Genomic DNA, 56,306 nt, shown 5'->3' on the forward strand with positions numbered 1-56,306 from the left:
CGTGAAGGCCTCCTTCCCGGCCATAAGAGCCGGTAAGGAGGCCTTCACGGACTTGCGGGTCAGGCGTTCTGGAGTTCGCCGACGTCGGCGTCGCGACGGGCGCGCTTGCGACCCCAGAGCAGGTGGTCGAGCGAGAGCCGGCCGCCGTTGAAGCCGAGCGCGAGGCCCGCGAGCGCGAGCACCAGGACGAGTTCGTAGCCGCCCTGGCCGGTCAGGCCGTTGTCGATGTGCACCGAGAGCAGCGCGCCGACCGAGATCACGACGTAGCCGATGCCGACCAGCGGCAGCAGGAAGCCGACGATGAACGCGATGGAGCCGAGGATTTCGACGGTCATCGCGAAGATGGCGGCGGCCGTGGGCAGCGGGATGCCCGTCATTTCGAAGAACTTCGCCGTGCCGGCGACGCCGTTGTTCCACTTCTGGAGCCCGTGTGCGAGGAAGACGACCGCGACGCCGATCCTCCCCAGCAACAGGGCCACGTCCTTGAATCGTCCGAACATCCGGTTTCAGCTCCCCGGTAGGTGAAATTTCAACTGGCCCGACCCAAAGTAGGGCACCGGGCACCCGCGCCCGAAGCTCCGGAGGGTGATCGACAGGAAACCGACAGGGAACAAAAACCGGTTTCACGACCCCCTCCGCGGGCGTTATCGTCGCCCTGACCTGCGTCCACGACCGTGAGGAGATCCCGATGCGCCGACAGACCGTCCTGCCCGGCCTGTCACCCGCATCACAAAGGACCTCCTCCACTCGTGAAGACCCTCAACATCGGCATTTTGGCGCACGTCGACGCCGGTAAGACCAGCTTGACCGAGCGCCTGCTCTTCGAGGCGGGCGCCATCACGCGCCTCGGCAGCGTCGACCGCGGCGACACCCAGACCGACTCCCTCGAGCTCGAACGCCGTCGCGGCATCACCATCCGGTCCGCGGTGGTCTCGTTCGTGACCGGCGACACCCGCGTCACCCTGATCGACACCCCGGGCCACTCGGACTTCATCGCCGAGGTCGAGCGCGCGCTGCGCGTGCTCGACGGCGCCGTGCTGGTGGTGTCCGCCGTCGAGGGCGTCCAGGCCCAGACCCGGGTGCTGATGCGCACGCTGCGCCGCCTCGCCATCCCGACGCTGGTCTTCGTCAACAAGGTCGACCGGATGGGCGCCCGCGACCAGCTCGGCGACATCCGCGCGAAGCTGGCACCACGGGCGTTCGCGCTGCACGCGACGCCGCCCGACGAGCTGGCCGAGCTGCTGGCCGACGGCGACGACACCTTCCTGGAGGCCTACGTCGAGGACCGCGCCGACGACGCCGTCCGCCGCGCCGAGCTGGCCCGGCAGGTCGCCCGGGGCGAGCTGCACCCGGTGCTGTCCGGCTCGGCGATCACCGGCGACGGCGTCGCCGACCTGGTCACGGCGATGGCCGAGCTGCTCCCGGCCACCGAGCGCACCGGGGACGGGCCACTGGCCGCGACGGTGTTCAAGATCGACCGCGGCCGTACCGGGGAGAAGATCGCCTACGCCCGGCTGCACTCCGGCTCGCTGTCACCCCGGCAGCGGATCACCTACCACCGCGGCCGGACCGAGTTCACCGGCCGTGTCTCGGCGGTCGAGGTCGCCGGGGACGGCGTCGCGCTCGCGGGCGACGTCGCCCGGGTGCGCGGCCTGCGGGAGGTCCGCATCGGCGACCGGCTCGGTTCGCCCGGTACCGCCCGCGACAGCGGGTTCGCGCCCCCGAGCCTCGAGACGGTGGTGCGGCCGGTCCGGCCCGGGCAGGCCGCCGCGCTGTTCACGGCGCTGACGCGACTGTCCGAAGAGGACCCGTTGATCGACGTGCGCCGCCGCGGCCACGACGTCTCGGTCCGGCTGTACGGCGAAGTGCAGAAGGAAGTGCTGCGCTCGATGCTGGCCGAGGGCGCCGGGATCGACGTCACCTTCGAGCGGACGCGCCCGTTGTACGTCGAGAAGCCGGTGGGCACCGGCGCCGCGTTCGAAGATCTGGATCCCGGGCAGCGGCTGTACTTCTTCGCCACGGTCGGGCTGCGGGTCGAGCCGGGTCCGCCGGGGTCCGGTGTCACGTTCGGTCTGTCGGTCGAGCTGGGGTCGCTGCCCCTGGCGTTCCACCGGGCGATCGAGGAGACGGTCCGCACCACGCTGGAGCAGGGGTTGCACGGCTGGGAGGTGCTGGACTGCGCCGTCACGCTGACGCACACGGCGTTCTACAGCCCCAACAGCGTCGCGGCCGACTTCCGTCACCTGACGCCGCTGGTGCTGATGGCGGCGCTGCGCGAGGCCGGCACGCGGGTGTACGAGCCGGTGCACCGCTTCGAGCTGGAGATCCCGGCGGACGCCGTCAGCGCGGTGCTGCTCAAGCTGGCGGACCTGCGCGCGGTCCCCGGCGAACCGGTGGCCGGGGCGACGGCGTGGACGTTGCGGGGCGGCACCATCCCGGCGGAGCACGTCCACGAGTTCGAGCAGGCCCTGCCCGCGCTCAGCCAGGGCGAAGGCGTCTTCCTCAGCGAGTTCCAGGAGTACCGGCCCTGCCCCGGGCCACCGCCGTCGCGGCCGCGGACCGGGGAGAACCCCTTGGACCGCAAGGAGTACCTCGCGCAGGTGGCCCGGCGTTAGCGCTTGTGCGCCCAGGCGGCGGCGAAGGCGTAGACACCGAACGCGGCGAGCCCGAGGGCGACGACGGTGAGCAGGACACCGCCGTAGGGCTGGGCGGCGAGCGTCTTGAGGGCGGTGTCCAGCCCGCCGGCCTTGCGGGCGTCGGAGCTCAACCCCGCGTACGCCAGCAGGATCGCGACCACGGCGAAGACGACGGCCTTGGCGAGGTACCCGGTCGAGCCCAGCCAGCCGACCCAGCGGCGGGAGCGGCCGGGCAGCTCGCCGATGTCGAGGTCCTGGAGGAAGCTCTGCTTGACGCCCTTCACGGCCGCGGCCCCGGCGACGATCGCGACCCCGATGGCCACGCAGACGACCAGGAACGGCCCGGCGGGCAGCTGGAGGACCTTCGCGGTGAACTCCTGCTGCTTCTGGGAACCGCCACCGCCCCCGCCGCTGCCGGTGGCGAGCCGGACGGCGGTGTAGCCGAGCCCGAGCACGACGACCCCGCGGGCGGCGGCGCCGATCCGCTTGCGCGTCCGCTTGCCGCCGCTGACCCACTCGTACCCGGTGGCGGCCATCAGGAACTGCCACAGCCCGAACATGACCAGGCCGACCGCCAGCACCCAGAGGACCACCTTGCCGAAGGACTCCTGCCCGATCTCCTGCAGCGCACCCTTCTGGTCGGCTTCGCGCCCCTGCTCGCCACCGAGGGCGACGCGGAGGGCGAGGTACGCGACGATGAGGTGCACGACGCCCCAGCAGGCCATGCCGGCGCGCCCGAGGTATTGCGCGGTGTTGCTCTTCTCGCCTCTTTCGGCGGTGGCCTCTGTCCGGTTCATACCGTCTGGGTACCCAGTCCGGCCCGTGATCGGCTGGGCTGAGCGGCCCAACGTGACTGAGGCGATGGGAGCATCCGGGCACACGGGCGCGACGGGACGGCTACGGGCCGCTCACGCGGGACGGCGGCGCACCTCGTCGAGCCCGGTCCAGCCACCGCTGGCGGCGAGCAGCGTCAGCACCTGCTCGGCCTGCTCGGCGAACCGCGCGAGGTCGTCGTGCAGCAGCGCGGCGCGTTCGCCGTCGAGCGGGGCGAAGTCGTCGAACCACAGCGAGATCGCCGAGCCCGCGGTGACGACGAGCCCCTGCATCAGCCGCAGCAACCCGGCCGACGGCTCGGCGACGGCCGCACGGTAGGAGGTCTCGATCTCGTCGCACGCGGCAAGCAGCTCCCGCAGCTGGGCAACGGCACCGGCCGGAGTCCCATCCCAGGCGGCGGTCGGCCAGGCGCGATCGGACAGCTCGAGCCACAGCCGCCAGCCGGCGACCAGCTCGGCTTCGTCGTGGGGCGTCCAGGACGCCGGAACCGGCCAGTACATGCTTCGAGAGTGACACCGCGGAAGGCGGAATCCGGCCTGTCGGTGGGTTATGTCTCATGTGGCGAAATTCAGGGAGCGACCTGCGCCACGGCCGCGACAAAAGCGTTGACGGCACACCCGCGGCGCTGTTTGCTCCGGCCCATGGCGAGGCGTCGGTACGTGGCGAGAGGAGTCCCGGGCGGCTACCGGATCTGGGACACCAAGGGCCGCCACTGGTGGGGCGACCACTACGAGCTGTGCCCGGACGACCTCCTCGCCGAGCTCAATGGCGCGAAGAGCGCGGCGAAGATCACCGCGCTCCTGAAGCGCTACCGAGCGCAGAAACGCTGACGCCCCCGGCACGGTGCGTACCGGGGGCGTCGATCGAAGCCGGGTTCAGCCCTTGAGCAGGGCGCGGGCCATGACGACCTTCTGGATCTGGTTGGTGCCCTCGTAGATCTGGGTGATCTTGCGGCCGGTCCGGGCCGCCCTGGCGATCATGCCCGAAAACAGCCTCTGAGCTGCGGCGATCCATCTCGGTAGTTCTCGGTGGATCTTGGCCTTCCCCGACCTCCGACGGCCTGCAGACGGCCTGGCGACGCTCGGGGTTTTGCCGCGTCCAACTGCTCGCGCTTGCCAGTCGGCGAGCTGGAAGCGGCTCCACAGTGCGCCCTGATTGGGGCTGCGTCGGCGGCTCGGCTGCTTCATCTCGGCACTCCTCCGGCTGGTCGGCGTCGGCGAGGCAGGCAGCGCGGTGGCTGTCCGTCCCCGTCTTCCTCGCCCCTGCCGCGCTTAGCGCCGGGTCGTCGGTGTCAAGGGTGAGCGGAGCTCATCGCGCAGCGACGCCGTAGGCGCCCTTGATGGCGGCGAGCCGGTGTTAAACGATCGCCTGCGAGGGAGCGGCCACCGCTTTCGAGTGGGCCTCGGGCGTAACGCTGATCGACTCGGCAACGTTCTTAGCCCTATGCGGCTCATCGGCTCAATCCGCGATCGGCGGCGCGCGTGCGCAGCCGGCCTCTCGGCGGGCTGCCCGGCGACCGGCGGCCGGAGCGGAGCGGCAGGCCGTCCGTGTCGCACTCGGGCAGGCCCGCCGTGCGGGTGGTGACGTGCGCGCCGCCGACGGCGGCGTCTTGATCCCATAGAGCCAAATTCGGCAACCGACTTGACTAACCCGACTCCTGGTCTAGGTTACGTGCGTCGTAAACCGGCGGCAGGCAGGAGAGACGTGAAGCTAACGATCAAGAACCTTGGGCCAGTCAACTCAGCAGAAATTCAAATCAGCCCGTTAACAATATTCGTTGGACCTAACAATTCAGGAAAATCCTTCACTGCATCAGCACTGTATGCCGTCCTCGCGCCCATCAGGACCCCCCTTGCCGTCTCTCAACCTGCCCGCGCCAGGAGAATGACACGACTCATTGGCGACGAGGTCATTTTATCAGTTGCTTCTTTTTTAGCGGAAACCATCGATAACACGATCAACATCGACGATGCACCCGACGAATTTGGCGAGCTATTCGAGAGAATGACATGGGTCATGCTTTCCGAATACTCCTTTACCCTTATCGAGTACATCGAACGCGTCTTCGGCGCCCCCGTACCGGATCTTCGCCGGATGAGCAAGACGCAACATGTTCCGGGTTCGTTATTGATCGAAAGCAAGCAGCCAAATTGGGCGATCCGAGTCAAGTTTAAAGCATCCGGCCCAGATATTCACTTAAAAACACCAAACATACGAGACCTTTGGCCGCTGATGACAAGGAGGAGATGGAGCAAGCGAGCCCGCGCCAACCTTGAGTCATGGCTTGGTGGCGGCCCCCTCATTCGCGACATTATGGCTGACGTACAGACCGCCCTCTTCAGAGAGGTTCCGAACCACACGAAGTACTTACCTGCGGCTCGATCAGGCCTAATGCACTCACATAAGGTCATATCCGGGTCACTTGTGAGACGGGCATCCTATGCCGGCATTGAAGACATGCGTATTCCGGCAATGAGCGGAGTCGTAACCGACTTTCTCAGCGAACTAATAGAGATCGATTCAAGCTATCGCAGCCCGTTTTACCCAATCGCAAGACGTCTCGAAGAGGAGGTCCTTCGCGGCAGCGTTCACCTAGTCGAAACAGTGAATAGCAGTCCAGAGATAATGTTCCACACCAATACCGGCGACTATCCGCTAACCAGAACTTCCTCAATGGTCTCGGAACTCGCACCCGTGGTCGTTTATCTCAAAAGAGTACTCCGCGAGCAAGACCTACTAATAATTGAAGAGCCGGAAGCCCACCTTCACCCACAGACCCAAGTAGTACTTGCCCAGATTCTTGTCAGATTGGTAAATTCTGGACTCAAGGTGCTAATCACCACGCATAGCGAATTCTTCCTGCAGCAGCTCAACAACTCAATCGTCGCCGGGAGCCTCTCCGAAAAGGGCGCAGAGTCACTAAGTCTCGACTCAAAGGTCACGATCCACGCTTCTGAGGTAAGCGCATATTTGTTTGACCCATCAGAGCGTGGCACCCTCGTTGCTCGCCAGGAATTAGACAACCGCACAGGAGTACCTGATATCGGATTTGATTCCGTTTCAGAGCAACTCTACAACCAGAATGTCGAACTTGATAGGCGGCTCAATGCGGAGAACTAGATTCTCACCTAAGGCGAGTTCACACCAGAAGTGCTGCACGGTGACTAGATTCACCGAAGGTAAGTGCTCCGTGAGTCTTCCGGGACCGAACGAGAGGTGGATATGCATCTCCGGATCAAAGTTCCAAAAGAATCACGACAATGATAAACGCCTCTGCGATTTATCTCTGCTCTGGGATCGAGACATCGCAGGAATGATCGCCGTGGCCCTGGAACTCAAGGGCGGTGGCGCAAGCGTGGAACACGTAAAAGAACAACTTCAAGGCGGCGCTAACCTACTAAACGAGCTGACCGACGAATGCAACCCGACTCCATTTGTCCCAGTGCTGGTCCACAATCGACTTTCAACGATGCAAATGCGAAGACTTGCAAAGGTGCACGTGAACTTCAAAGGAAAGCGATACCCTGTAAAGCTACTCAGGTGTGGTAAAAGCGTCCTTGAGGCAACCGAAGGCCTGGCAGCCTAGAAGCTCAGAACCGATCCCGAGTTCGGCGCAGTTACGTCGTCTCCGGACCTGTAGCCTGGGGGCATGCGTGGTGCGGGTGATCAGCTCAGCATCGGGGAGCGTATTGCCTTCTACCGGCGGCGACGCGGCTTGTCGCAGGCGGTGCTGGCTGACCTGGTGGGCCGGTCTGAGGACTGGTTGAGCAAGATCGAGCGAGGCGAGCGCGATATCCGCAGGCTGGACGTGCTCGCGGACGTCGCGCGGGGTTTGCGTGTCACGCTGGGCGATCTCCTCGGCGAACCCGTCCTCCTGGAGGACCAGGACGAGAACGACGACGTGCCGGCTATCCGTGACGCGCTGATGGCCCCTCGGCGGCTGTCCCGGACGCTGTTCTCTTCGTCGATGTCGCCGGAGTACATCGATCCGGCGCCGGTGGCTCAGCTGGTGGAAGGTGCCTGGTCGAGCTACCAAAAGGGCGACCTCGGCCGCGTGGTGACGGCTCTCCCTGGGCTGATCAAGACCACTCAGGAGATGGAGACGGCGTCAGCGGATGACGCGACGTACCGGCGGGTGTGTGCAGCGGTGTCCGCGCGAGTGCACCACCTAGCCGCGACGACGCTTAGCAAGGTCGGTGAGGCCGACCTCGCTTGGATCGCTGCCGAACGTGCCATGCAAGCGGCAGACGAAGCGGATGACCCGCTGGTCCTGGCCTCGGCCGCCCGTTCGGGTACGCACGCACTCCTAGCCGTCGGCCGGTTCGATGACGCCCTTGAGCTGGGCGACGTGGCCGCGAAGTGGTTGCTCCCGAGGATGGCGGCCGGTGATCCGGCGGCGCTGAGTCTCTACGGGATGCTCTACCTGCGGACTGCTGTGGCTGCGGCCCGGCACCAGGACCGCTCGACGGCGAACGAGCTGCTGTCGCACGCGGGCCGCGCGGCTGATCAGCTCGGGGTGGACGCTAACTACTGGCAGACCGGGTTCGGCCCGGCGAACGTCGAGTTGCACCGGCTCTCGGCTGCGCTCGACCTGGGCGACATCTCGCAGGTGATCGAGTCCGCGCCCCGGATCAACGTCGATCACCTACCGGTCGAGCGACAGGTAACGCACCTGATTGACTTCGCGCGGGCTCTGAGCCTGGTCGCGAAGGACGAAGAGGCTCTTCAAACCCTCCTGGAGGCGGAGCAGAAGGCGCCGACGATCGTTCGACACAGCACGCTGGTCCGCGAAGTCGTGCGGTCGATGTACCGGCGTGCCCCGGCGACGGGCGGCAAGAAGTCGTCGCTGCTGCTCGCGCTAGCTGAACGCTGCGGCGCGGTGAGGTAGCCGGATGGGCTCGCGTGTTCTCGGTCTGGTCGGCTCGGGCGCTGGCGGCGTCGAAGACCTGGTGCCCCGGCTGATCAAGCCCGCCCAGCAGGACGGCTGGACCGTCGCGGTGACCTTGACTCCGACCGCCGGCCGCTGGCTGGCCGAGTCCGGCGGGCTCGCCGAGCTTGAAGAGGTCACCGGCTACCCGGTGCGGGTCGAGCCGCGCTCGCCTAGCGGCACCAGCCCGCACCCGGCGCCGGATGTCTATCTGGTGGCTCCGGCTTCAGCGAACATGGTGGCCAAGCTCGCCCTCGGTATTGCCGACAACCAGGCGCTCACGCAGGTCAACGAGGCAATCGGGACCCGGAACCTGCCCGTGGTCGTCTTCCCTCGCGTAAACGCCGCGCACGCTCGTCACCCGTCCTGGGACATGCACATTGAGGCGCTGCGACGCGCGGGCGTGCACCTCGTCTACGGTGACGACGTCTGGCCGCTGCACGAGCCACGGAGTGCACCGGGGCGAGAACTGCCCTGGTCAGCGGTGCTCGACGCCGTGAATACGGCCGTCTCCTCCCCGCGCTAGTCCCCTGTCGCACCTACCCGGACAGTTTGTCCGGGGTAATCCACGTAACCGGGTGTCTCCTGGTTCCAGCGCGCCCGACCGGGCACGCCGAGACCGAGACATCGGGAGTGCAGATGGGCATTCACGTGGTGATTCAGCCCCTCGTCGGCTACGGCGCGGCGGTGGTTTCACCATCACCGGGTGTTCGCCAACTCGTAGCGGGCAGCGAAGAGGCTTCGTTCATCATCCAAGTGCCCGCCCGCATCGGCGGACTGATGGACACGGCGCGGTTCGCGCGCAGTCTGGCCGTTGCCGCGAATGAGTTCGGTGACTGGTGCGAGGTCCAGAACCGTACCCGGTCGTATTCCTCTTCCCTCGAACAGCAGTGGTCCAGCGCGGTCGACGACGCCGCGCCAGGTGAGCGCGACTGATTTCAGAATCCACAACAGACACAGCAGGGGCTAAAAATGGCTATTTACAAGGGTTTCCGTTTCCCGATCGAGTTCGACGACGCCTTCGCTCAGGGTTTGGTCATGGTCGGCGAGGTCTCGCCGGACAACGAATATCAGTCCCGTGAGGACAGGACGGCCGGTCGTCCGGCTCGGCAGCGGGTGGACGAGGTGACTGGGAAACGGCAGTGGAAGGTGACGGTCACCGACCCGGACGAGACGAAGGCGAAGCGCGCGTCTTTCGAGATCACGTTGCTGGCGGACGTCCAGCCGGTCCCGGCGACGTCGGAGGTGTTGCCGGGGATGCGGCCGATCGAGCTGGAGGGGCTGACGGCTGAGCCGAAGGTCGCCGGGCAGGGCGAGTTCAAGTACCAGTCCTACGTCTTCCGGGCGACCGGGTTCAAGGCGGCGGCCAGTGGCTCGGGCACGAAGGGCACGCGGTCGGCGTCGGGTGGCGAAGGGGCGGCGAAGGCGGCGTGAGCGGGGCGAACACGTCCGGGCCGGTTCGCGACGCCAGGACGTTTCAAGAGCTGGTCCGGGCGTGGGAGCAGGCGTACGGCGACTACATGGCGGCATGGCAGCACGCGACACGGGTCCTGTCGCCCGGGGCGTCGCTGAACACGTCGAATGCGGCGCAGCGGGTGTCACGGGCATGGCACGAATTGGCGAAGTCGCGCGGGCTGCCGTGGTGGTGCGTTGCGGCGTTGGAGTCGGCGGCCGAAGGGTTCGCGGAACTGGCACAGGATTGGGCGAGTAAGGCAGAGGGCGATGGGGCTTCGAGTCGACGGGTTCGGCGTGACGTGGACGGTCGAGCCTTCGGACCCGGTGACGCTGGAGGAGACCGGGCCGCATCCGGCGAGTCCGCCGATGCTGGTCGTGACCGGGGCGATGTCGGTGGTGTCTCTGGTGCTGCCAGGGGACGTGGACAAGTGGCCGGCCTGCGTGGCGTTCCTTCTCCGGCTCCGCGACGGGGTGGACGACCTGGCGGCGCTGGTGGCCGCGCGCGTGGCGCATCCGGTCGGGCCTGATGGGCGCGGACACGGTGGCCAAGTCGTATCGCGAGGCGGCGACGCTGGCTGACGCGCGGGAAGCGGTGTTCGTTCTCCGGCCTGAGCGGGACGCTGGTCTGTCGGTCTGGGTCGAGTTTCATCGGGCGAACGCTGCGATGTACCAGCGAGTCTCCGAAGTGGACCAGCGCCACCGCTGGGAGGCGCTGTACTGGGCCGGTTACGAAAGACGGCAAGTCGAGAAGCTGACGCAAAAGCCGGAGTGGAAATCGGGTTACGGCAAGGAGGGCGAGGCTACGCAGGACTAACTACCACAAGAACCGAATATCGACAATTTTCGCACGAGGGACGTGCGACGAACAAACACGTCCTTACGCATTGCAGATTGACCATTAGAACGCAGAACCGGTTCGTGGCTACCAACCTTTTCGCCGGTTCTGCGTCTGTCCACTGGAGAAGTGAACAATGCAGACGATAAATGATGACAACCGACGCCAGTCAACCGGGGTCACCCGGATGCGCTGCGTGGAATGCAAGCGGTTCGCTCGGCTGCTGCCGGGTGAGACCAAGTGCGCCCGGTGTCTGGGCGTGTTGCCGCTGGATCTGTCGGCGGTGCTGGGTGGTGGTCGGCGATGACCTCTCCCGGAATGCTGGTGATCGCCCTGGCCGGGCTCGGCCTCGGCGTGTGGGTGCTGGCCAAGATCGGACGCGCGCTGGCGTCGATGGCTGAAGCTCTGGCCGCCATAGCAGTCGTGTTCTTCGCCCTGTGGTGGGCCTGCAAGGTCGTGTTCTGGCTGTTCTCACAGGTCGTGATCCACTGGCGCACCTCGTTGACCGTGATCGCGGTCTACCTGTGGTGCGTCTGCGTCGGCTGGGTCTGGCTGGTGGTCAATCTCGGCGGCCTGGCGCTGATCCTCGGCGTGTGGCGGCTGCTCGACGTGACCTCGTTCGATCAGTGGTGCGGCCGGCCGTTGCGGTCGTGGTGGCTGCGCTGGGCGGTCTATCACCTCAAGCTCCCCGGCTGGCTGCACGCCTGCGGCCTCAGCGTCCGCGACGCCGCGCTGCCGGTCGAGGTGACTGTGAACCTGGTGGGTCGCCGGAAGGCGTCTCGGGCGACGGCTCGGCAGTCCGGGGTGCAGGTGCCCAAGGTCCTCGGCGTCCGCTCCGGCCCGTCGTGGGATGAGGTCCGGGTTCGGCTCGTGCCGGGCCAGAAGCCCGAGGACTTCGACGACGCGGCCCGTGCGCTGGCCTCGGCGCGGAAGGTCGCGCGGTGTCAGGTGCGGGAGCTGGCTCCGAACGTGGTCTCCGTCGACTTCCAGCGCCGAGACCAGCTGGCGCCCCTCGTGCAGGCCCCGGCCCTTCCCGAAGGGCAATCCGCGGTCGACCTCCGGCGCGTGTGGGCCGGTCGCACCGAGTACGGGCACGACTGGCGCGTCCCGCTGCTCGGCTCCGGCGCGCACTGCCTGACCGCCGGTGCCTCCGGCGCGGGCAAGAACTCGGTGATGTGGTGCCCGCTGGTCGCGGCGGCCCCGGCGATCCGCTCGGGCCTAGTGCGCATGTCCGGGATTGACCCGAAGGGGATGGAGCTCGCCTACGGTCGCGGAATCTTTGCCCGGTATGCCGTGTCGGGGAAGGACGCGCTCGAGGTGCTCGACGGCCTGGTCGAGGAGATGGAATCTCGCAAGCGCGAGTTCGCCGGGCGGGTCCGCACCATCCCGCTGTCCACCGAGTACCCGTTGGAGCTGCTGGAGTTCGACGAGATCGGCGCTCTGACCAAGTACACGGATCGCAAGACCCGCGAACAGATCGTCGAACGCGTCGCCCTGCTCAACACCCAGGGCCGGGCGCTGAACATCTCGGTGCGTGGCTATGTGCAGGAGCCGACCAAGGACACTGTCCCGGTCCGGGAGCTGTTCACCCGGCGCGTGTGTCTACGGGTGACGTCGAAGACGCACGTCGGCATGGTCCTCGGCGACGGCGCCTACGAACGCGGTGCGTGGGCCAACCGCATCGGCGACTCCGAGGCCGGGGTGGGGTTCGTTTGGGGCGAGGGCATCCGCGAACCCCTACGCATCCGCGCCGGGTGGGTGTCCGACGAGACGGTCAAGGCGCTGGAGCACTACGTCACCAACGGCGGCACGGCTCGGCCCGCGCTCGGCGGCGAGGGGGTGGCCGCGTGAACCGGCTGATGGTCTTCCTCGACACCATCCGAGACCACCTCGACCTGCACCAGCTCCCGCCCGTTGCCACGCTCACCGTGCGGACCTGGTCGGACCCGCTGACAGTCCAGCTCGACGCCCATCAGCTCCCCGACATCGCCGGGGCCTTGCTGAGCTGGGCGAACACCCTCGACGACGTGGCGGCCTCGCTCTGGCGCACCCCGGGCAGTCACTCGGTGCACCTGTCGGTCACCGGCCGGACCCCGTGCGGCATCCCCGTGCACGTCTACAGCGGCGTCCACTTCGACCCGGCCGTGTTCCCGGACCTGCCCGCCGGACAACGGCAGGACATACCCGTGTTCCAGCTCCGCCAATGGACCCGCACCGGGGAGGTGGCGCCTAATGACCGACCAGCAACAGACCCAGCCGGCCGGGACGCGGGCTGAACGGATGCGGACACCGCTGGCCGCGGACGTGATCCGGGCGACGGCGGAGAAGCACGGCGTCTGCGTCCGCCCGTTCACCATGGAGGTCGGCGACACCGAGACCGGCGAACTCCGCTACGTCCCGGTGCCGTGCGGCTCCACCGTGGAATCGGTGTGCCTGCCGTGTGCGCGGAAGGCCAAGGCGCTGCGGCAGGCCCAGTGCCGTGAGGGCTGGCACCTGACCGAAGAACCCAACCTCACCCCGGAACCGCCCTCGGAGGACCACAAGGAGCTGCTGACCTACCGCGCCGACCTCGTCGCGGCCTACCGAGAGGTGGTCGAGCACGACCAGGTCGAAGCCGAAGAGCTGCGGGAGGAGATCGCCGGGGTCGACGCGGAACTTCGGCAACTCGGGATGCGCGGCCGGCTGCCCGCGCTCGACGTCCCGACCAAACGGGCGGTGAAGCGGTCAACTCGTCGTCGGCAGGACGCGCCGAACCTGCCCCGGCGGAAGGTCGCCAAGACCACCGTGGGGCGCGAGTTCGCGGGGAAGTTCCGGCCGTCAATGTTCGTCACGCTGACCTGCGACACCTACGGCCCGGTCCGTGATGGGGCACCGGTCGATCCGAGTCGATATGACTACCGGCGGGCGGCCCGGGATGCCGTGCACTTCTCCGCGTTGGTGGATCGGTGGTGGCAGAACCTGCGCCGGGTCGTGGGCTGGGACGCGCAGTACTTCGCCACCGTCGAGCCGCAGAAGCGGACCGCTCCGCACCTGCACGCGGCGATCCGTGGCGCGATCCCGCACGAGGTGATCCGCCAGGTCACGGAGGCCACCTATCACCAGGTCTGGTGGCCCAACCACGACGAGATCGTCTACACCGACCGGCTGCCGGTCTGGGACCCGGACACCCGCGCGTTCCTCGACCCGGACACCCGTGAGCCGCTGACCATCTGGGATGACGCGGTGGACCAGGTCGAGGACCCGGCGCACGTGGTGACCTTCGGGCGGCAAGTGCACTCGAAGGGCATCCTCGGCGGCACCGAAGAGGCCGGCCGCCACATCGGCTACCTCACGAAGTACCTGACCAAGTCCACCGGTGAGGTGGTCGAGGCGGACACGGCGCGGCTGCGGGATCACCACGACCGGCTGCACGCCGAGCTGTCGGTCACGCCGTGCTCGCCGCGCTGTGCGGTCTGGCTGCTCTACGGGGTCCAACCCAAGGGCGCGGGCAGCAAGACCACCCCGGGGCACTGCAAGGGACGGGCGCACCGGCGGGCCACGCTCGGGCTGCCGGGGCGTCGGGTGCTGGTCTCGCGCAAGTGGTCGGGCAAGACCATCGACGATCACAAGGCCGACCGGAAGGCGTTCGTTGCGCAGGCATTGGCGGCGATCGGGATCGAGAAGCCACAACCGGACCCGGCCCGGCTGGTCTGGCGCAAGGTCGAGCCCGGAGACCCGCAGGTCCCACCCCGGCCATACCTGGTCATGCGCGCCATCGCGGAGCGGATCACGTGGAAGGCCGAGTACGACCGGGCGCTACTCGCCGCCGCCGGACCACCAGGGGACGGTCCGGAAACTTCGGCAACTCTGCTCGCGGCCTAACCAGGGGGAACAGATGAACATCAACAACATGGACCGGCTTTGGTCGGTTGACGACGTGTCCGCCTACCTTGGCGTCCCGGTCAAGACGCTCTACCAGTGGAAGTGGCGCGGCGAGGGTCCGCCGGTCCGGAAGATCGGCCGTCATCTCCGCTACGACCCGGCCAAGGTCCAAGCCTGGGTCAACGGGGAGGCGGCAGCCTGATGGGACACATCCAAGATCGCTGGTACCGCCCCGCCCGTGACAAGGAGACTGGGAAGGTTCTCCTGAACGGACGGGGAAAGCCAGTGCTCGAAAAGACTGAGCTGTACGGCGTCGGCCTGCGGTACAAGGTGCGCTACCTCGACCCGGACGGCGAGGAGCGCTCAAAGTCGTTCCCTGACAAGCAAAAGAAGCGTGCGGAAGACTTCCTTGTCGGTGTGGAGTCGGACAAGCGCGAGGACAAGTACATTGACCCGCGCTCGTCGTCCAAGACGTTTCGGCAACAGGCTGAGAACTGGCTCAAGGCGCAGTCACCCGACCCGGCAACGCGCGAGATTCTGCGTAGCCGACTCGAAAGCCAGATCTACCCGGTCTTCGGGCACCTGAAGTTCGGGCAGATCAAGCCGTCGACCATTCGTGACTGGCTCGGCGTGATGGAAGAGAAGCGGCTCGCTGCCAACTATCAGGTCGTGCTGTTCACCATCGTGACCGGCGTCCTGGACTCGGCGATCGACGACAAGTTGATCCGGGAGAACCCCTGCCAGGCGAAGACCGTTCGGCGGCCGGTGGGCAGCAGTCCGCAGGTCGTGGTGTGGCCGGAAGAGCGGGTGCACGAGGTGCAGGCCGGGCTCGCTGAGCGGTTCCGCGTCGTCGTCCCGCTCGGGTCCGGGCTTGGGCTGCGTCAGGGCGAGATTCTGGGCTTCTCGCCGGACGACGTCGACCGGGACGAGATGGTGGTCCGCGTTCAGCGGCAGATCAAGACCGTCAAGGGCGTGATGATGTTCGCTCCGCCGAAGGGCGGCAAGACGCGGACGGTGCCGCTCTCCCCTGCCCTGCTGACCGAGATCGACGACCACGACGACCGGTTCCCGGCGACTGCCGTCACGCTCCCGTGGAAGAAGCCCGACGGCGAGCGGGTCACGGTCCGACTGCTCGTCACGGGCGAGGCCGGCCGCCTGTACACCGGCGACCTTTTCACCAAGGTCGTCTGGCAGGGCGCGTTCAGGGAGGCGGAGATCACCCACCGTGGCCGGGCCGACGGCATGCACGCTTTGAGGCACTTCTACGCCTCGACGTTGCTGTCCCGCGCGGTCTCTATCAAGGAGCTGGCTGAGTACCTGGGGCATGCCGATGCGGGCTTCACGCTGCGGACGTACACGCACCTGGTGCCGTCGAGCCACCAGCGGGCTCGGCAGGCCATTGACGCGGTGTTCGGGCGACGCGATGGGGCACAGCGGGATGCGAACATCGAGCTCTCCGCCTAGATCAGCGCCAATTGGTCAACCTACCTGCAGCAATCACCGATCAGTCGACCACCTGACTCGATCAAGTAGCAGCTGCCAAGAATCTAACGGCATGCCTATACTGTGGCCACGCGGCTGCACGCCCCGACCAAAGCAAAGGAGCAGGGTGGACGAGAATCTAAATGAAGCAATCGCCTCGCGGCGGCGGGAAATATCTACCGACGCCTATAGCATGTCACTGGGCGAACTAACAAATCTCTATCGCGATGGCGAACTGGACGTCCACCCTGAGTTCCAGCGAGTGTACCGGTGGACCGACGAACAGAAAAGTAAGCTGATAGAGAGTATTCTTCTTGGCATTCCCCTACCGTCTATATTTGTCGCACAAAATACCGACGGCACTTGGGACGTCGTGGACGGCGTGCAACGAATATCGACAATTCTTCAACTACAAGGCCTACTTGTAGATGAGGACCGGCAACCATTACCGAAGTTGACCCTTCGGCCAACGAGATACCTTCCTCAACTTGATGGAAAGGTTTGGGAAGACGCCGACCCAGACAAGTCGCTCGATCAGGCACAAAGGCTTGACATCAGGCGCGCCAAGGTGGACCTAAAGATCATCAAGAGGGACTCCTCTCCCGGGGCCAAATACGACCTATTTCAGCGCCTTAATGGCTTTGGCACACTTCTTAGTCCTCAAGAGCTCCGAAGCTGCATGGTAATTGCAACGGATAGAACCTTCTATCGATGGATCGAAAGGTTGAGCAAGCACGAATCCTTCGTGGAAACGACGTCCCTGACCGATCGACTCAAGGACGAGCAGTACGATCTTGAATTGGTTCTACGCTACCTCGCTTTCCGCTCCATTCCAGAGGATGACATCAGGAGAATCGGAGCACTTGGGGACTACTTGAACGATAAATCGGTTAAGATTGCCGAAGATGGCATCGACTACTCAGTGGAAGAAGAACGATTCAAGACCACCTTTGACCTGCTGAGTGAATCACTAGGCGACAACAGCTTCAGAACGTTCAACCCCAGTAAGGGCCGTTTTCAAGGGTCGTTCTCAAATACCGCCTTTGAGATCGTCGGCTTGGGCTTGGCCTATCACATAGACCACTACATTACTAACCAAGAGACCCTCGACCTAGAGAACCGAGTCAAGAAGATCTGGGAAGACGGAAGCTTTGGACGCGGATTCGCCACCGGCAAGAGCCCCGACGAGCGACTTCGACGAACGATACCTGCCGGCCGCAGCCTCTTCGCCCCCTAAGGCGTCCAATAGTGGTAACAAGATTGGAATTAGTAGCCGACAAATTAGACGGCGAGCTAGCCCTGCGTCGACGCGAACTGTCGGATATCAATCTGTCAGCCCAGTCGTCAGCCGGCAACAAGGCTGCCACACTGCGTCGAGCCGGACACGTAATGGCCTACGCACATTGGGAGGGCTTCGTAAAGCTGGCGCTTACAAATTATATTGCCGAGGTTTGCCAGCAACAGAGAGTGGTGGGAGATCTCAGGGGCGGATTGCGAGCAGCCATGCTTTCAACCCGGATCAATGTCAGCGCAGCAGAGAATCCGTTCTCTCTCGCGATCGAGCTTGTGGAGTCGGTCCGCGGGCACACAACCGAGAAGTTCACCTTAACACCTGAAAGCCTGCTGAAGACCGGCAATCTGACGTCCAAAAAGTTTCGCAGCATGCTGTCTATATGCTCACTAGACTACCTCGATTACTACGCCACCAAAGAAAACTTTATCGACGAGGTATTGTGCGGTAGACGACATAGAATTGCCCACGGTGGGCCTCAGCCTATCAGTGCGGACGACCTATCAAAGACCATCAACCGCGTACTTAATCTCTGTCAAATGGTTAATGACCAGGTGATCGAGGCACTGCTGTACGAACACTACTTAGCCAATAGCTGAAACATCGAAGCCTCGACTAGCTCGACCCACGACTCGACGTTCCACTCATGAGATGCAGGGGTTGACGCGGTGTTCGGGCGGCCTGGTGCCGATGACGGCCTGGAGGCGGCCTGATCATGGACCACCAGGGCCGCCCGAACTACCGAATCAAGATCAACCTAGCCCTTGAGCAGGGCGCGAGCCATGACGACTTTCTGGATCTGGTTGGTGCCCTCGTAGATCTGGGTGATCTTCGCGTCGCGCATCATGCGCTCCACCGGGAAGTCGCGCGTGTAGCCGGCGCCGCCGAAGAGCTGGACCGCGTCCGTCGTGACCTCCATCGCGATGTCCGACGCGTACGCCTTCGCCGCCGAGGCCATGAAGCCCGCGCGCTTGTCCCCGCGCTCCGAAGCCGCCGCTGAGGCGTACACCAGGTGGCGGGCCGCTTCGATCTTGGTTCCCATGTCCGCCAGCATGAACTGGACGCCCTGGAACTCCGCGATCGCCTTGCCGAACTGCTTGCGGTCCTTCACGTACGCCACCGCCGCGTCCAGCGCGCCCTGCGCGATGCCCAGCGCCTGCGCGCCGATCGTCGGGCGGGTGTGGTCCAGTGTGCGCAGCGCCGTCTTCAGGCCCGTGCCCGGCTCGCCGATGATGCGGTTCTCGGGGATCGTGCAGTTCTCGAAGTAGATCTCGCGCGTCGGGGAGCCCTTGATGCCGAGCTTCTTCTCCTTCGGGCCCACCGAGAAGCCCGGGTCGTCCTTGTGGACCACGAACGCCGAGATGCCGTTGGCCTTCTTCTCCGCGTCCGGGTCGGTCACGGCCATCACCGTGTACCACGAAGATTCACCCGCGTTGGTGATCCAGCACTTGGTGCCGTTCAGCACCCAGTGGTCACCGTCCAGCCGGGCGCGCGTGCGCATCGACGCCGTGTCCGAGCCCGCCTCGCGCTCCGACAGCGCGTACGACGCCGAAGCCTCCCCCGACGCGATCGACGGGAGCACCAGCTTCTTCAGGCCCTCCGAGGCCGACAGGATGATCGGCTGGGTGCCGAGCTTGTTCACGGCCGGGATCAGCGACGCCGACGCGTCGACGCGCGCGACCTCTTCGATCACGATGCACGCGCCCACGGCGTCCGCGCCCTGGCCGTCGTACTCCTCGCCGATGTGGACGGCGTTGAAACCGGACTTGACCAGCGCGTTGTACGCCTCGATCGGGTAGCGCTCGTTCTCGTCGACCTCGGCCGCGTACGGCGCGATCTCCTTCTCGGCCAGAGCCCGGACCGCGGCCCGCAGCTCCTCGTGCTCCTCGGCAAGCTGGTACAGGCCGTCGGTCACTTCCGGTCACCTTCTCTGCAACGTCGGGAGGGGTTCGATCGATGTTAGCGCTCGTTCACCTACGACGTCCTTGTGGCGTTGACCGCAGAATTCGTATGGTCGGGTGATGCCGATCACCGCGCCGACGACGCCGCCCGGTCTCCCCGCCTCCCTCGACTACCCGGAAGTCCCGGCCGGTTCGATCCTGGCGGCGGGTGCCGCGCGCTGGGGCGACCGGACCGCCTTCGCCCACGACGGCCGCAGCCTCACCTTCACCGAGACCTACCGCGCCGCGTGCCGGTTCGCCAACGCCCTGCGCGAGCGCGGCATCGGTCGCGGCGACGTCGTGGCGCTGCACCTGCCGAACTGCCTGGCCTTCCCGGTCGCCTACTACGGCACGCTGCTGGCCGGGGCCACCTTCAGCCCGGCGAACCCGCTGCTCCCGCCGGACGACCTCGCCTTCCAGCTCGCCGACTGCGAGGCCACCGCCGTCGTGACGTACGGCCCGGTCGCGGGCGCGCTCGCGAGCGTCGCCGGCCGGATCCCGGCACGGCTGACCGTCGTCGCCGACCCCGCCGGCGACCTGCCCGAGGGCGCTGCCGAGTTCGAGGCGTTCCACGCCGGGCAGCCGGAGACGCGGCCGGAGGTCGACATCGCGATCCACGACGACCTCGCGCACCTCGCCTACACCGGCGGCACCACCGGCCGCTCGAAGGGTGTGCGGCTCTCGCACCGCAACGTCGTCGTCAACACCCTCCAGCACGCCTGCTGGGGCACCGGGTCGGTGCCGGCCCTGGACGCGCACGGCGACGTCACCCTCGACCAGATCGGCGGCGAGGACGAGTGGCCGTCCCGCCTGGGCACCGGTGTCGCGATCAACCTGACGCCGTGGTTCCACGCCATGGGCATCATCGGCGGGATGAACGCGCTCGTGATCGCCGGCACCACCGTCGTCCTCCACTCGCGCTTCGACCCGGCGGCGTACGTCGCCGACGCCGAACGGTTACGCGTCACCGGTATGGGCGGAGCTCCGGCGCTGTTCGCCGCACTGCTCGCGACGCCGTCGTTCCACACCGCCGACCTGTCGTCGGTGAAGGCGATCGGCTCGGGCGCGGCACCGATGAACCACGCGATGATCAACGCGCTGCGCGAGCGCTTCCCGGGCGTGGTGGTCACCGAGGGCTACGGGCTCACCGAGGCGACGATGGGCGCGGTGATCTCGCCGACCTACCGCTCGGGCACCCGGAAGGTCGGGTCGGTGGGCGTGCCGATCTTCGACACCGAGGTCAAGATCGTCCCGGCCGAGGGCGGCGAGGACCCGCTCCCCGCGGGCGAGCGCGGCGAGGTGTGCCTGCGCGGGCCGCAGATCATGCTCGGCTACCGCAACCGCCCCGAGGAGACGGCGGCCGCCCTGGCGAACGGCTGGCTGCACACCGGCGACATCGGCGTCCTCGACACCGACGGCTATCTGTCCATCGTGGACCGCAAGAAGGACATGCTGCTGTACAAGGGGTACAACGTCTTCCCGCGCGAGCTGGAGGAGCTGCTCATCACGATGCCCGGCGTCGCGGCGGCCGCGGTCGTCGGCCGCCCCGACACCGAGGTCGGCGAGCTGCCGGTGGCCTTCGTGGTGCCCCGGGGAGAGCTGGACGCCGACGAGCTGATGGCCGCCGTCAACGAGAAAGTGCTGCCCTACAAGCGGTTGCGGGAAATCCACGTGGTCGAACAGATCCCGGTGTCCGCCGCCGGGAAGGTGCTCAAGCGCGAACTGCGGCAGCAGCTGATCGGCAAGCTCGGCTGAGCGAGCTAGTGGCCGGTCTTCTCGCGCAGGGCCGCGTCCTTGTCCAGGACCAGCTTCTCCAGGTCCTGCTGGAAGCGCGCCATCTTCGCGCGCAGGCCCTCGTCGGACGCCGCCAGGATGCGGACCGCCAGGAGGCCCGCGTTGCGCGCGCCGCCGACCGAGACCGTGGCCACCGGGACGCCCGCCGGCATCTGGACGATCGACAGCAGCGAGTCCATGCCGTCGAGGTACTTCAGCGGGACCGGGACGCCGATCACCGGCAGCACCGTCGCGGAGGCCACCATGCCCGGGAGGTGGGCCGCGCCGCCCGCGCCCGCGATGATCGCCTTCAGACCGCGCGACGCCGCCGAAGTCGCGTAGTCCAGCATGCGCTGCGGCGTGCGGTGCGCCGAGTAGACGCCGACCTCGTACTCGACGCCGAACTCGTCCAGCGCCGCACCGGCCGCCTCCAGCACCGGCCAGTCCGAGTCGCTGCCCATGATCACGCCCACCTGCGGCGCCATACCTGATCTCCTAGTGGATTTCGTAGCCGTCGAGCCAGACGGCGTGGGACAGCCAGTGCGCCGACAGCAGCGCCCGGTTGCGCAGGTCGTCCATGCGCTCGCCGGTGAAGTTGACGTGCCCGAGCTTGCGCCCCGGCCGCTCCTGCTTGCCGTAGAGGTGCACCCGGACCTCCGGGTACCGCGCGAAGAGGTGGTGCAGCCGCTCGTCCGGGCCCATCTCGGGCAGCTCGGACGCGCCCAGCACGTTCGCCATCACGCACGCGGGCGCGACCAGGTCGGTCCGGCCCAGCGGATAGTCGAGCACCGCCCGCAGGTGCTGCTCGAACTGCGACGTGCGCGCGCCGTCCATGGTCCAGTGCCCGGAGTTGTGCGGACGCATCGCCAGCTCGTTCACCAGGAGCCCGGTGTCCGTCTCGAACAGCTCGACCGCGAGCAGCCCGGTGACGTCGAGTGTCGACGCGATCCGCAGCGCCAGGTCCTGGGCTTCGTGCACCCGCTCGTCGCTCAGCCCCGGCGCCGGGGCGAGGACCTCGGTGTTGATGCCGCCGGTCTGCACCGTCTCGACCACCGGGTACGCCGCGCCCTGGCCGAAGGGCGAGCGGGCGACGAGCGCGGACAGCTCCCGCCGCATCGCCACCTTCTCCTCGACCAGCAGGGCCGTGCCCGCTTCGAGCAGCTCCGGCACGGTCTCGCGGGCGTGCTGCGCGGTGTCCAGCATCCAGACGCCGCGGCCGTCGTAGCCCCCGGTCGACGCCTTGAGCACGACCGGCCAGCCGTGCTCGCCGCCGAACGCGAGCACGTCGTCCACAGTGGACACCTCGGCGAAGGCGGGCCCGGGCACGCCGAGCCCGGCCATCATCTCGCGCATCACCAGCTTGTTCTGCGCGAAGCCGAGCGCGCTCGCCGCCGGCCGGATGACATGGCCCTCCATCGCCAGCGTCAGCAGGTGCTCACCCGGCACGTGCTCGTGGTCGAACGTGAGCACGTCGACCGAGGCCGCGAACTTCCGCAGCGCGTCGAGGTCGGTGTGGTGTCCCAGGGTGACGTCGCCCGCGACGAGCCCCGCGGCTTCGTTTTCGCTCGCCGCGAGCACGCGCAGGGACTGGCCCAGGGAGATCGCCGCCTGGTGCGTCATCCGGGCGAGCTGGCCGCCGCCCACCATGCCCACGACGGGCAGACCGGTGTGTTTGTCCATAGCGCCGATCAGCCTAGACGGTGACCACCTGCGGTGACCTCCGGACCAGACGGAGCTCACGCGCCGCGAGCCCGAGGATCCCGGCCGCCGCCGCGAGGACGTAGAGGTTGCCCAGGACCGACCAGCCCAGGCCCCAGCCGAACTCCGCGTCGCCGCCGTTGGGCACCAGCATCACGATCTGCGAGACGAACAGCAGCGCGACCGCCGCCGCGGCCCACCACCGCGCCTTGACCACCAGCAGCGTGATCAAGGGCACGCACCAGACCCAGTGGTGCGACCACGACACGGGCGACAGCAACAGCCCGTAGAACGCCGTCACCAGCAACGCGGCCGCCTCCTCACCGCGCCGGTGCAGCCGCACCACCAGCCACACCGCGGGCACCGCGAGCACCGCCGCCACCCCGACCGCCACCGCCAGCGACCAGGGGGCGAGTGCCGAAGCCCGGTTGACCAGCCCGTTGAGCGACTGGTTGAAGATCCAGTGCACGGACCCGACCCGGCTCGGGTCGGTCGCCGAATCCCGCCAGAACCGCGCCGCGTCGACCGGGATGACCGCGAACATCACCGCTTCGAGTGCCACGAACGTGCCCACCGCGCGCAGCCCGTCCTTCCACCGGCCGGTGAAGAACAGGTGCGGCACGAAGATCAGCGGGGTCAGCTTGATCGCCGCCGCCACGCCGATCAACACCCCCGCGAACCGCGACCCCCTGGCCGAGAGCACCAGGACGTCCAGCACCACGAACGCCATCAGTATCAAGTTGATCTGGCCCAGGAACAGTGTCTTCCACACCGGTTCCAGCGCCAGAGCGGCGGCCGTTCCCGCCGGCAGCACCCACCACTTGGGAGAGTGCCCCGGCGACGACGAAACCACCGTGATCACGACCATAAGGGCGACCACCGACAAAACCGCGATCACGCCCCACACCAGCCCGGACGGCACGAGGGCGAGCGGCAGGAACAGCGGCGCGGCGGCCGGGGTGTAGGTGAACGGCAGCCGCACCCAGTCGGGCAGCGCGGTCAGCACGTCCCGCGTGTAGAGCGGGTCGCCGTGCAGCAGCGTCAGCGCCCCCGCGCGGTACACGGCGCTGTCCGCGCCCACGTGCCACCCGGCGAGCCAGACGACGACACCGAAAGCCAGGACGAGCAGCGCGAGTACCCCGGCGAGCAGGCGGCCGGTGCGCGCGTCAGACGCCGGTCGCGACGTCGACATGCTCGTCCGGAGCGGCCTTCGCCCTGGCCCGCCGCTGCAGTCCCCAGCGCAGGATCAGCGCCGCGGCCAGCACGACCGGCATCAGGATGTAGGCGTCCCCCAGGATGTTCTGCCACACCTGCCAGTGCAGCTCGACGTTGCGGCCGTTCGGCAGGATCAGCAGCACGCAGCTGACGAACACGAACGCCACCAGCCCGGTCCCCACCCAGCGCTTCCACGCCGTCTTCGGGGTGGTCTTCGGCAGCCGCGAGACCAGCAGCACGATCAGCGGGATCACCCACACCCAGTGGTGCGTCCACGAGATCGGCGACATCAGCAGCGTCCAGAACGCCGTGACGAGCAGCGCGGCCAGTGCCTGACCCTTGCGGTGGAAGCGCATCAGCAGCCACAGCGCCGGGATCGCGAGCAGGAACCCGATGCCCATCGCCGCCTTCGACGCCCACGGCGCGAGGTCGGTGGCCCGGTTCATCAGCGCGTTGAGCGACTGGTTGCCCGCCCAGTGCACCGGCCCGATCCGGCCGGTGTCCGGCAGCGTGACGGTCCAGTACTTGGCGGCGTCGTGCGCGTTGATCAGGAACATCAGGCCCTGGAGCAGCACGAAAGTCGCGAACCCGCGGATGGCGTCCATGCGGCGGCCGGTGATGAACAGGTGCCCGAGGAACACCAGCGGCGTCAGCTTGATCGCCGCCGCGACGCCGACCAGGACACCGCCCCAGCGGCTCCCCCGCGCGCCGATGACCAGCATGTCCAGCAGGATCATGGCCATCAGGATCAGGTTGATCTGGCCGAGGAAGATCGTCCGCCACACCGGCTCGAGACCGAGGAAGACCAGGAAGAACACGATGGTCGAGCGGGCGGGCGAGGCCCACCAGCGCGGCCCGTCCGCGGCGGGACGCGGCAGCGCGCCGATCGCGATCCGGATCGACAGCGCCATCGCCCCCAGCGAGACGGCGGTGATCAGGCCCCAGGAGATCTGCGTCGGGAACGCCGCCAGCGGGACGAAGATCAGTGCCGCGGTCGGCGGGTACGTGAACGGCAGCAGCGCCCACCACGGCTCGGGGGCGAGGGTGTTCGCGTCGTAGAGCGAGTCGCCGCGCAGCAGCGTGAGCGCGCCGGCCCGGTAGACCGCGCTGTCGACCCCGAGCACCCAGTCGTGCTGCCAGCCGTAGATGCCGTACCCGATCGCGACCAGCGGGATCACCGAGAGGATCAGGATCGACCGCGGGCGGACGGACAGCCGGGCGAGTGACTTCCGCAGGGCCAGCCGGTGCTGGGGTCTGGCCGCGACGGCGCCGTCGACGTCGGTGGATACGGTCCGGGTCACCGCACCAGGAAATCATGACCGGCCCGGTCCCGGTCGGAAGGGTCCGAGGGAACCGGACTTTTCGTGCGTTACGCCCGCGCGAGGTGGGCCAGCAGGTCGCACGCCAGCTCGTGGGTGGCGGGCAGCCGCACCGCCGACACGCGGGGCCGTCCGGCGTCCGCGAGCTGCGCGTCGACCGAAAGCCGCTCGTGCAACGCTCTTCGCAGCGCGACGCCGTGCGAAGCGACCCGCTCGTCTTTCGGGACCAGGGCCGCGACGACGGACGGCCCGAGCGAAGCGATGGTCTGCCCGCTGTCGAACACCGCCCGCAGCGCGTCCGCGACCAGGATCATCCCGGTCAGCCGCGGGAACCCGGCGACGGCGCTGAGGTCGAGCGAGACGACCAGCAGCACGTGGTCCTCGGCCGCCGGCCGCTCGCACGCGGCCGCCGCGCGGTAGACCTCGACGAGCCGGGTCCGCAGGTAGGCCGCGGTCGGCAGGCCGGTCAGCGAGTCGGTGACCTCGGTGTGCACGAGCTGGTCGGTGGCGACGTCCGCCCAGGCCAGCGCGGTGGTCCGGAGCAGCCGCGCCGGCGTGGCGTCGACGTCCGGCACGATGAAGCCTTCGCCGCTGTGGTCGAGCACGGCGTGCAGCGCGGCGAGGTCGGCGAGGGTCTCCGCGAGCCCCGCGCCGGCCGCCGCCCGGGCCCTGGCCAGCCCGGCCAGCGCGGTTTCGGCGGCCTCGACGCGGCCCTTGGCCATCACGGCCGCGCAGACCGCGTCGACCTCGGGCAGGGCCCAGTCGCTGGGGAAGCGCCAGCCGGCGGCCAGGCTGGCCGTGCGCCAGCGCGCCCGCAACGCGCGCAGGGCGTGGTCGGCCCGGGCAGCGGGTGGGACGTCCTCGGGGCCGGACCGCGTAGCCGGAACGTCCACTGGCCACCCGCCCCTTTCGTCCGGTCCGTGTCGATCTTGCTCGGTGCTTCACGGTGAGGACGTGTCCCGGCAGTCACCGTGACGCGTACTGACCAGTTTTTGTCGCGAAGCTTTTCCCCGCGGCCACCCGGGGGTGGGTGATTTTGCTCCGCCGTCGGAGTCAACACCCCGACCACGACGTGACCGCGCGGGGTGGGTCAGTCACACTGGTCTCGCGTCCCGGATCCCCCTGAAAGGGCAGGTCCGGGCCCTAGCCGACCGAGGAGTGCCGTGTCCACCGTTCCCGCCGATCTCAGCGGAAAGAGTGACGCCGAGCTGATCGCGGAGGTCCGCTCCGGGAAGATCGCTTCGTACGGGGCGCTCTACGAACGGCACACCGGCGCGGCCCACAACCTGGCCCGTCAGCTGGCCCGCTCGAGCTCCGAAGCGGACGATCTCGTCTCCGAGGCGTTCGCCAAGGTGCTCGACACGCTCCGTGGCGGAAAGGGACCGGAGACAGCCTTCCGGGCGTACTTGCTGACCGCGCTGCGTCACACGGCGTACGACCGCACCCGCAAGGAACGCCGGATCGACCTCAACGAGGACATGACCGAGGTCGGCGGGGCCGCGGCCGAGGCGCTGACCGTGCCGTTCTCCGACACCGCCGTCGCCGGGCTGGAGCGGACGATGGCCGCGAAGGCCTTCGCGCGGCTGCCCGAACGCTGGCAGGCGGTGCTCTGGCACACCGAGATCGAGCAGCAGAGCCCGGCCGAGGTCGCGCCGCTGCTGGGGCTGACCGCGAACGGCGTCTCCGCGCTCGCCTACCGCGCCCGCGAAGGGCTCCGCCAGGCGTACCTGCAGGTCCACCTGCAGGAGAACGCCGAGGAACGCTGCCGCGCCTGCGCCGAGCGGCTCGGCGCGTGGACCCGCGACGGACTGTCCAAACGCGAACGCGCCCAGGTCGAGAACCACCTCGACGACTGCGAGAACTGCCGGGCGCTCGCCGCCGAGCTCGCCGACGTCAACGGCGGGCTGCGCGCGATCATCGCCCCGATCGTCCTCGGCGGCGCAGCGCTCGGTTACCTCGCCACCATCGGCGCCGCGAAGGCGAGCGCGGCCACCGCGGGCACGGCAGCCGCGGCAGCCGGGGGCAACGCCGGCGCGAGTGCCGCGGCCGCCGGGCCCCGCCAGTTCGCGGGGGTCGCCGCCTCCGGCGCGGCGGTCGTCGCGGCCGTCGTCATCGCGCTCGCCGTGGGCGGCGGGTCGCAGCAGATCCCGGCCGCGGCCCAGGTGCCACCGCCCGCCCAGCCGGTCCAGCCCCCGGCGCCGAAGCCGCAACCGCCGGCCCCGGTCGCCCCCGTCGCGCCTCCGCCGGTCCAGCCGCCCGCGCCCCCGCCGACTCCTTCCGTCCAGCCCGCGCCGCCTCCCGTCGTGCCTCCGGCACCGCCACAAGCGCCGGTCCCCGCACCGCCCGCGCCGGCACCGCCGTCGATGTCCGCGACGACCCCGCCGGGCGGCGTCGAGCTCAGCCCCGGCACCGCGATGAACTTGCCGATCACCGTGCGCAACGACGGCGGCAGCCCGTCGGAGCCGGTGGCCGTCGCGCTGAACCTGCCGCGGGGCGTGCACGCGGTCGACGCGGGCGGGGGCGGCGCGGCGATGGCGTTCGCCCAGGCCCCCGGCCCGATCTCGGTGAACTGCCCGGGCGGTGAGGGCACGGTGACGTGCAAGACCGGCACCGGCCTGCAGCCCGGCCAGAGCGCGACGCTGAACTTCCGGCTCCAGGCCGACGAGAACGCCGAAGGCGGCACGGTCACCGGGTCCGTCACCGCCGGCGTGCGGATCAACGTCGCGGTGAGCGTCAAGGTCACGGTGAAGCAGCCGCCGGACGCGGTGGCCCTGGAGGCGGTGGGCGACGGGCTTTCGGCGTTCCCCTGGACCCGCCATCCCCTGGTCTACGTGCGGGTCCGCAACACCGGCGAGACGACCAAGCCGGTCACGGTCACCTTCGACCACCCGCTCCGGCAGTGGTGGAGCCTGCGCGGCTTCCCGTGCACGCCGTCCGACGGCGGCGCGAGCTGCACGACGCGGGGCGCGCTGGCCCCCGGCCAGCACGTCAACCTGTGGGTGCGGCTGGACGGCAGGCCCGACGACGGCCAAGTGACGATCACCGCGCGGCTCGGCCGGGCGTCGGCACCGCCGGTGACGGTGAACTTCGGCTGCTGGCGCCACTGGTGCGAGCACGACCCGGTGCCGACGACCACGCCTTCGCCCACGACGCCGACGAAGCCTTCGAAGCCGACGCCGTCCAGGCCGTCTTCGACTCCGCCGGCGACGACGAAGACCGAGCCGGCGACCGAGCCGCCGGTGTCCTCGACGACGACCAGCGCCCCGCCGCACCCGACCGGCAAGCCGGGCGACAAGCCGCCGACGGTCACCCCCGAAAAGGCTTTCGGCTGGTTGACGGGGTAGCGTCCGCGCGGTGCGCGAACTGCTGAAGAAGCACCGCGAGCTCCTCCGCTTCGCCGTCGTCGGCGGGATCAGCTTCGTGATCACGATGTCCGTGAACTACGGCCTGAAGTTCACCGTGCTGCGGACCCACCCGGTGACGGCGCTGATCGTCGGCGTCCTGGTGGCGACGATCTTCTCCTACGTCGCCAACCGCGAGTGGTCGTTCCGCACCCGCGGCGGCCGGGAGCGGACGCACGAGGCCGCGTTGTTCTTCCTCTTCAGCGGCATCGCGCTGGGACTGAACGCGCTGCCGCAGTGGTTCTCGCGGTACGTGCTGGACTTGCAGACACCGCGGCTGTCGCCGTTCGGCGTCGAAGTGGCCGACTTCGTCAGCGGGATCGTCATCGGCACGCTGCTGGGCACGGCGTTCCGGTGGTGGGCCTTCAAGAAATGGGTGTTCCCGGAGGAGGACGGCCGCCCGCGCGCGGTGCCCGCCGCGGCCGCCGAAGATCCGGACATTCACGACAGCAAGGCCGCCTGAGCCACTGGACACCCCGGCGCTCTCCTAGACTGCGGGGTGTGACCGTTGTGGAAACCGTGCTCAAGCGCACGCCGGAACCACTGCGTTCGGTGCTGATCAAGCACCGGGAGCTGCTGAAGTTCGCGATCGTGGGCGGCACGACGTTCCTGGTCGACAACGGGGTCTGGTACGCCCTCAAGCTGACGGTGCTGGAGCCGAAACCGACCACGGCGAAGGCCATCGCGATCATCGTCGCGACCATCGTGTCCTACATCCTCAACCGCGAGTGGTCCTTCCGGACCCGCGGCGGGCGCGAGCGGCACCACGAAGCGGCGCTGTTCTTCGTCATCAGCGGCATCGCGGTGGGCGTCAACCTGGTCCCCCTGATCATCTCGCGGTACGTGCTCGACCTCGAGGTCCCGCACGTGACGTTCCTGGTGCAGGAGGTCGCGGACTTCGCGAGCGGCTCGATCATCGGCATGCTGCTGGCGATGTTCTTCCGCTTCTGGGGCTTCAAGAAGTGGGTGTTCCCGGACGAGCTCGGCGAGCGCCGGCGGGACAACGACCAGGTCACCCGCCTGCGCTGAGGCCCCTCCGCAAACTACTTGTCTTTTTACATGTAGTTGTCTAGAGTCACGTTCGTCAGTGTTCCTTCGTGAGGACGCCGTCCGGGTTCGGCCGGGCGAGCGGGACGATTCGAGGTGGTTTCCGAGCGCGAAGAGGTCGCATCCGCCACGCGGATGACGATGAAGCCTTTTCCCGACTCGACGGGATGTGCCTGAAGCACGTCCGCCCCTCCTCGTCCCTTTTCTTCATTTGGACATTCCTTGACAACAATCGCGCCTCAGCGCGCCAAAACGGCCGTGTTCGGCCTGTTCCTGTCCGTCTTCCTCGCGATGCTCGACGCCCAGGTCGTCGCCACCGCGCTCCCCCGGATCGCCGCCGAGTTCGGCGGCACCGGCGCCTACGCCTGGGTCACCACCGCCTACCTGCTCGCCGGGAGCGTCACCGCGCCGCTGTACGGCAAGCTCGGTGACGTCTTCGGCCGCAAACGCGTGCTCCTGGGCGCCCTCGCCGTCTTCCTGCTCGGTTCGCTCGCCTGCGGCCTGGCGCCGACGGCCGGCCTGCTGATCGCCGGGCGGGTCCTCCAAGGCGCGGGCTCCGGTGGTCTCTTCGTCTCTGTCGGTGCTTCGCTCGGCGAAATGTTCACGCCACGCGAAGGTGCGAAGTACTTCGGGTGGTTCTCGATCTGCTTCGCCGTCGCGTCGCTGTCCGGCCCGGTCGTCGGCGGCCTGCTCACCGGCTTGGCCGGCTGGCGGTCGATCTTCCTGGTCAACCTGCCGCTCGGCCTGGTCGCCGTGGGCCTGCTCACGGCCCTCGACCTGCCGCGGCGACGCAAAGACGCGCCGTTCGACTTCGCCGGCGTCGTCCTGCTCGGCGTCGCGATCACCGGCTTCACGCTGCTCACGCCGTGGTCGCTTGCCCTCGGGGCGGTTTCGGCCGTCGCGTTCGCCTTCGCCCAGCGGAAAGCGGCCGCGCCGGTGCTGCCGCCACGCCTGTTCCGTGACCGGACGTTCACCGTGTCCGTGCTGCTCAGCGTGCTCGCCGGGTTCGCGTTCCTCGGCTCGGTCAACTACATCGCCGTCCTCCTGCAGGCCGACGCCGGTCCGGCGGAAGGCGGGCTGCGGCTGGTGCCGATGACGCTCGCCGTTTCGCTTTCCTCGGTGGTCGCGAGCAGGATCATCGCCCGCACCGGCGCGTACCGCTGGGCACCGCGGCTGAGCATGGCGCTCGGCCTGCTCGCGGTGCTCGGCCTGCTGACCGTGGACGCGCTACCGCTGGTCCTCGGCTGCCTGGTCGTGTTCGGCCTGGCCGCCGGGCTCAACCTGCAAGTCCTCGCCATGGCCACGCAGAACACCGCACCGCGCGCGGACCGCGGCGCGGTCGCCGCCACCGTCAACCTCGCCCGCGCGCTCGGTTCGGCCCTCGGCCCGGTCGCGCTCGGCTTCGCTTACCAAGCCGGCACCCACGGCGTGTTCGTCGCCCTGCTGCCCGTGCTCGCGCTCGGCCTCGTCACGGCGTTCGCGCTGCCGCACGTTCCGCTTTCCCGCTAGGAGAAACCACGATGATCTTCGTCCTCGGCGCCACCGGCAAGGTCGGCCGCCACCTCGTCCCCGCCCTGCTCGACGCCGGCACGGGAGTCCGCGCGCTGACCCGCGACCCGGCGAAGGCCCGGATCGACCCGCGCGCCGAAATGGTCCGCGGCGACCTCGACACCTCGGACCTGCCCGCCCTGCTCGAGGGCGCCGACCGCGTGTTCGTGCTGACGCAGGGGCACAACGCCGACCGGGAAGCGGCGGTCGCGCGGGCCGCCGCCCGGGCCGGTGTCACCCACCTCGTCAAGCTGTCCACCACCGGTGTCCACTTCGGACAGAAGGACGCGATCACCCGCGCCCACGCCGAAGCCGAGCAGGCGATCCGCGAAGCGGGCCCGGCCTGGACGATCCTGCGGCCCGGCGCCTTCATGGACAACCGGTTCGCCTGGATCGGCTCGATCCGCGAAGAAGACGCGGTGTACGTGCCCGACACCGATCCGCCGTCCGCGCTGGTCCACGTCCGGGACATCGCCGCCGTCGCGACGCTCGCCCTGACGACGTCCGGTCACGAAGGCGCGACCTACGAGCTCACCGGCGGCGAAGCCCTCACCACCGCGCAGCAGGTCGCGATCCTGGCCGACGCGCTCGGCCGCCCGCTGAAGTACGTCGAAGAAAGCGAAAGCGCCGCGAAGGACCGCCTGATCCGGATGTACGGCTGGCCCGCGAAGGCCATCGACGGCCTCTTCGCCCTCAAGCGCGAGTCGGCCCCGCACGAAAGCGTTGTCTTCGACACCGTCGAGCGGTTGCTCGGCAGGCCCCCGCTCACCTTCGCGACCTGGGCACGTGAGAACACGGCGGCATTCGCCTACCATTACCAGGAGTGACGGCAGGGGAGGTGACCCGTTGAGCGACCGCCTGCGCGTCCTCGTCGTGGACGACCACCCGCTGTTCCGGTTCGGCGTCCGCACGCTGCTGGCCGCGGAACCCGAAATCGAGGTCGTCGGCGAGGCCGCGGGCGGCGCGGACGCGATCGAGGCCGCGGCCGCCCTGCGCCCGGACGTCGTGGTCATGGATCTGCAGCTGCCCGACCTGTCCGGGATCCAGGCGACGCGGCACATCGTGACCGCGAGCCCGGGCACCGGCGTGCTGATGCTGACGATGGCCGACGAAAGCGAGTCGGTCTTCGCGGCGATGCGCGCCGGTGCCCGCGGCTACCTGCTCAAGGACGCCGAGCCGGACGAGATCATCCGCGCCGTGCAGGCGGTCGCGCGGCGGGAGGCCATCTTCGGCCCGGACATCGCGAACCGCGTCCTCGGCTTCTTCAACCAGCCGCCGCCGGCCACCGAGCCGGTGTTCCCCGAGCTGACCGGGCGCGAGCGCGAGGTCCTGGCGCTGATCGCGGCCGGGCACAGCAACGGCGTCATCGCGTCCACGCTGTGCCTGAGCCCGAAGACCGTGCGGAACCACATCTCGAACGTCTTCGCGAAGCTGCACGTGGCCGACCGGGCCGAGGCGATCGTCCGTGCCCGGGAGGCCGGCCTCGGCGGGTCCTGACGGGCGGCCGTCCGGGCAACATCGGGACGCCGGTCCCATGTGCCCGGGACACTTCGCCGGGCACTGTGGTCGAGGCGGGGGTGGGGCCCTCGCCTCGTTCGAGGGGAATGGGTGACGATGTTCGAATCCGACCGGACACCGGTGGTGGTCCGCGCCACCGATCCGATCCTGCACAACGGCGTCTGCATGGCGCTGCGTTCACGCGACGAAGTCCGGGTGGTGGACGGCGAACCGGACGGCTCGGCCGTCGTGGCGCTGCTGGTCGCCGACCGGCTCGACGAGCCGATGACCCGGCTGCTGTCGGCGCTGCACCACCAGGGCTTCACCCGCATCGTGCTGATCGCGGGCGAGGTCGACGACAACGAAATCCTCAACGCCGTCGAGCACGGGGTCTGCGCGGTCGCCCGCCGCGCCGACGCCGGCCCGGAGGTGCTGGTCCGGCTGATCAAGGCTGCGGCGGCGGGCGAGGGAGCGCTGCCGCCCGACCTGCTCGGCCGGCTGCTGAACCGGGTTTCCCGCCTGCAGCGCCAGGTGCTCCAGCCGCGCGGTCTCCACCTGGGCGGCATGAGCAACCGGGAAACCGAGGTGCTCCGGCTGGTCGCGTCGGGGTTTTCGACGCAGGAGATCGCCGACGAGCTGTGCTATTCGCAGCGCACGGTGAAAAGCATCCTGCACGACGTGACGAACCGGTTCCAGCTGCGGAACCGCTCGCACGCGGTCGCCTACGCCCTGCGTGAAGGGCTGATCTGAGGCGGCCGATCGCCCGGGCCGACACGTCTTGAACGACTCGTTCAGGACTTCGGACGTCCTGAACGAGTCGTTCAAGACGTCCGGCGGGAGGCGGCTAACGCGGGACGCGTTCGGCGGGCCAGCGCACCTCGGGAACGTCGCTGGGCCGCGGCACCTTGAGGAAGAGGCTGAACACGGCCGGACGGCGGTTGGACAGCTCCAGCCGGCCGCCGTCCGCCTCGACCAGGGCACGGGCCAGCGCCAGCCCGACGCCCGTCGAGCCGCCTCCGGAGAAGCCGCGTTCGAAGATGTGCGGGGCCAGTTCGTCGGGCACGCCGGGGCCGGTGTCGCTGACCTCGACCACCACCGTGCCCTCGGCGTCGCCGCGGCGGGCGACGAGGGTGACCGTGCCCGATCCGTGCCGCAGCGCGTTGTCGAGCAGTACCCCGATCACCTCGCGGAGCCGGCCCGGCGTCGCGCGTGCCATCAGGCCGTCGGCCACGCGCGTGCGCAGGTTGCGGCCCTCCGAGCGGAGCAGCTCGCGCCACTCCTGCGCCATCGCGGGCAGCTGCGTGGGCAGGTCCACCGGTTCCGCGCCGACCTCGCGCGCCGCGCGGGCCGCCGCCAGCAGCTCGTCGAGTGCCTCGGCGAGCCGGTCGGCCTGCTCCTGGGCGGCCTTCGACTCGTCGGCCACCTCTTCGTCCGGGTGCACGGTCAGGGGTTCCAGCCGCAGCTGCAACGCCGTCAGCCGGCTGCGCAGCTGGTGCGAGACGTCGCCGACGAGCTGGCGTTCGCGCTGCACGAGCTGGGCGAGCGCGGTGCCGGACGCGTCCAGCGCCTCCGCGACCATGTCGAGCTCGCCCACGCCGTAACGGCTCGGGTCGGGCCGGAAGTCGCCGCCGCCGAGCCGGGCCGCGCGTTCGGCGACGTGCCGCAGCGGCTTCGCGAGTCGTCGGGCCGTCGCGATCGCCACCACCGCGCCGGTGCCGACCGACAGCAGCACCAGCAGCACGACGACGATCGTCACCGTCGTCTGCCGCTCGTGCATCGGGCCGGCCGGGACGGCGATCTCGACCTTGCCTTCCCGCGCCAGGTCGGCCGTCTCGGTGACGGTGACGGGACCCGGATCGCTGCCGTAGCGCTTTTCGATCTGGCCGCTCGCCCGGACGGTCAGCAACCCGTTCGCCGGGACCGCCGCGCGCACCTGGTCGAGGTCGATCTCCTCGCCGTTGGCGATTTCGGTGTCCAGGATGGCCGCCGCCGCGCGGGCGTTCTCGGCGAGCGTCTCGCGGTAGCTCGACTCGATCTGCCAGCTCGCCACGATGCCCAGCGGGATGCCGAGGACCGCCGCGGTGACGGCGACGGCCAGCAGGATGGCCAGGAGAATGCGGCGGCGCACGGGCTTATTCGGCGTTGAAGCGGAAACCGACGCCGCGGACGGTCGCGATCCGCCGTTCGCCGTCGTGGGTCTTGCTGGTCCGCCCCGCCGCTTCGTCGGCGGCGATGGCGAGCTTCCGCCGCAGCCACGACATGTGCATGTCGAGCGTCTTGGACGTCTTCGACTCGAGGTCGTTCCAGACCTCGGCGAGGATCTCGTCCCGGCTGACGACCTGCCCGGCGCGGCTCATCAGCACGCGCAGCAGCTCGAACTCCTTGTTCGCCAGCTGCACCTCGTGGTTGTCCACGGTGACCAGCCGGGCGCCGAGGTCCATCCGCACCCCGCCGGCTTCGAGGACTTCGGGAACCCGGCGGCGCAGCAGCGCGCGGATCCGGGCGAGCAGTTCGGCGAGCCGGAACGGCTTGGCGACGTAGTCGTCGGCGCCCGCGTCCAGGCCGACGACGAAGTCGACCTCGTCGGTGCGGGCGGTGAGCATCAGGACGGGCAGCTCGGTGCCGGCCGCGCGCAGCCGCCGGCACACTTCGAGACCGTCCATCCCGGGCAGGCCGAGATCCAGCACGAGCAGGTCGACGCGCTGGGCGGCGGTGGCGTCGAGCACCGAAGGGCCGTCGGTGACGACGTGGATCTCGTATCCCTCGCGTTCGAGGGCGCGGGAGAGCGGTTCGGCGATGGCCGGATCGTCTTCGGCAAGTAGGACCATGCTCACCTGCCCAACTCTACGGCTCGCGGGCGTGAAAACATCGTGACCGTGCCTGGCTACGAAGATGATCTGGCTCTCGCCACCCGGCTGGCTGACGCCGCCGACGCGATCACGACAGCGCGCTTCCGCGCCCTGGACCTCGCGGTGGAGCGCAAGCCCGACCGCACCCCGGTGACCGACGCCGACACCGCGGTCGAGGACGCGATCCGGGCCCTGCTGGCTTCGGAACGTCCCGGTGACGCGGTGCTGGGCGAGGAGCGCGGCGGCTCGGCCGCGGCCGGCCGCGCGTGGGTGCTCGACCCGATCGACGGCACCAAGAACTTCCTGCGCGGAGTACCCGTCTGGGCGACGCTGATCGCGCTGGTTTCGGACGGCGACCCGGTGGTCGGCATGATCAGCGCACCGCTGCTGGGCCGCCGCTGGTGGGCGGCCTCCGGATCGGGCGCCTTCTCTTCCGACGCGGCCGGCACGCGCCGGCTGTCGGTTTCCGGAGTTTCGTCGCTTTCGGACGCTTATCTGTCCACAACGGACTTGAACTCGTGGACCGAGTACCACTCCCGCGAGAAGTACCTGGACCTGACGGAAGCGTGCTGGGAGACCCGCGCGTTCGGCGACTTCTGGCACCACGTCCTCGTGGCCGAAGGTGCCCTCGACGTCGCCGCGGAGTGCATCGTGAACCCGTGGGACGTCGCGGCGGCCCAGGTGATCGTCACCGAGGCCGGCGGGCGGTTCAGCGATCTGGACGGTGTCGGGCGGTACGACAACGGCAGCGCGTTGTCGACGAACGGCCGCCTGCACGACGAGGTGCTGCGGATCCTCGAGCGGTAACCGGATAGGCCGCTCGGCGGGAACTTCTTGACCGGTCTGAACCACCGGTGGTTCACTCGCGGTGCTCGCCGGGTCACCCGGTTCGTTGACAACGTTGTCAACACGCTTTGTCGGCACGGGTCGCCCGCTCACCCCGGGAGGAAGAGCATGCGCAGAGCCGTCACCGCGGCCTTGATCGTCCCCCTCGTCACAGCGGTGGCCACCCCGGCCGACGCCCGACCCGACAACCGAGATCTCGCCGCCTACGTCAACCCGTTCGTCGGCGCGAAGGCCGGCGACACCCCCGAGACCAACACCTACGCCGGCGACACGTTCCCCGGCGCCGACGTCCCCTTCGGCATGGTGCAGTGGAGCCCCGACACGCCCCTGCAGCCCAAACCGCCCGCCGGGCAGGGCCGGTACTACGCGCGCGACCGCGACGGCGGCTACGCCTGGGAGGAGAGCAAGCTCCGCGGCTTCAGCCTCACCCACTTCAACGGCGCCGGCTGCGGCGGCGCGGCCGGCGACATCCCGTTCCTGCCGTTCGCCGGAAACCTGAGCACGTCGCCCGCCGTCGACGCGACCAAGTACTTCCCCGCCTTCAGCCACGCCGACGAATCGGCGTCGCCCGGCTACTACAAGGTGACCACCGGCTCCGGCATCACCACCGAGCTGACCACCACCCAGCGCTCCGGCATGGGCCGCTTCACCTTCCCGAAGAACTCCCCGGCCACGCTGCTCATCGACGTCGCCCAGTCCGCGATGGGCAGTGACGACGCGTCCGTCACCGTCGACCCGGCGCGGCGGACGGTCGAGGGCTGGGTCTCCAGCGGTCACTTCTGCCGCGGCCCGAACACCTACAAGGTCTACTTCACCGCTTCCTTCGACCAGCCGTTCCTGACCTCCGGGACCTGGCAGGACGCCACCGTGACGCCCGGCGGCACCAGCGCCCGCGGCGGCGACCTGAGCAAGACAACCTGGGACAAGCAGGTCGTCACGGCCGACGGCGGTTCCGGTGCCTACCTGACCTTCGACCCGGCCAAGCCGGTCCAGGTACGCGTCGGATTGTCCTATGTGGACGCATTCGGCGCACGGCTGAACCTCGCCGCCGAGCAACACGGCGACTCCTTCCAGACCATCAGGAACAACGCGCGCCAGGCCTGGAACGACCGCCTGCGGCAGATCACCGTCGAGGGCGGCACCGACGCGGCGACCAGGACGTTCTACACCGCGCTCTACCACACGCTCATGCAGCCGAACGTCTTTTCCGATGTGGACGGTCGCTACCCCGGCTTCGACAAGGCGATCCACCGCGCGAACCCGGGCCACGCGCAGTACGCGAACTTCTCCGGCTGGGACACCTACCGCGACGAGGTGCAGCTGCTGTCGATGCTCGCCCCGCACGAGGCCGCCGACATGGCGCAGTCGATGCTCAACCAGGCCGACCAGGCGGGCGGGATCTGGGACCGCTGGTCGCAGAACAACGACTTCATGGGCGTGATGGGCGGCGACCCGTACCACTCGATCATCGCGAGCACGTACGCCTTCGGCGCCACGGACTTCGACGCCGCACACGCGTTGAAATCCATGGTCAACGGCGCCACCCGCGTCCAGCAGGCCGGGGAACGCGCGCTCGAGCGGCCCGGTCTGTCGGACTACCTGACGCTGGGCTACCACCCCAACAACGTCTCCGACATGCTCGAGGAGACGACCGCGGACTTCGGCATCGCGCAACTGGCCCAGCGCCTGGGTGACCGCGAGACGTATCACCGGTTCATGAGCCGCGCGCAGTACTGGGAGAACGTCTACAACCCGGCCACCGGCTACCTGCAGACGCGGATGCGCGACGGCCAGTTCCTCTCGCCGTTCGACCCCGCGCAGTACCAGGAAATGCGTTACCAGGAAGGGAACGCGGCTCAGTACACGTGGATGGTGCCGTACAACGTCCGCGGGCTCTTCGACGCGATGGGCGGCGACGACGCCGTGAAGAAGCGTCTCGACTTCTTCTTCACGAAGCTCAACAGCGACGCCAGCTCGCCATACGCGTTCATGTCGAACGAACCGTCGTTCGAGGTGCCGTGGGAGTACGCCTACGCGGGCGCACCGTCGAAGACGCAGGACATCGTGCGTCGCTCGGCGGAGCTGCTGTTCAAACCGACCGAGGACGGCCTGCCCGGCAACGACGACCTCGGCGCGACGTCGGCGTGGTACGTCTTCGCCGCGCTCGGCATGTACCCGGAGGCGCCCGGCCGCGCCGAGATGGTGCTGGCCAGCCCGATGTTTCCGAGGATCACGCTGACGCGGGCGAGCGGGCAGCGGATCACGATCACCGCGCCCGGCGCGTCCAGCTCGGTGAAATACGTGAAGAGCCTGAAGGTGAACGGTCAGCCGAGCACCAGGCCGTGGCTGCCGGAGTCCTTCGCGGTGAACGGCGGCCGGCTCGACTTCACGCTCGGCACGTCACCGACGTCGTGGGGCTCGGGCGCTTCCGACGTCCCGCCGTCGTTCCGCGACGGCGAGGTCGCGGTGCGCGGCCGCGTCGGTCCGGGCCGGATCGTGGTCACCCCGGGCGGAAGCACGAGCGCCACGGTGACCGCCGAGGGCATCACCGGTGCCGGCACCGTGTCGTGGCAGGCGAAGCCGCCGGTCGGGATCACCGTGACGCCGTCGAGCGGCACGCTCACCGTTGGCGCGCACGAGACCGCTACGCAGCAGGTGACGGTGGTCGCGGGCGGGTCGGCGGACGCGTACACCAGCGTGCCGGTGGAGTTCAGCGGGCAGCAGGTGCCCGCGTACCTGCCGGTGACGGTCGGGAGGCCGGGGACGCTGCACGCGGCGAACACGAACGTCGGCGTCACGGACGACAAGCTCGTCCAGTACGGCGACTTCGGCGAGACCGACCTCTACCCCGGCGGGTTCGTGTTCTCGTACTCCGCGCAGGGGTTCGCGTCGCACGGCATCACACCGGGGGCCACAGTGACGGTGAACGGGCAGCAGTTCCGCTGGCCGTCGAGCCCGACGGGGTCGCCGGACAACGTGGTCGCGGCGGGGCAAACGCTTGCGGTGCTCGCCCCACCGCCGGGTGCGACGAAGCTGTCGTTCCTCGGCGCGGCGACCGGCTCCGACGCGCAGGGCACGGTGACCATCACCTACACCGACGGCTCCACGCAGCAGGCGTCCCTTGGCCTGTCGGAGTGGCTGCTCAAGGGCGGCGCGGAGACGCCGCAGTTCGGGAACACGGTCGTGGCGTCGGTCCCGTACGTGAACTCGGCGTTCCCGCGGTACATGTTCCGGCTCCAGCGGCCGTACACGTCGTACCTGTTCGCGACCGCCCCGATCGCCCTCGACCCGGCCAAGCAGGTCCGGTCGATCACCCTGCCCACCACCACGGGCGCGGGCCAGGCGCACATCTTCACCTACGCGGTGTCCTGACCGCCGAAGTCCGTCAAGGCCTCCTTCCCGGCCTTAAGAGCCGGGAAGGGGGCCTTCACGGCTTTTCAGGAGCCGGGGAGCAGGCCGACGGCGCCGCGGGCGACCTGGGCCCAGGCCAGCCGGCCGAAGAGGTAGTGGCACGCCACCTGTTCGCTGGTGAACCGCGCCCAGTCGTAGCGGTTGCCCTGCTCCCGCCAGAACACCTCCCACGCCTCGTCCTCGCCCTGCATGAGGCACCAGGCGTTGTCGACCTCGGCGCCGAGCGAGACGACCTCGGGCGGCACGCCCAGCACGCCGAGCCAGCGCTGGATCGACTGGGTGTTCATCAATCGTCATCCCCCTTGGCCTCGGCTATGTAGCCGAGGGTCACGAGTTCGTCGGCCGCGAGAAGGGCACGGTACCGGGTGCCACCACCGACCTGGCCGAACCAGTTCGCCGTCTCCGACCGCCACATCGGCACCGCGCGCACCACGACGTACCGGCGGTACTCGGCGTCCAGCATCCCCGGCGGCAGCGAGCGTCCCGCGAAGGGCGTGCCGTCTTCGAAGAACACGCGCCCGTACGCCGGGCCGAAGCGGTCGAGGACCGTGTCGGCCGGGACCATCACCGGCTCGGGCCGGTCCACGCTGCCTTCGGGGTAGATGTCACCCGGCGGCCACGCGTACTCGGGCCCGAGTTCGCTGTGCCCGACGACGAACCGGCGGATCCACACGGCCTGCGTCGCCCGCGCGTACGGGACGTACCCCTCGGTCAGGTGCCGCGGCACCGGCCGCGGCGGCGCGGTCGGCGACCGGCGGAAGCCCGCGGTGACGTTGGTCAGAGCCTGGTCGTCGAAGATCAGCCGGGCGTCCGGGTGGTCGTTCGGCGGGAAGCCCTCCGGGTCTTCGGGCAGCGGCAGCTGAAGCGCGGGCCGGTCCATGGCCACCGGCAGGTGCCCGATGGGGAACATGTGCACCAGGAACAGCGCGACGATGCTCTCCCGCTCGGTACGCGGCGAGCCGAGCGGCGGCAGCGGCGCGGGCGAACCCGGGTTCGGCGGTGGGCCCGCCACCGGCGGCGGCCCGGCCACCGGCGGCGGCAGCGGGGCCGGGGGCGGCGTGGGCGGTGCCGGTGGTGCCGGGGGCAGCGGGAACGGCGGCAGCAGCGGTGACACCGCGTGTGGCCACGCCGCGGCGCTGCCCGAGGGCGGAGTCGGTGCTTCTTCGAAGGCACCCGAATCCAGGCCGTACCCGGGCAGCTGCACCGGTCCGGTGTCGAGGTCGGCCTCGACCGGTTCGGAGCCTGCCTCGGAAGGCTCGGTCACACCCATCCTCCGGCTCGGTCGGTGCCCCGGGGGCACACGCTGTTCGACGCGGCCGCAGCGCTGCCGGTCCCCCTTGATACCGCACCCCTTCCTTCGGGGCGCGACGAGGTCAGCCCAGTGCGGCGACCACGCGGGACGGGCTCGGGCGGCCGAGCTGTCCCGCCATCCAGGCGCTGGCCCCGACCAGCGCGTCCAGGTCGACGCCGGTGGCCACCCCGAGGCCGTCCAGCATCCACACCAGGTCCTCGGTGGCCAGGTTCCCCGTGGCCGATTCCGCGTACGGGCAGCCCCCGAGCCCGCCCGCCGACGAGTCCACAGTCGACACTCCACATCGGAGCGCCGCGAGCGTGTTGGCCAGAGCCTGACCGTAGGTGTCGTGGAAGTGCACGGCCAAAGTACCGACATCGCCGAACAGCCCGATCAGGTTTTCCACCTGGCCCGCGGTCGCGACGCCGATGGTGTCGCCCAGCGACAGCTGCGAGCACCCCATGTCCAGCAGGCGGCGGCCGGCGTCGGCGACCTGCTTCGCCGGGACGACGCCTTCCCAAGGGTCGCCGAAGCACATCGAGAGGTAGCCGCGCACGTCCAGGCCCGCCTCCCGGGCCCGGGTGACCACCGGCTCGAACATCGCGAACTGCTCGTCCAGCGACGAGTTGAGGTTCTTGCGCGCGAACGTCTCGGTGGCGCTGGCGAAGATCGCGATGTGCTCGACGCCGGCGTCGAGCGCGCGGTCCAGGCCCTTCTCGTTCGGCACCAGGACCGGGTACCGGACGCCTTCGCGGCGGTCGAGCCGGGCCAGCAGCTGCTCGGCGTCGGCCAGCTGCGGCACCCACTTCGGGTGCACGAAGCTGGTCGCCTCCAGCGTGGTCAGCCCGGCACCGGCGAGCCGGTCGAGGAACTCCAGCTTGACCTCGACGGGCACGATCGTCTTCTCGTTCTGCAGCCCGTCACGCGGGCCGACCTCCCAGATCGTGACCCGTTCGGGCAGCTCGCCCGTCGAGGGAACCCGCTCCGGAAGGCCCAGTTCTCGCGTACCCATCAGCGTCTGCGTTCCCCGCGCGGCGGGTGCTGGGGCGGCAACGGTTCCGTCTGCTGCGCCCGCGGCCGGTAGTCGTCGTACGGGTTGTCGTTGACCTCGCGGTAGATCACCGTGTGCACCTTCTCCACGTGCGGGATGTCCTCGAACCGCAGCGGCTCGTCGGAGGCCGACTCGATGATCAGCGTGCCGCAGCCGAAGACCCGGTCCAGCAGGCCGTGCTCGAACTGGACGCTGTTGATGCGGCCCATCGGGATGTCGATGCCGGTGCGCTTGAGCACGCCCTCGCGGGCGATGAGCCGGTCGGTCGTCACGATGAAGTGGGTAGTCCGCCAGCGCACGAGCGGGGCCAGGAACAGCCACACGACGAGCACGAGCGCGACCACCCCGATGGCGATCAGCCCGACCGAGTTCCACGGCGCGGACGCGTCCTTCGCCAGGATCGCCAGCCAGGTGCCCGCGCCCACGGTGACCAGCAGCGCGAGCGTCGGGAAGATCAGCATCTTGAAGTGCGGGTGACTGTGCACCACGACGTGCTCTTGCTCGCTGAGCAAATCGTCCGGATAGGCCACGGCGGACGCTCCCAAGGTCGGTGCGGCGGTGTCGCTTCACCGTACCGGCGCGACACCCGGCCGGTGAGCGCAACGCCCCGAAGAATCAGGCGGGACGGACGTGCACCACGTCACCGGCGAACACAGTGTGCCGCTGCCCGCCCGCCATGTCGACCTGCAGCTGGCCGGCGGCGTCGATGTCGGCGGCGCGGCCGGTCAGCGCGGTGCCGTCCGGCAGCTGGACCTCGACGTCCTGGCCGAGGGTCGCGCAGTGGGTGCGGTAGTCGCCGAGCAGCCCGGCCTCGGTGAGGTCGCCGCCGGCCAGGCGCCAGCGCCGCTCCAGCTCGTCGAGCCCGCCGAGCAGCGCGATGGCGACGTCGGTGCGGTCGGTGTTCGTGGCACCCCGTTCGGCCAGCGACGTCGCGGGCAGCCCGCCCGGGCCCGGCTGGACGTCACCCAGCGGCAGGACGTTGAGGCCGATGCCGAGCACGATCGACGGCTCGGTCCCGGCGACCGCCTCGGCGAGGATCCCCGCGCACTTGGCGCCGCCGGCGAGGACGTCGTTGGGCCACTTGAGCACGGCGTCGACCCCGACGGACGCGGCGGCGGCCCGGACGGCCAGCCCGGCGACGAGGGACAGCGAGCCGAGCGCGGCGAACGGGACGCCCGGCCGGAGCGCGACGCTGAGGTAAAGGCCACCCTTGGGTGAACTCCACGACCGGGCCCGCCTGCCGACTCCCGCCGTCTGCTCCTCGGCGAGCAGAACGGTCCGGTCCGCAGCCCCCTCCTCGAGGGCTTTCCGCAGGTCGGCGTTGGTGGAGCCGGTGCGCTCGACGACGTCGATCTTCGCGTACCGGTCCTCGAGCGCCGACGTCAGCCGCGCACCGTCGATCTCAGGCATGTGCCCACCATATGGGAGTCCCCCTAACGTGCAAGCTACTCAGTCGTTCACTAAGAGGTGCGCTCTTCTAAGTTGGACACCGTGACGTCCAAGCCGACCTCCTGGGCCCGCGGCGCCGCGCTGCGCGGCCTGGTCGCGCTGCCGCTCGTCGCGGGTCTCGTCACCGCGGGCTGGCTGCTGGCCGACCGCGCACCGGAGCCCGCGCCCGCCCCCGCGCCGGTCCCGGTGGCCCAGGCCGGGCCGTCGGTCCTGGAAGTCAGCGCCCCCGTGAAGGCGCAGGAGCCGGGCCAGGGCGCGTCCGGCCAGGGCGGCAAGAGCCCGCTGCGGCAGTGGGCCGACCAGCTGGCCGGTCCCCTCGACATCCCGGCGGACGCGCTGGTCGGCTACGCGAACGGCGAGCTGGCGCTGCGGAGCGAACGGCCGTCGTGCCACCTGTCGTGGGTCACGCTGGCGGGGGTCGGCTCGGCAGCGTCGGACCACGGTCGTGCCGGCGAGAACCTCCTGGGGCTGACAGCGGCGCAGGCCAAGAAGTACGGCGGCGACGCGTCGGTCGCGGCCGGCCGGGCGCTCTGCGCGAGCGGCGCAGACCTCGGCGCCGGGCCCGGCTGGTGGAAGGCGATCGCGGCCTACCACCCGGGCAGCGAGACCGAGCTGTTCCGCCAGCGGGTCCTCGGCATGGCCCAGCTCTACGCGACGCTCTCCCTGGACCCGGCGTCGGCCGGCTCGGCCAGGGTCCGCGCCACCCGGTTCGCCCTGGGCCAGCTCGGCCTCCCGTACGTCTGGGGCGGCAACGGTCCCGACGCGGGCGCGGCGGGCTTCGACTGCTCGGGCCTGACGAAGGCGTCGTACGACAGCGCGGGCGTCGCCCTGCCGAGGACGGCGGACAGCCAGTTCCGCGCACTTCCGCCGGTCCCGGCTTCGCAGGAACCCCGCCTGGGCGACCTGGTGTTCTACGGCAGCCCGGCGACGCGCATCCACCACGTCGGCCTGTACCTCGGCAACGGCCTGATGATCAACGCGCCGACCGAGGGCCAGGCGATCCAGATCCACACGTACCACTCGCCGGGCGACGACTACGCGGGCGCGGGCCGGCCGGCCTGACGGCTTTCGCCGGCGGGGAGGACGTGACGGCGCCGGACGGGCGCCATCGCCGTCGGGTGCGCGACGCTCCAGGCCGCGGACCTGCAGATCAGCTCCTTGATACGGGCGGCCGTCCTGCCGGTGACCGCGGCCGGCTTGGGCCGGTCGTCCGGCGTCACCCACTGCACGACGGCGTCCCGGCGGCCGAGGCTGACGCACTGGGCGGTGTAGCCGATCTTGTTCCCGGGGACCTCGCGCCCGGTCAGGCGGGCGGCGATGGCGTCGGCCGCCAGGTAGGCCGAGGGCACTCCCGAAGCACACGACATCCGCAGCGGCGTGCCGCTCGCGCCCGGGGCGAACGCGGCGTCACCGACGGCGTAGACGTCCGCGTGCGAAACCGATCGCATGGTGTCGTCGACGACGATCCGGCCCGTCTCGGAGACCTCCAGCGTCGTGGCCGCGGCGATGGGGTGGACGGCGAAGCCGGCCGTCCAGACGGTGACCTGAGCCGGGATCGCGCGACCGTCGGCGGTGACCGCGGCGGCCTGCTCGACGCTGTCGACAGAAGTGTGCTCGTGCAGCGTGATGCCGAGCCGGTCGAACGACCTGCGCAGGTGGTCCTGGGCCTTCTCGCTCAGCCAGTCACCGAGGCCGCCACGAGCGGCGAGCGAAACGTCGAGGTCCGGACGGGCTTCGGCGATCTCGGTGACGGCTTCGATGCCGGTGAGGCCGCCGCCGACGACGAGCACGGTCCCGCCGGCGGCGAGGTCGGCCAGCCGCGTGCGCAGCCGCAGCGCGGACTGCTTGCCGGCGAGGAAGTGGGCGTGCTCGGCAACGCCGGGAACCCCACCGTCGGCGGCCGTGCTGCCCAAGGCGTAGACGAGCGTGTCGTAGCCGATCTCGCCGAGGTCGTCGGTGACGGTCTTGCGTTCGACGTCGACGGCCTCGACCCGCGCGATCCGCACCCGCACGCCGGTGCCCGCGAAGACGTCGGCGAGGGCGCGGAGCTCGAGGTCCTGGCCGGTGGCGAGCTGATGCATGCGGACGCGCTCGACGAACTCGGCGTCGGCGTTGACGAGGGTGATCTCGGTGCCGGCCGGGTGCAGCCGCTTGGCCAGGCGCCCGGCGGCGTTGGCTCCGGCGTATCCGGCCCCGAGGACGACGATGCGGTGCTTCATGGTTTCGCTCCTGTCCGGTCGGTGGGTGCTTCCTGAACCGGGCAGCGGCGCGAAACCTGACAGATGTCGGTTGTGACCTGGCTCACCAGTCGCCGGTGAGCGGCTCCCCCTGTCCGGAGACGGCCCACTGGCGCGTCGCGCGCTCGAGCTTCGCGGGGTTCGCCTGGGCGTGGACGGCCGCGATACCGTCCGTGGTCACGTCCAGCGCGAAGACGCCCACGACCCGCTCGCCGACCACCATGACCAGCGCGGGCACCCCGTTGGCGACCGTGGCGAGCAGCTCGGGACGGCCGCCGACCATCTCCCACTTGGCCTCGCTGGGCGTGAACAGCGTGCGCAGGAACCTCGCCACCCGCAGGGCTCCGGTGATCGGCCGCGGCACCGAGAAGACCACGCCGCCGCCGTCGCCGATGCTGATCGCGTCGTCGGTCAGCATCCGCACCAGCGAGTCGGTCTTGCCGCTGAGCGCCGCGGCGAGGAACTCCTCGACGATCTTGCGGGCCGCGGCCGCGTCGACCGCCACCCGGCGCCGGTCGCCCGCCAGGTGCTGCTTGGCGCGGCGGTGGATCTGCTGGCAGTTCGCCTCGGTGAGGTCGAGCATCCCGGCGATCTCGGCGTGCGCGTACCCGAACGCCTCACGCAGCACGTAGACGGCGCGTTCCTTGGCGGAAAGCCGTTCCATCAGGGTGAGCATCGCGATCGAGACCGACTCGCGCTGCTCGACCGTGTCGGACGGGCCGAGCATCCGGTCGCCGGCGAAGACCGGCTCGGGGAGCCACTGGCCCACGTAGGTCTCCCGCCGGGCCCGCGCCGAGGTGAGCCGGTTGAGGCAGATGTTGGTGAGCACCTTCGTCAGCCACGCCTCGGGCGTCTCGACGAGCTCCCGGTCGGCGGACTGCCAGCGCAGGAACGTGTCCTGCACCGCGTCCTCGGCGTCGGCCGCCGACCCCAGCAGGCGGTACGCGATCGCCTCCAACCGGGCCCGGGCCCCCTCGAACACCTCGACCTCGTGCGCGCCCACCAGCATGCTGCGCAGTCAACCACGCGAACCGAGCCCGGACTCGTAGGCGAACACCACGAGCTGGGCGCGATCGCGGGCCCGCAGCTTCACCATGGCCCGGTTGACGTGCGTCTTCGCGGTCAGCGGGCTGATCACCATCCGCGCCGCGACCTCGTCGTTGGACAGCCCCTGCGCGACCAGGCCGACGGCCTCACGCTCGCGGTTGGTCAGCTCCGCGAGCCCGACGCCGGGCGCCGGGGGCCGCGTGACATACCGGTCGATCAGCTTGCGGGTGATCGACGGCGCGAGCAGGGCGTCCCCGCGGGCCGCGACACGGACGGCGTGCAGGAAGTCCTCCGGCCGGATGTCCTTGACGAGGAACCCCGCCGCGCCGGCCCGTAGCGCGTCGAAAACGTATTCGTCGAGGCCGTAGTTGGTCAGGATGACCACGTGCACGCCGGCCAGCACCGGGTCCGCGGCGATGCGCCGGGTCGCCTCGATGCCGTCGGTCCCGGGCATCCGGACATCGACGAGCGCGACGTCCGGCAGGTGTTCCCGCGCCAGCGCAACGGCTTCGTGGCCGTCTGCGGCCTCGGCCACCACCTCGATGCCGTCCTCGGCGTCGAGCAGCGCGCGGAACCCGCTGCGGATGAGCGGCTGGTCGTCGGCCAGCAGGACGCGGATCACGCCGGGTCCACCGGAAGCTCGGCTTGGACGCTGAAGCCGCCTTCACGACGAGGCCCGGTGTGGAGCCGGCCGCCCAAAGCCGTGACGCGCTCGCGCATCCCGGTCAGGCCGACGCCCGGCGCGGTGTCCACGGTGGCCCGGCCGTCGTCGTCGACCCGGATGACCAGCGCGCCGGGCCGGTGGTCGATCCGGACCGACGCGGTGGCCGCGGCGGCGTGCCGCGCGATGTTCGTCAGTGACTCCTGGACGATCCGGTAGGCGGTCCGGCCCACCGCGGCGGGCACGTCGTCGCGCCGTCCTTCGATCGTCAGCCGCGCGTCCAGACCCGCGCTGCGCGCCCGGCGCACGAGTTCGGGGACGTCGCCGAGCCCGCGCGGCGGGTCCCGGTCGTCCTCGCGCAGTGCCTCCAGGGTCGCGCGCAGTTCCCGGGCCGCCTCGCGGCCGGCGTCCCGGATCGCCAGCAACGCCTCGGGCACGTCCTCGCCCCGCTTGCGGGCCAGGTGGACGGCGACTTCGGCCTGCACCTTGATGACGGAGATCTGGTGGGTGAGCGAGTCGTGCAGTTCCCGCGCGATGTGCAGCCGTTCCTCGTCGGCGCGCCGCCGCGCGGTCTCCTCGCGGGTGCGCTCGGCCTCGTCGGCCCGGCGCTCGGCCTGCCGCAACGCCTCCCCCGCCGCGCCCGCGGCGATCAGCCAGGCCAGCTGAAGGACGTCCCGCGACTGCGTGAACGCCTCGCCGGCGTCGTGCAGGCCCGAAGCCAGGAGCGTGAGCGGAACCCCGGCCAGCATGAGCACCGAAGCGACCACGGCGGCGACGCGGTGTCCCGTCCGGACCGCCGCGTACACCGCGAACAGGTAGGCGACGACGGGAACTTCGAAACCGGCGGCCTGGTAGCCCAACGCGCACACAGCGGTCGCCGCCAGCACCGCGATCGGCGCCCGGCGACGCGCGGCCAGCGCCAGCCCGCCGGCCACCAGGAAGACGTAACCCAGTACGGCGAACTCCGCGGGCCGCGGCCCGGACAGCCCGGCGATCAGCAGGGCCGCCGCCACCCCGGCGGCGATCACCCCGTCCACGATCCACGCCCGGCTCACCCACGCACCCTAACCGGACATGCGCGCGGAGAACTCCCGCACGCAGAGCATTTCCGGACTACCGCGAGCGCGGTAGTCCCCCGGCTCCTGCCGCGCCGGTGGCAGCGCGAAGTGTCTGCTCCCGCGCGACGACGACGGCGGGTTGCGGCGGCCATGCTCCCGGCAGCATCCGACACGAGAGAAGGAGTCCTCATGAACGTCCACCTCGCCGCGGTCAGCGCCTACGACCTGACGCCCGGGCGGCTCTGGTCCCTGATCGCCGCGCTGCTGGGAGTGGCCGGGGTGGTCGCGGGCGTGCTGGCCCTGCGCCGCGGCCGCGGCGCCGTTGCCGCACTGGGCGGCGGCGCGGCTGGCGTGGTCATCGGCGGATGGGTGGTGGCCGCCGCCAAGGGGGGTCCCGGCACCGGGTACGGGATCGTCGGCGGGTTCCTCGCCCTGGCGGTCGGGCTGGCCGCGCTCGTCCTCGGCGGGCTGGCCATGGCTCGCTCGCGCGGTTTTGTCGGTGGTCGCCGCTAGCGTCTCCGGACATGTACGAAGTCGATTTCGTCGAGTTCCCGTCCGCGTCGGCCACGGCGTCCGGGCAGTTCTTCGAGCGCGCGTTCGGCTGGGCGGTGACGCCGTACGGCCCGGACTACACCGACGTCGGCGCCACCGGCGTCACCCTGGGCTTCCAGGCGGACGCGGCCGAACAACCGCGCGCGCCGCTGGTCACGATCCGCACCGACGACCTGGCAGCGGCCCGCGAGGCGGTGGAAGCGGCGGGTGGCGTGGTCACGAAAGAGCCGTTCGCCTTCCCCGGCGGGCGCCGCTTCCACTTCCGCGAGCCCGGCGGGAGCGAGCTGGCCGTGTGGTCCCGGGATTAGCGCGCCATCGCCAGCTCGACGTAACCGGCTTCCCCACCGCCGTAGTAGGTCGACGGATCGCCTGCCGCGAGCGGCCGGCCGAGCGCGAACCGCGTCACCAGGTCCGGGTTCGCGACGAAGTGCCGGGCGTACGACACCGCGTCGGCGATCCCGGCTTCGACCACCGCGTCGCCCGTCTCGCGGTCGAAGCCGTTGTTGACGATCAGCGGCCCGCCGAACAGGCCCCGGTAGTGCTCGAAGGCGGCGAAGTCCGGTCCGGTGTCGGGTCCGCGGAGGTGCAGGTAGTCGACGTCGAGCCCGGCGACGAGGTCGTCGTACTCGGCGCGCAGCTGTCCGTCCACAGTGAACAGCCCGCCGGTCCACCACGGCGAGAGCCGGACGCCGGCGCGCCCGTGGGCGGCGACGGCCTCGACGACCTCCAGCAGCAGCCTGCGGCGGCCGTCCGGAGAACCGCCGTAGGCGTCGGTGCGCCGGTTCAGCCGCGGGTGCAGGAACTGCGCGAGCAGGTACACGCCGTTGGCCGCGACCTCGACGCCGTCGAACCCGGCGCGGCGGGCGTTCTCCGCCGCCGCGCCGTAGTCCGCGACGACCGAGCGGATCTCGGCCACGCTCATCGCGCGCGGAGTGACCGTCGGGCGGCGTCCGGCGGCGGTGTGCACCTCCTCTTCGGGGTTCACCGCCGACGGCCCGGCCGGCCGGGCACCGCCGAGGAAGTCCGGGTGCGAAACCGCGCCGGTGTGCCACAGCTGCAGCACGATCCGCCCGCCGAGCCCGTGCACGACGTCCGTGACCCGCCGCCACCCGGCGACCTGGGCCTCGGTGTACACCCCGGGGACGTCCCGGAACCCGACGGCCCGGTCGCTCACCCAGGTGCCTTCGGCGACGATGAGCCCGGCGCCGGCGCGCTGGGCGTAGTAGGCGGCTTGGCGGTCGCCGGGCACGCCGCCCGGGACACGCGCCCGGGTCGTCGGCGCCACGACGACGCGGTTCGGCAGGCGCCATCCGCCCAGGTCGGCGGGGGTCAGCAGGTTCATGGTCACCTCTGGTCGTCGGAACACGTCGGGGAAGCGACGGTGGACGCGGGCGAAAGGTGACCGATGGACGAGCTGGTGGCGAAGTTCGAGGCCGAACGCGGCAGGCTGCGCGGGCTGGCCTACCGGATGCTCGGCTCGGCGGCCGAAGCGGACGACGCCGTCCAGGAGGCCTGGCTGCGGCTGAACCGCGTGGACTCCGTCGACAACCTGGCGGCCTGGCTGACCACGGTCGTCTCCCGCGTCTGCCTCGACGTCCTGCGCTCGCGGAAGGCGCGCCGCGAGGAGGCTTTCGAGGTGTTCCCGGAGCCGGCGGGCGACGCCGACCCGGCGGGCGAAGCCGAGCTCGCCGACTCGGTGGGCCGCGCGCTGCTCGTCGTGCTCGACGCGCTCGGCCCGGCCGAACGGATCGCGTTCGTCCTGCACGACCTGTTCGCGGTGCCGTTCGACCGGATCGCCCCGGTGCTGGACCGGACGCCGGTGGCGGCGAAGAAGCTGGCGAGCCGTGCGCGGCAGCGGGTGCGGGGCACGTCCCCGCTGCCCCCGGCCGACCTGGCCCGGCACCGCCGGGTCGTCGACGCGTTCCTGGCCGCGGCCCGCGGCGGCGACTTGGCCTCGCTGCTCGACGTGCTGGCCCCGGACGTCGTCCGCCGTGCCGACGCGGCCGCGCTGCCGGCGGGAGCGGCACTGGAAACGCGGGGAGCCCGCGCGGTGGCCGAGGAAACGCAGGTGTTCGGCAAACGGGCTCGCTTCGCCGAAGCCGCCCTGGTCGACGGCGCGGTCGGGGTCGTCGTGGCGCCGCGCGGACGGCTGGTGCTCGCCCTCGCCGTGGTGGTCGAAGGCGAGCGGGTGGCGGCGTATGAGGTGATCGCCGACCCCGCCCGCCTCGCCGCGCTGCACGTCACGCTCCTCAGCGCTTGATCCGGTACGACAGGTGCGTCACGCCGGTGCCCTCGATGACCTCGGGGCCGGTCAGCTTGGTGGTGGCGTCGAGGTGGTCGAAGAAGCGGACGCCGGAACCCAGCAGCACCGGGATGAGGTCGACCTGGATGCCGTCGAGCAGGCCGAGGTTCAGGCACTGCTGGGCGATCGTGGTGCTGGCGACCGCCACGTTCTTGTCGCCTGCGGTCTTCTTGGCCTGCTCGACGGCGCTTTCGAGGCCGTCGGTGACGAAGGTGAACGGCGCGTCCGGGTGCGGCCAGTCCGCGGGCTCTTCGTGGGTGACGACGAAGACCGGCACGCCCATCGGGTGCTTGCCGCCCCAGCCCTGGGTGAGGTTGAACAGCCGGCGGCCGGTGATCAGCGCGCCGACGTTCTCCATCGCGTGCCGCAGCATCTTCGCGCTGGCCTCGGAGGTCTTGAAGGTGGCCCAGTCGACCGCGGTGGGGACCTCGACGTCACCGTTGCCGAACCACTCGAACAAGTGATCGATGCGGTCCTCCGGGTCGGCGACGAAGCCGTCGAGGGACATGGACATGTTGGCGATGACGTCGGCCATGATGACTCCTTTTCGCTGGTCGGAGGCGGTTTGCCTCGCTGATGAGAAGTCTTCCGCGTCGGCCCGGCCGGAAGATCTGCCACCTGGCCGACATCCGCCCGCGGGTGGCCGATCCCTTGACAGCCGGACGGGCCGAGGTCACCATGAACGCATGTTCATGAACGTGTGTTCATAACGGAGGGGACGACATGACCACGATCGTCAACACAGGACAGGCGGAGGCATGGAACGGCTACGAGGGGGAACATTGGGCAACGCACGCCGACCGCTACGACGCGGTGAACAGCGGCTTCAACGGCTACCTGCTCGACCACGTCCGGGCGGCCGACCGGGTGCTCGACATCGGCTGCGGCAACGGCCAGCTGACCCGGCTCGCCGCGGCGCGGGCCCGGTCCGCCACCGGGGTCGACCTTTCCGGGCCGATGCTCGCGACCGCGCGGGCCCGGGCGGCCGAGGTGCCGAACGTGACGTTCGAGCAGGGTGACGTCCAGGTCCACCCCTTCGCCGCAGGACAGTTCGACCTGGCGATCAGCCGGTTCGGGGTGATGTTCTTCGCCGATCCGGTGGCCGCGTTCGCCAACGTCCGGCGGGCCCTGAGCCCCGGCGGGCGGCTGGCGTTCCTCTGCATGACCGCGTTGTCCGGCACCGACCTCGGCCGGGTGTTCGGCGCGCTGGCGGCGTACCTGCCCCAGCCGACCGGGCCGGACGGCAGCGGCCCGACGTCGTTCGCGGACCCGGACCGGACGAGGGCGGTGCTGACCGGAGCCGGCTTCGAAGACGTGGCGTGCGCCCGGGTCGAGGCCGGCCAGGTCTGGGGCCGCGACGTCCCCGACGCGGCGCGGTTCATCGCCGGCTGGGGTCCGGTCCGCCACCACCTCGGCCTGGTCGACGACGCGACGGCGACCAAGGCGACCGAAGCGTTGACGGCGGCGCTCGAGCCGTTCGCGGAACCGGACGCGGTCCGCCTGCGCGGCACCGCGTGGCTGGTCACGGGAAGGAGGTCGTGACGGCGGCGCCCGTACGATGGCGGTGATGTCACCGAGGAAAGCCGCGGCTCAGCGGGACGGGCAGTCCCTGCACGACCTGCTGGTCGAAACCGCCCAGAAGATGATCGCCACGCACGGGACGACCGGGATGACCGTGCGGGAGATCGCGCGCATGGCGGGCGTCGCCGACGGCGTGCTCTACAACCACTTCTCCGACAAGGAGGAGCTGATCGCCAGGGCGTTGCTGGAGCACGTGCGCACGACGGAGGCGGAACTCGGCGAACTGCCGGTGGCGGGCGAAGGCACCTTGACCGGCAACCTCCGCCGCCACCTGGAGTTCGGCTTGGCCCTGCACAAGGTGATCGTGCCGGCGTTCAGCGGCCTGGTCGGGCAACCCCGGGTGCTGCAGCGGTTCGCGGAGATCAGCGAGCGGTCCGGCTACTGGCGCGACCGGCTGGTGGCCTACCTGAAGGAGGAGCGCGCGCTCGGCAGGCTCCACCCGGAGTCCGAAGTGGACGCCACGGCGGCCCTCCTGGTGGGCTACTGCCACGCCACGGTCATGGCGGCGGTCTTCCCGCACACCGGCCCACTGGACCCGCCACCGGTCGACTCGGTGGTGACCGCCGCCCTCCACGGCATCGCACCCCGGGACACCGAACCGCCCGCCCCCGGCTAGACCATCGGGTTGCCACTGGCCGTGACTTCGGGGACCTCCTGAACCACGTCCCAGTGCTCGACGATCCGGCCGTCCCGCACCCGCATGACGTCCGCGATCGCGCTGCCCCGCGACCCGGGTGTCAGCCGGAGGAGGCTGTGCGTGCAGACGAGGTCGTCCTCGGCGATCACCCGGCGCACGTCCAGGCTCAGCTCCGGGAAGCGCGCCACGAACCCGGTCAGGTACTCCGCCGAGGCCTCGGCGGACGCCGGGGCGTGGGGGTTGTGCTGGACGTAGCCGTCGCCGACGTACGCGGCGAAGGCGTCGGCCGGGCGCTTCTCGGTGAAGGCCAGCCTGAGGAAGGCGAGGACGACTTCCTTGTTGTGCTGCGGTTCCGTCATCAGTGTCCATCCTTTGTGGAGTTATCGACACCAAGCCCACCATCCGCGAAAGAGAAAGGGAAAGACCTGTGGACTCTGCCGCGATACTCTCCCGATATGGACGATGTCGAGGTCCGTGAGCTGCGGTACTTCCGCGCGGTCGCCGAAGAGCTGAACTTCTCCCGAGCCGCCGAACGGCTCGGGATGGCGCAGCCACCGCTGTCGCGGGCGATCCGGCTCCTGGAACGGCGGCTCGGCGTCCAGCTCTTCGAACGCACCAGCCGGCACGTCTCGCTGACGCCGGCCGGGAACGTCCTGTTCGCGGAGTCGGCGAAGGCCCTCGACGCGGTCACCGCGGCGGTCCGGCGCACCCGCCGGGCGGCGCAGCGGACGCCGGCGCTCGTCGTCACCGCGAAACCCGGCGTCGCGACCGATCTGCTGCGGCGGATCGCCGACGCGCACCCGGATCCGGTCGAGATCCGGGTCAGCGGGTTCGGCGAGCAGGCGGAGATGGTGCGGGACGGCCGGGCCGACGTGGCGGTGGTCGGCTGCCCGGGCACCCACCACGGCCTGGACGTCGAGGTGCTCTTCAGCGAGCCGCGGGTGGCGGCGCTGGCGCCGGGCCACGAGCTCGCCGCCCGGTCCGCGCTGACGTGCGCCGACTTCGCCGGGCGGCCGACGCCGTGCTGGCCGCTCTCGTCGGCCGCGGACCGGGCCTACTGGTCCGGGCAGGACGTGACCGGCGGGCCGGTGACGCCGGGTCCGGTGGTGTACGACAGCGCCCAGCTGCTGGAAACGGTCGCGCTCGGCCAGGCGGTCGCGTTGCTGCCGGCCTCGTTCGCGGAGCTGGGTTCGCGGGACGACGTCGTCTACCGGCCGGTCGTCGACGCGTCGCCGTACTCGCTCGCCCTCGCGTGGGCGGCCGGGGCGCGGGATGTGCGGATCGCGCGGTTCGTCCGGACCGCCTCCGAGGTCAGCGAAGCACTACCTCGACCGGGAGCAGTCCCGGCGGGGTGACCGAGCGGATCACCGGCGGCACCCGGACGTCGTCGGCTTCGAACGCCACCCGCAGCTGCTCGACGTCTGCGTCGGCCATCAGCTCGGCCAGCTCGTCGGCGCGGGCGAGGGCGGCCGGCGCGAGCGAGGCGGCGGTGTCGATGCTGCCCCAGACGTCCCACTGGAGCATCTCGTGCTTGTTGAGCGAGGCGAGGTCGAGCAGGAGGCTGTACCGCCCGTACGGCAGGCCGCGCAGGAACGGCACGTCCAGGTCCGGGGAGGCGACCAGCCGGGCCGGGTCGACGTCGCCCGCGCGGGCGGCGGTCCACGCGTCGGGGGCGGTCAGGAACCGGTCGCGGGGCACGTCGAGGAGGTTCAGCTCGGTGCCGTCCACCGGATCGCGGTACCCGGGCGGCATCTGGGCTTCGACCAGGTGCCAGCCGGAGCCGTCGTGGACTTCGGCGACGACGTGGTCGATGTACCAGCCGGGCATGAGGTAACTCGCGAAGCCGGCCCGGGCGCGGGCCGGGATGCCGTGGTGGCGCGCCATCGAGACGAACAGGAGGGTGAAGTCGCGGCAGCAGCCGACGATCCGGTGCAGCGGTGCCCGCAGGCCGCCGCCGGGTGGTGCCGGGTCGAGTTCGCGCAGCCGCGCGAACATGTCCGAGGCGTACCGGAGGGTGATCTCGTCGTGGCGTTCGGCCGGGAACCCGTGCTCGGTGATGTCGCCCGAGCCCCAGTAGTGGAACACCAGCTGGGAGGCGGCCTCGCGCAAGGCGGCGAGGTCGTTCGGCGTGGCGTCGAGCCACTCCGCCTGCGTGCCCGGGTCGGAGAACCGGCTTTGGCTGACATAAAAGCTCTGGCTGACGGAGAAGTCGTCCATGGTCGGCGACGCTAGCGGGATTTCAGCCTGCTTGGACAGCGAGTTCTCCGCGGAACGTCGAGCGGTACGCACTCGGCGACACCCCGAGGGCGGCCTGGAAGTGCTGGCGCAGCGAGGCCGCCGTGCCGAAGCCGGCTTCGGTGGCGACGCGGTCGACCGGCAGGTCGCTCTCCTCGAGGAGCTGGCGGGCGCGCTCGATGCGTTGCTGCGTCAGCCATTGCAGGGCCGAGATGCCGACTTCCTCGCGGAAGCGGCGGGTGAAGGTGCGGGTGCTCATCGCCTCGCGGGCGGCGAGTTCGCGCAGGGTCAACGGCCGGTGGAGGTTCTCCAGCGCCCACGCCCGCGCCGCCTTGGTCGA

58 protein-coding genes (1 of these 58 running past the window's edge) are annotated in these 56,306 nt (G+C 70.0%); 33 read left to right on the plus strand and 25 right to left on the minus strand.

Translation table 11 applies throughout. From position 1 onward, the window contains the following. Positions 1-59: 59 nt before the first annotated feature. Positions 60-500: a DoxX family protein gene (locus AB0G28_RS31270; protein WP_361097056.1), complete on the minus strand. Its 441-nt coding sequence runs from the start codon at positions 498-500 to the stop codon at positions 60-62. A gap of 249 nt (positions 501-749) precedes the next feature. Here AB0G28_RS31270 and AB0G28_RS31275 point away from each other — a divergent pair, with 249 nt between their 5' ends. Beyond that, positions 750-2,615 (plus strand): translation factor GTPase family protein, encoded by a 1,866-nt coding sequence (locus AB0G28_RS31275; protein ID WP_361097059.1) that lies wholly within the window; start codon positions 750-752, stop codon positions 2,613-2,615. On the opposite strand, the gene AB0G28_RS31280 is transcribed toward AB0G28_RS31275, so the two are convergent. Both AB0G28_RS31280 and AB0G28_RS31285 read right to left on the minus strand, forming a co-directional pair. Then, positions 2,612-3,433 (minus strand): DUF1206 domain-containing protein, encoded by an 822-nt coding sequence (locus AB0G28_RS31280; RefSeq protein WP_361097062.1) that lies wholly within the window; start codon positions 3,431-3,433, stop codon positions 2,612-2,614. The genes AB0G28_RS31275 and AB0G28_RS31280 overlap by 4 nt on opposite strands. A 111-nt stretch (positions 3,434-3,544) precedes the next feature. Beyond that, the gene (locus tag AB0G28_RS31285; protein ID WP_361097065.1) at positions 3,545-3,970 is read right to left on the minus strand and encodes a hypothetical protein; all 426 of its coding nucleotides are present in this window, start codon (positions 3,968-3,970) and stop codon (positions 3,545-3,547) included. A gap of 141 nt (positions 3,971-4,111) precedes the next feature. Between AB0G28_RS31285 and AB0G28_RS31290 the strand changes: the two genes are divergently transcribed. The 15 genes from AB0G28_RS31290 to AB0G28_RS31360 all read left to right on the plus strand — a co-directional run bounded on the left by AB0G28_RS31290 (position 4,112) and on the right by AB0G28_RS31360 (position 17,920). Continuing rightward, on the plus strand, positions 4,112-4,300 hold the full coding sequence (locus AB0G28_RS31290; RefSeq protein WP_361097068.1) for a hypothetical protein: 189 nt from the start codon (positions 4,112-4,114) through the stop codon (positions 4,298-4,300). Positions 4,301-5,174: 874 nt separating this feature from the next. Beyond that, positions 5,175-6,590, plus strand: coding sequence for an AAA family ATPase (locus AB0G28_RS31295; RefSeq protein WP_361097071.1), 1,416 nt, complete (start codon positions 5,175-5,177; stop codon positions 6,588-6,590). 40 nt (positions 6,591-6,630) lie between these two features. Next, positions 6,631-7,056, plus strand: a complete 426-nt coding sequence (locus tag AB0G28_RS31300) for a hypothetical protein (RefSeq protein ID WP_361097074.1) — start codon at positions 6,631-6,633, stop codon at positions 7,054-7,056. A 63-nt stretch (positions 7,057-7,119) separates the two neighbouring features. Then, positions 7,120-8,358, plus strand: a complete 1,239-nt coding sequence (locus AB0G28_RS31305) for a helix-turn-helix domain-containing protein (RefSeq protein ID WP_361097077.1) — start codon at positions 7,120-7,122, stop codon at positions 8,356-8,358. Positions 8,359-8,362: 4 nt separating this feature from the next. Beyond that, entirely contained in the window at positions 8,363-8,923 is a 561-nt protein-coding gene (locus AB0G28_RS31310; protein ID WP_361097080.1) for a flavoprotein, read from the plus strand. A 113-nt stretch (positions 8,924-9,036) separates the two neighbouring features. Then, positions 9,037-9,333, plus strand: coding sequence for a hypothetical protein (locus AB0G28_RS31315; RefSeq protein ID WP_361097083.1), 297 nt, complete (start codon positions 9,037-9,039; stop codon positions 9,331-9,333). 36 nt (positions 9,334-9,369) lie between these two features. Next, positions 9,370-9,831: a hypothetical protein gene (locus AB0G28_RS31320; RefSeq protein ID WP_361097086.1), complete on the plus strand. Its 462-nt coding sequence runs from the start codon at positions 9,370-9,372 to the stop codon at positions 9,829-9,831. Between the two features lie 547 nt (positions 9,832-10,378). Then, on the plus strand, positions 10,379-10,666 hold the full coding sequence (locus tag AB0G28_RS31325; protein ID WP_361097088.1) for an AMED_5909 family protein: 288 nt from the start codon (positions 10,379-10,381) through the stop codon (positions 10,664-10,666). Between the two features lie 324 nt (positions 10,667-10,990). Further along, entirely contained in the window at positions 10,991-12,538 is a 1,548-nt protein-coding gene (locus AB0G28_RS31330; protein WP_361097091.1) for an FtsK/SpoIIIE domain-containing protein, read from the plus strand. Further along, complete coding sequence (locus AB0G28_RS31335) at positions 12,535-12,963, plus strand: hypothetical protein (RefSeq protein ID WP_361097094.1); 429 nt, start codon at positions 12,535-12,537, stop codon at positions 12,961-12,963. Before AB0G28_RS31330 ends, AB0G28_RS31335 begins: the two co-directional genes overlap by 4 nt. Then, positions 12,920-14,548: a replication initiator gene (locus AB0G28_RS31340; RefSeq protein WP_361097097.1), complete on the plus strand. Its 1,629-nt coding sequence runs from the start codon at positions 12,920-12,922 to the stop codon at positions 14,546-14,548. The genes AB0G28_RS31335 and AB0G28_RS31340 overlap by 44 nt, the downstream gene beginning before the upstream one ends. A 13-nt stretch (positions 14,549-14,561) precedes the next feature. Continuing rightward, entirely contained in the window at positions 14,562-14,750 is a 189-nt protein-coding gene (locus tag AB0G28_RS31345; RefSeq protein ID WP_361097100.1) for a helix-turn-helix domain-containing protein, read from the plus strand. Between the two features lie 83 nt (positions 14,751-14,833). Then, positions 14,834-16,012 carry a site-specific integrase gene (locus tag AB0G28_RS31350; protein WP_361097103.1) on the plus strand — a complete coding sequence of 393 codons (1,179 nt, stop codon included), beginning with the start codon at positions 14,834-14,836 and terminating at the stop codon, positions 16,010-16,012. Between the two features lie 145 nt (positions 16,013-16,157). Next, positions 16,158-17,267: a DUF262 domain-containing protein gene (locus AB0G28_RS31355; protein ID WP_361097106.1), complete on the plus strand. Its 1,110-nt coding sequence runs from the start codon at positions 16,158-16,160 to the stop codon at positions 17,265-17,267. A gap of 11 nt (positions 17,268-17,278) precedes the next feature. Further along, complete coding sequence (locus AB0G28_RS31360) at positions 17,279-17,920, plus strand: MAE_28990/MAE_18760 family HEPN-like nuclease (protein WP_361097109.1); 642 nt, start codon at positions 17,279-17,281, stop codon at positions 17,918-17,920. Positions 17,921-18,078: 158 nt separating this feature from the next. Here the strand turns inward: AB0G28_RS31360 and AB0G28_RS31365 are convergent, their stop codons facing one another. Next, a complete protein-coding gene (locus AB0G28_RS31365) occupies positions 18,079-19,236 on the minus strand; it encodes an acyl-CoA dehydrogenase family protein (protein ID WP_361097112.1) in 1,158 nt (385 codons plus the stop codon). A 106-nt stretch (positions 19,237-19,342) separates the two neighbouring features. Here AB0G28_RS31365 and AB0G28_RS31370 point away from each other — a divergent pair, with 106 nt between their 5' ends. Then, positions 19,343-21,016 (plus strand): AMP-binding protein, encoded by a 1,674-nt coding sequence (locus tag AB0G28_RS31370; protein ID WP_361097115.1) that lies wholly within the window; start codon positions 19,343-19,345, stop codon positions 21,014-21,016. A 5-nt stretch (positions 21,017-21,021) separates the two neighbouring features. Here AB0G28_RS31370 and purE read toward each other — a convergent pair whose 3' ends face one another. The 5 genes from purE to AB0G28_RS31395 all read right to left on the minus strand — a co-directional run bounded on the left by purE (position 21,022) and on the right by AB0G28_RS31395 (position 26,159). Next, complete coding sequence (gene purE / locus AB0G28_RS31375; RefSeq protein ID WP_020643502.1) at positions 21,022-21,519, minus strand: 5-(carboxyamino)imidazole ribonucleotide mutase; 498 nt, start codon at positions 21,517-21,519, stop codon at positions 21,022-21,024. 10 nt (positions 21,520-21,529) lie between these two features. Then, positions 21,530-22,714, minus strand: a complete 1,185-nt coding sequence (locus AB0G28_RS31380) for a 5-(carboxyamino)imidazole ribonucleotide synthase (RefSeq protein WP_361097120.1) — start codon at positions 22,712-22,714, stop codon at positions 21,530-21,532. A 13-nt stretch (positions 22,715-22,727) separates the two neighbouring features. Beyond that, entirely contained in the window at positions 22,728-23,924 is a 1,197-nt protein-coding gene (locus AB0G28_RS31385) for a glycosyltransferase 87 family protein (protein WP_361097122.1), read from the minus strand. Continuing rightward, entirely contained in the window at positions 23,899-25,248 is a 1,350-nt protein-coding gene (locus tag AB0G28_RS31390; protein ID WP_361097125.1) for a glycosyltransferase 87 family protein, read from the minus strand. The genes AB0G28_RS31385 and AB0G28_RS31390 overlap by 26 nt, the downstream gene beginning before the upstream one ends. Positions 25,249-25,316: 68 nt before the next feature. Next, positions 25,317-26,159: a GGDEF domain-containing protein gene (locus tag AB0G28_RS31395; RefSeq protein WP_361097128.1), complete on the minus strand. Its 843-nt coding sequence runs from the start codon at positions 26,157-26,159 to the stop codon at positions 25,317-25,319. A gap of 270 nt (positions 26,160-26,429) precedes the next feature. On the opposite strand from AB0G28_RS31395, the gene AB0G28_RS31400 reads away from it, so the two are divergent. From AB0G28_RS31400 to AB0G28_RS31430, 7 genes are all read left to right on the plus strand, one after another. Then, on the plus strand, positions 26,430-28,610 hold the full coding sequence (locus AB0G28_RS31400; RefSeq protein ID WP_361097131.1) for a sigma-70 family RNA polymerase sigma factor: 2,181 nt from the start codon (positions 26,430-26,432) through the stop codon (positions 28,608-28,610). Between the two features lie 10 nt (positions 28,611-28,620). Then, positions 28,621-29,130, plus strand: coding sequence for a GtrA family protein (locus AB0G28_RS31405; protein WP_361097134.1), 510 nt, complete (start codon positions 28,621-28,623; stop codon positions 29,128-29,130). A 38-nt stretch (positions 29,131-29,168) separates the two neighbouring features. Next, a complete protein-coding gene (locus AB0G28_RS31410) occupies positions 29,169-29,696 on the plus strand; it encodes a GtrA family protein (RefSeq protein WP_361097137.1) in 528 nt (175 codons plus the stop codon). A gap of 240 nt (positions 29,697-29,936) precedes the next feature. Next, positions 29,937-31,223 (plus strand): MFS transporter, encoded by a 1,287-nt coding sequence (locus AB0G28_RS31415; protein WP_361097140.1) that lies wholly within the window; start codon positions 29,937-29,939, stop codon positions 31,221-31,223. Positions 31,224-31,234: 11 nt separating this feature from the next. Beyond that, complete coding sequence (locus AB0G28_RS31420) at positions 31,235-32,089, plus strand: NAD(P)H-binding protein (RefSeq protein WP_361097143.1); 855 nt, start codon at positions 31,235-31,237, stop codon at positions 32,087-32,089. 19 nt (positions 32,090-32,108) lie between these two features. Beyond that, positions 32,109-32,759: a response regulator transcription factor gene (locus AB0G28_RS31425; protein WP_361097146.1), complete on the plus strand. Its 651-nt coding sequence runs from the start codon at positions 32,109-32,111 to the stop codon at positions 32,757-32,759. Positions 32,760-32,876: 117 nt separating this feature from the next. Next, positions 32,877-33,509, plus strand: coding sequence for a response regulator transcription factor (locus AB0G28_RS31430; RefSeq protein WP_361097303.1), 633 nt, complete (start codon positions 32,877-32,879; stop codon positions 33,507-33,509). Positions 33,510-33,603: 94 nt separating this feature from the next. Here the strand turns inward: AB0G28_RS31430 and AB0G28_RS31435 are convergent, their stop codons facing one another. Together AB0G28_RS31435 and AB0G28_RS31440 are read right to left on the minus strand one after the other, a co-directional pair. Beyond that, on the minus strand, positions 33,604-34,887 hold the full coding sequence (locus tag AB0G28_RS31435) for an ATP-binding protein (RefSeq protein WP_361097149.1): 1,284 nt from the start codon (positions 34,885-34,887) through the stop codon (positions 33,604-33,606). Positions 34,888-34,891: 4 nt separating this feature from the next. Next, positions 34,892-35,587 (minus strand): response regulator transcription factor, encoded by a 696-nt coding sequence (locus AB0G28_RS31440; protein ID WP_013222890.1) that lies wholly within the window; start codon positions 35,585-35,587, stop codon positions 34,892-34,894. Between the two features lie 42 nt (positions 35,588-35,629). Here AB0G28_RS31440 and hisN point away from each other — a divergent pair, with 42 nt between their 5' ends. Then, entirely contained in the window at positions 35,630-36,415 is a 786-nt protein-coding gene (gene hisN, locus AB0G28_RS31445) for a histidinol-phosphatase (protein ID WP_361097152.1), read from the plus strand. A 147-nt stretch (positions 36,416-36,562) separates the two neighbouring features. Continuing rightward, entirely contained in the window at positions 36,563-39,826 is a 3,264-nt protein-coding gene (locus AB0G28_RS31450) for a GH92 family glycosyl hydrolase (RefSeq protein ID WP_361097155.1), read from the plus strand. Positions 39,827-39,891: 65 nt separating this feature from the next. Here AB0G28_RS31450 and AB0G28_RS31455 read toward each other — a convergent pair whose 3' ends face one another. The 5 genes from AB0G28_RS31455 to AB0G28_RS31475 all read right to left on the minus strand — a co-directional run bounded on the left by AB0G28_RS31455 (position 39,892) and on the right by AB0G28_RS31475 (position 43,617). After that, positions 39,892-40,152 (minus strand): hypothetical protein, encoded by a 261-nt coding sequence (locus AB0G28_RS31455; RefSeq protein WP_003105220.1) that lies wholly within the window; start codon positions 40,150-40,152, stop codon positions 39,892-39,894. Continuing rightward, positions 40,152-41,129: a TNT domain-containing protein gene (locus AB0G28_RS31460; protein WP_361097158.1), complete on the minus strand. Its 978-nt coding sequence runs from the start codon at positions 41,127-41,129 to the stop codon at positions 40,152-40,154. The genes AB0G28_RS31455 and AB0G28_RS31460 overlap by 1 nt, the downstream gene beginning before the upstream one ends. Before the next feature lie 109 nt (positions 41,130-41,238). Further along, the gene (locus AB0G28_RS31465) at positions 41,239-42,168 is read right to left on the minus strand and encodes a hydroxymethylglutaryl-CoA lyase (RefSeq protein ID WP_361097161.1); all 930 of its coding nucleotides are present in this window, start codon (positions 42,166-42,168) and stop codon (positions 41,239-41,241) included. Then, a complete protein-coding gene (locus AB0G28_RS31470) occupies positions 42,168-42,737 on the minus strand; it encodes a PH domain-containing protein (RefSeq protein ID WP_361097164.1) in 570 nt (189 codons plus the stop codon). The genes AB0G28_RS31465 and AB0G28_RS31470 overlap by 1 nt, the downstream gene beginning before the upstream one ends. A gap of 85 nt (positions 42,738-42,822) precedes the next feature. Then, on the minus strand, positions 42,823-43,617 hold the full coding sequence (locus tag AB0G28_RS31475; RefSeq protein WP_361097167.1) for a biotin--[acetyl-CoA-carboxylase] ligase: 795 nt from the start codon (positions 43,615-43,617) through the stop codon (positions 42,823-42,825). Positions 43,618-43,698: 81 nt separating this feature from the next. Here AB0G28_RS31475 and AB0G28_RS31480 point away from each other — a divergent pair, with 81 nt between their 5' ends. Further along, on the plus strand, positions 43,699-44,718 hold the full coding sequence (locus AB0G28_RS31480) for a C40 family peptidase (RefSeq protein WP_361097170.1): 1,020 nt from the start codon (positions 43,699-43,701) through the stop codon (positions 44,716-44,718). On the opposite strand, the gene AB0G28_RS31485 is transcribed toward AB0G28_RS31480, so the two are convergent. From AB0G28_RS31485 to AB0G28_RS31500, 4 genes are all read right to left on the minus strand, one after another. Beyond that, entirely contained in the window at positions 44,691-45,875 is a 1,185-nt protein-coding gene (locus AB0G28_RS31485; RefSeq protein WP_361097173.1) for an FAD-dependent oxidoreductase, read from the minus strand. The genes AB0G28_RS31480 and AB0G28_RS31485 overlap by 28 nt on opposite strands. 82 nt (positions 45,876-45,957) lie before the next feature. Continuing rightward, the gene (sigJ, locus tag AB0G28_RS31490) at positions 45,958-46,902 is read right to left on the minus strand and encodes an RNA polymerase sigma factor SigJ (protein ID WP_361097176.1); all 945 of its coding nucleotides are present in this window, start codon (positions 46,900-46,902) and stop codon (positions 45,958-45,960) included. 9 nt (positions 46,903-46,911) lie between these two features. After that, on the minus strand, positions 46,912-47,562 hold the full coding sequence (locus AB0G28_RS31495; protein WP_361097179.1) for a response regulator transcription factor: 651 nt from the start codon (positions 47,560-47,562) through the stop codon (positions 46,912-46,914). After that, positions 47,559-48,656 (minus strand): histidine kinase, encoded by a 1,098-nt coding sequence (locus AB0G28_RS31500; RefSeq protein ID WP_361097182.1) that lies wholly within the window; start codon positions 48,654-48,656, stop codon positions 47,559-47,561. Before AB0G28_RS31500 ends, AB0G28_RS31495 begins: the two co-directional genes overlap by 4 nt. Before the next feature lie 192 nt (positions 48,657-48,848). On the opposite strand from AB0G28_RS31500, the gene AB0G28_RS31505 reads away from it, so the two are divergent. Both AB0G28_RS31505 and AB0G28_RS31510 read left to right on the plus strand, forming a co-directional pair. After that, entirely contained in the window at positions 48,849-49,172 is a 324-nt protein-coding gene (locus tag AB0G28_RS31505) for a DUF6223 family protein (RefSeq protein WP_361097185.1), read from the plus strand. Positions 49,173-49,183: 11 nt separating this feature from the next. Next, on the plus strand, positions 49,184-49,519 hold the full coding sequence (locus AB0G28_RS31510; RefSeq protein ID WP_361097188.1) for a VOC family protein: 336 nt from the start codon (positions 49,184-49,186) through the stop codon (positions 49,517-49,519). Here the strand turns inward: AB0G28_RS31510 and AB0G28_RS31515 are convergent. After that, positions 49,516-50,553, minus strand: coding sequence for an alkene reductase (locus AB0G28_RS31515; RefSeq protein WP_361097191.1), 1,038 nt, complete (start codon positions 50,551-50,553; stop codon positions 49,516-49,518). The two genes, AB0G28_RS31510 and AB0G28_RS31515, sit on opposite strands and share 4 nt — an antisense overlap. A gap of 63 nt (positions 50,554-50,616) precedes the next feature. Between AB0G28_RS31515 and AB0G28_RS31520 the strand changes: the two genes are divergently transcribed. Further along, on the plus strand, positions 50,617-51,471 hold the full coding sequence (locus tag AB0G28_RS31520; RefSeq protein WP_361097194.1) for a sigma-70 family RNA polymerase sigma factor: 855 nt from the start codon (positions 50,617-50,619) through the stop codon (positions 51,469-51,471). Here AB0G28_RS31520 and AB0G28_RS31525 read toward each other — a convergent pair. Next, on the minus strand, positions 51,461-52,048 hold the full coding sequence (locus tag AB0G28_RS31525) for a dihydrofolate reductase family protein (protein ID WP_361097197.1): 588 nt from the start codon (positions 52,046-52,048) through the stop codon (positions 51,461-51,463). The two genes, AB0G28_RS31520 and AB0G28_RS31525, sit on opposite strands and share 11 nt — an antisense overlap. Positions 52,049-52,236: 188 nt before the next feature. Between AB0G28_RS31525 and AB0G28_RS31530 the strand changes: the two genes are divergently transcribed. Together AB0G28_RS31530 and AB0G28_RS31535 are read left to right on the plus strand one after the other, a co-directional pair. Further along, entirely contained in the window at positions 52,237-53,055 is an 819-nt protein-coding gene (locus tag AB0G28_RS31530; RefSeq protein ID WP_361097200.1) for a class I SAM-dependent methyltransferase, read from the plus strand. A 16-nt stretch (positions 53,056-53,071) separates the two neighbouring features. Further along, positions 53,072-53,710, plus strand: coding sequence for a TetR/AcrR family transcriptional regulator (locus AB0G28_RS31535; protein WP_361097203.1), 639 nt, complete (start codon positions 53,072-53,074; stop codon positions 53,708-53,710). On the opposite strand, the gene AB0G28_RS31540 is transcribed toward AB0G28_RS31535, so the two are convergent. Next, positions 53,707-54,090: a nuclear transport factor 2 family protein gene (locus AB0G28_RS31540; protein WP_361097206.1), complete on the minus strand. Its 384-nt coding sequence runs from the start codon at positions 54,088-54,090 to the stop codon at positions 53,707-53,709. The two genes, AB0G28_RS31535 and AB0G28_RS31540, sit on opposite strands and share 4 nt — an antisense overlap. Before the next feature lie 96 nt (positions 54,091-54,186). Between AB0G28_RS31540 and AB0G28_RS31545 the strand changes: the two genes are divergently transcribed. Further along, a complete protein-coding gene (locus AB0G28_RS31545) occupies positions 54,187-55,086 on the plus strand; it encodes a LysR family transcriptional regulator (RefSeq protein ID WP_361097209.1) in 900 nt (299 codons plus the stop codon). Here the strand turns inward: AB0G28_RS31545 and AB0G28_RS31550 are convergent. Further along, entirely contained in the window at positions 55,043-55,948 is a 906-nt protein-coding gene (locus AB0G28_RS31550) for a transglutaminase domain-containing protein (protein WP_361097212.1), read from the minus strand. The genes AB0G28_RS31545 and AB0G28_RS31550 overlap by 44 nt on opposite strands. 22 nt (positions 55,949-55,970) lie before the next feature. Next, positions 55,971-56,306, minus strand: the end of a protein-coding gene (locus tag AB0G28_RS31555; RefSeq protein ID WP_361097215.1) for a helix-turn-helix domain-containing protein. The gene runs 663 nt beyond the window's last position; the window shows 336 of its 999 coding nt (coding positions 664-999); its start codon lies off the right edge, out of view; the stop codon is at positions 55,971-55,973.

Source organism: Amycolatopsis sp. NPDC021455 (genome assembly GCF_040640995.1).
Taxonomy (GTDB): Bacteria; Actinomycetota; Actinomycetes; order Mycobacteriales; family Pseudonocardiaceae; genus Amycolatopsis.

Bases quoted from the DNA above. Each gene is read 5' to 3' on its own strand.
- AB0G28_RS31385 (WP_361097122.1), bottom strand. From the start codon at position 23,924: ATGTCGACGTCGCGACCGGCGTCTGACGCGCGCACCGGCCGCCTGCTC.
- sigJ (WP_361097176.1), bottom strand. From the start codon at position 46,902: ATGCTGGTGGGCGCGCACGAGGTCGAGGTGTTCGAGGGGGCCCGGGCC.
- AB0G28_RS31525 (WP_361097197.1), bottom strand. From the start codon at position 52,048: ATGGCCGACGTCATCGCCAACATGTCCATGTCCCTCGACGGCTTCGTC.
- AB0G28_RS31305 (WP_361097077.1), top strand. From the start codon at position 7,120: ATGCGTGGTGCGGGTGATCAGCTCAGCATCGGGGAGCGTATTGCCTTC.
- AB0G28_RS31340 (WP_361097097.1), top strand. From the start codon at position 12,920: ATGACCGACCAGCAACAGACCCAGCCGGCCGGGACGCGGGCTGAACGG.
- AB0G28_RS31550 (WP_361097212.1), bottom strand. From the start codon at position 55,948: ATGGACGACTTCTCCGTCAGCCAGAGCTTTTATGTCAGCCAAAGCCGG.
- purE (WP_020643502.1), bottom strand. From the start codon at position 21,519: ATGGCGCCGCAGGTGGGCGTGATCATGGGCAGCGACTCGGACTGGCCG.
- AB0G28_RS31475 (WP_361097167.1), bottom strand. From the start codon at position 43,617: ATGCCTGAGATCGACGGTGCGCGGCTGACGTCGGCGCTCGAGGACCGG.
- AB0G28_RS31540 (WP_361097206.1), bottom strand. From the start codon at position 54,090: ATGACGGAACCGCAGCACAACAAGGAAGTCGTCCTCGCCTTCCTCAGG.
- AB0G28_RS31370 (WP_361097115.1), top strand. From the start codon at position 19,343: ATGCCGATCACCGCGCCGACGACGCCGCCCGGTCTCCCCGCCTCCCTC.
- AB0G28_RS31485 (WP_361097173.1), bottom strand. From the start codon at position 45,875: ATGAAGCACCGCATCGTCGTCCTCGGGGCCGGATACGCCGGAGCCAAC.
- AB0G28_RS31345 (WP_361097100.1), top strand. From the start codon at position 14,562: ATGAACATCAACAACATGGACCGGCTTTGGTCGGTTGACGACGTGTCC.
- AB0G28_RS31455 (WP_003105220.1), bottom strand. From the start codon at position 40,152: ATGAACACCCAGTCGATCCAGCGCTGGCTCGGCGTGCTGGGCGTGCCG.
- AB0G28_RS31290 (WP_361097068.1), top strand. From the start codon at position 4,112: ATGGCGAGGCGTCGGTACGTGGCGAGAGGAGTCCCGGGCGGCTACCGG.
- AB0G28_RS31535 (WP_361097203.1), top strand. From the start codon at position 53,072: ATGGCGGTGATGTCACCGAGGAAAGCCGCGGCTCAGCGGGACGGGCAG.
- AB0G28_RS31325 (WP_361097088.1), top strand. From the start codon at position 10,379: ATGGGCGCGGACACGGTGGCCAAGTCGTATCGCGAGGCGGCGACGCTG.
- AB0G28_RS31530 (WP_361097200.1), top strand. From the start codon at position 52,237: ATGACCACGATCGTCAACACAGGACAGGCGGAGGCATGGAACGGCTAC.
- AB0G28_RS31465 (WP_361097161.1), bottom strand. From the start codon at position 42,168: ATGGGTACGCGAGAACTGGGCCTTCCGGAGCGGGTTCCCTCGACGGGC.
- AB0G28_RS31330 (WP_361097091.1), top strand. From the start codon at position 10,991: ATGACCTCTCCCGGAATGCTGGTGATCGCCCTGGCCGGGCTCGGCCTC.
- AB0G28_RS31505 (WP_361097185.1), top strand. From the start codon at position 48,849: ATGAACGTCCACCTCGCCGCGGTCAGCGCCTACGACCTGACGCCCGGG.
- AB0G28_RS31545 (WP_361097209.1), top strand. From the start codon at position 54,187: ATGGACGATGTCGAGGTCCGTGAGCTGCGGTACTTCCGCGCGGTCGCC.
- AB0G28_RS31520 (WP_361097194.1), top strand. From the start codon at position 50,617: ATGGACGAGCTGGTGGCGAAGTTCGAGGCCGAACGCGGCAGGCTGCGC.
- AB0G28_RS31440 (WP_013222890.1), bottom strand. From the start codon at position 35,587: ATGGTCCTACTTGCCGAAGACGATCCGGCCATCGCCGAACCGCTCTCC.
- AB0G28_RS31450 (WP_361097155.1), top strand. From the start codon at position 36,563: ATGCGCAGAGCCGTCACCGCGGCCTTGATCGTCCCCCTCGTCACAGCG.
- AB0G28_RS31280 (WP_361097062.1), bottom strand. From the start codon at position 3,433: ATGAACCGGACAGAGGCCACCGCCGAAAGAGGCGAGAAGAGCAACACC.
- AB0G28_RS31315 (WP_361097083.1), top strand. From the start codon at position 9,037: ATGGGCATTCACGTGGTGATTCAGCCCCTCGTCGGCTACGGCGCGGCG.
- AB0G28_RS31515 (WP_361097191.1), bottom strand. From the start codon at position 50,553: ATGAACCTGCTGACCCCCGCCGACCTGGGCGGATGGCGCCTGCCGAAC.
- AB0G28_RS31310 (WP_361097080.1), top strand. From the start codon at position 8,363: ATGGGCTCGCGTGTTCTCGGTCTGGTCGGCTCGGGCGCTGGCGGCGTC.
- AB0G28_RS31510 (WP_361097188.1), top strand. From the start codon at position 49,184: ATGTACGAAGTCGATTTCGTCGAGTTCCCGTCCGCGTCGGCCACGGCG.
- AB0G28_RS31270 (WP_361097056.1), bottom strand. From the start codon at position 500: ATGTTCGGACGATTCAAGGACGTGGCCCTGTTGCTGGGGAGGATCGGC.
- AB0G28_RS31430 (WP_361097303.1), top strand. From the start codon at position 32,877: ATGTTCGAATCCGACCGGACACCGGTGGTGGTCCGCGCCACCGATCCG.
- AB0G28_RS31320 (WP_361097086.1), top strand. From the start codon at position 9,370: ATGGCTATTTACAAGGGTTTCCGTTTCCCGATCGAGTTCGACGACGCC.
- AB0G28_RS31380 (WP_361097120.1), bottom strand. From the start codon at position 22,714: ATGGACAAACACACCGGTCTGCCCGTCGTGGGCATGGTGGGCGGCGGC.
- AB0G28_RS31285 (WP_361097065.1), bottom strand. From the start codon at position 3,970: ATGTACTGGCCGGTTCCGGCGTCCTGGACGCCCCACGACGAAGCCGAG.
- AB0G28_RS31420 (WP_361097143.1), top strand. From the start codon at position 31,235: ATGATCTTCGTCCTCGGCGCCACCGGCAAGGTCGGCCGCCACCTCGTC.